Origin of the sequence: Streptomyces sp. NPDC058773 (genome assembly GCF_042746015.1) — a bacterium.
Classification (GTDB): Bacteria; Actinomycetota; Actinomycetes; order Streptomycetales; family Streptomycetaceae; genus Streptomyces.
The window spans coordinates 142977-199198 of record NZ_JBHYPE010000011.1 but is presented as its reverse complement, the minus strand read 5'-3'; the positions used below and the strand labels follow the sequence as shown (position 1 = coordinate 199198).

Below are 56222 nucleotides of genomic sequence, written 5' to 3'. Positions count from 1 at the left end.
TCGCGGGCCCACTCCTCGGCGCCCCACAGACAGGCGGCCCACAGCGGCCGGACCGGCAGCCGGGAGGTGACGGCGAGCCCCGCGCCGAGCAGTGCCAGGAAGAACGCCTCGATGAGGGAAAGGCCCACCACCGCGTCCCAGCCGATGACATGGAGCCACTTCAGCAGGATCAGGAAGAACGACAGCCCGAAGACGAAGCCCGTCCAGGCACCCTGGCGGGCGGTCCGGCCGAGGGTCAGCAGCGACAGCGCGGCGACGGACACCAAAGACAGCGGCCACAGGTCGTACGGCGGGAAGGCGAGGCCGAGCGCCAGGCCGGCGGCGGCCGCGAGACCGCTGCGCGGCGCCTCCTTGCGGGCCAGCGCGGCCAGTCGCCGGGCGCGTCCGGGGCGTGCGGGCGCGGCGGTGGAGCCCGTCCCTGCTGGGGGCACCGGGCCGTCGGGCGTGGTGCCGCTGACGGCTTCTTCGGTGGTGTCGGAGCCCGATGGCACGGTCGCGAGCCTTCCTGCAGGTCGTGGGATGGTGAGCTGACCGTACATCGGGAAGGCGGGGTTGCGGATGCGGGGTGCACAAAAGGTGAAATGCAGCGCGGGGAGGGGATGGCGCGGCACCGCGTGGTGCGGATAGGGGCCCGGCGCCCTTCGGGCCGACCTGGGACCCGCTGGCTGCGGATCGACCGAAAGCCGTTGTCTACTGAGCGTCCGGGCCCCACCCGGGTCGCACCCGCCGACCGGCCGAAACCTTCCGTCGCCCCGTGCCGCGGGTCCTGGACCTGGCTCCCAGTGGCGGTGCGCTCCAGTGGCGCACCGCCCCATGGCCCAGCTGCGTTCGACGACTGCACGGAGATCTGCCGGTCGGGCGTCCTGTGGTGGACTCGGCCGAACCTACCGGCCGCCGACCGCCTGCTGTCAACAGGTGCTCCGCCTGCGTCGTTTCGCGTCGCCCCAGGTCAGCCGCGAGCGCACGCAGGTGTGCCAAGGAGCAGCAAGCACGGTCCGTGGTGGCACGTGCCTGCGTGATGTCACTCGTTCGGCGGCCCGAAGACCGTCCGCCCGCCGACGACCGTGCGCAGGCACACCGGGAGGTCGGTGCCGGGGGTGAGATCGGGCAGGCCGGGGGTGCCGGAGCGGGGGTCGGTGGACCAGCGCTCCACCCGCTCGTCGGGCGCCTGGACGAGCAGTTCGCCGGTGCGCCAGACCGCGTAGTCGGCGGGGGCGCCGGGCACCAGGACGCCCGCGTCGTCCCGGCCGACGGCGCGCCAGCCGCCGCGAGTGTGGGCGGTGAACGCGGCGCGTGCGGAGATGCCGTGGGCGCGGGTGCGGTGGAAGACGGCGGCCCGTACGGTGCCCCAGGGGTCGAGGGGGGTGACCGGGCTGTCGGATCCGAGCGCGAGCGGGACACCGGCCTTGAGCAGCGCGGCGTACGGGTTGAGGGTGCGGGCCCGGTCGACGCCGAGCCGGGCGGCGTACATGCCCTCCGCGCCGCCCCACGCCGCGTCGAAGGCGGGCTGGACGGAGGCGGTCAGGGCCAGGTCGGCGAAGCCCGCGATGGTCCGCTCGGTGAGCATTTCGGCGTGCTCGACGCGGTGCCGGGCGGCCCGGACCCGGTCCAGGCCGACGCGCTCGGCGGCGGCCCGTACGCCGTCGACGACACCGGTCAGGGCCGCGTCACCGATGGCGTGGAAGCCCGCCTGGAGTCCGGCCTCGGTGCAGGCGGCGACATGGGCGGCGACGGCTTCGGCGTCGAGATGCGCGGTGCCGGTGTGGCCGGGGGAGTCGGCGTACGGGGCATGCAGATGGGCGGTGTGCGAGCCGAGCGAGCCGTCGGCGAAGAGATCGCCCGCGGCGCCGACGGCCCCGAGTTCACGGATCCGTTCCGCGTCCTTTGCGGACGCGACGAACTCGGCCCAGTAGCCGACGACCCGCGGGCCGTTCCCCTCCCGGGCCAGGGCGAGCAGCGCGGTGAAGTCGTCCGCACCGGAGATCTCCGGTCCCGCGCACTCGTGGATGCTGCCGATGCCGAGCGAGGCGGCGCGGGCGAGCGCGGCGGCCTGGGCCTCGGTGCGCTGGGCGGGGGTGAGCGTGGCGTAGGCGGCCTGGCGCACCGCGTGGTGGGCGTCCCCGGTCAGCGGGGCGTCGGCCCGGAATCCGGCCAGCTCGCGCACCCCGGGGACCAGGTCGAGCAGCGCCGTCGTCACGACCGCGGAGTGCACATCGACCCGGGTGAGGTAGAGCGGCCGGCCGCCGGTGGCCTCGTCCAGTTCCGCGCGGGATGGCGGGCGGCCCTCCGGCCAGCCGCTGGCGTCCCAGCCGTGGCCGAGCAGAATCCGGTCCGCCCGCCGCGCCGCCGCGTATCCGCGGACGCGGGCCAGCGCATCGGACAGGGTGCCGGCGCCGGACAGATCGAGCCCGGTGAGCGCGAGCCCGGTCGCGGTGGTGTGCACATGTGCGTCCGTGAACGCCGGGGTGACGAGCGCACCGTCGAGCTGGACGACCTCGTCCACGCCCTCGGCGAAGGAGTCCGCCGCGCCCTCCTCCCCCACCCAGGCGATGCGGTCGCCCTCGACGACCATGGCGGTCGCGAAGGGGTCCGCGGGGCTGTGCACCTCACCGCCGCGCAGCAGGACCGTACGGGGGCGGGCCGGGCCGGTGGGGTGCTCTCGGGCCGGATCGGGGATGCGCTCGCTCATACCGGACAGTTTGGCCCCTGCGTGCGGACGGTCCGCGCGCGGGGGGACGATCACCGGTCAGATACGGGGCGGACGGGCCTCGTACGGCGTGGAGAGCACGACTGTCGTGCGGGTCGAGACACCGGCGAGGGTGCGTATGCGGGTGAGCAGGTGCTCCAGCTCCAAGGGGGTGGCGACCCGCACCTTGAGGATGTAGTTCTCGTCGCCCGCGACGCTGTGGCAGGCCTCCAGCTCGGGGACCTCGGCCAAGCGGTCGGCGATGTCGTCCGGCGCACTGGGGTCGAAGGGTTTGACCGAGATGAAGGCGGTGAGCGGCAGGCCCACCGCTTCGGGGTCCACGATCGCCGCGTAGCCCCGGATGACACCGCGCTGCTCCAGGCGGCGCACGCGCTGGTGCACCGCCGAGGTGGACAGGCCGGTGGCCTTGCCCAGGTCGGTGTAGCTCATCCGCCCGTCCTTGACGAGCAGATCCACGATTTGTCGGTCCAACTCCTCCACGTACTCAACCTACTGCGCGCGGGCGCGTGTGCGCACCGCGCGCCCGCTCGTGGACCCCCTTGCGCCGGGTCGTGTGACCAATACCACACGGGTGATCCGGTGTCGGTGAGGTGCCGGAGATTATGCGTGCGGCATGAAGGGAATTGCTGCTGGTGGCCGGGACCGCCCGTCACAGGAAGTCAGCGGTAAGACCGGCCCACCCGAGGGGGATACACATCATGCGACGCCTTGAGCAGGACTCCGCTGCCGTGAACACCGGCGCCCAGGAGGGCGACAGTTCCGGCGACGACGGCGAGTACGACTCTTTCGACACCTACGAGATCTACCGGGTGACCTGCCCGGACTGCCTGCAGCCGATCGCACTGCTGGCGGACGAGGACACGCTCCCGGAGCACGCCCTGTGCGCCTCGCCGTGGAACCCGTTCGGGCTGACGGTGTGCCAGGGCTCCGGCCGGCCGGCGTCCGAGGCGCCGGAGGCCGAGGACACCCTGGACGCCCAGGAGCAGGACGCGGCGGTGCTGCTGACGCTCCCGGAGAGCCTGGACTGGCGCCGCCAGCCGTTCTCCCACATCGGCGGACCCGGCACCCTTCCGGTCCGGGTGCCGCGGATGCGTCCGCGCGCCTGAACACCCCGCACACCGTCCCGAGGGGCCGCACTCACCAGTAGCGGCCCTCGATCATCGCCTCCAGTGTCTCCCGGTGGAGGATCAGCGCATCGGCGTCGGCCGGCACCGGCAGCTCTCCGAAGTGGACCTGGCGGTAGGCCACTCGCAGCATGACGATGGCGTGCCGCAGGGCCGCGTAGAGGGTGTGGAAGTCCATGTCGCGGGGCCGGTGCCCGGTGAGCGCGGCATAGCGGCTCTCGACCCGGTCGCGGCGCAGCAGGCCGGGCAGTCCCCGTTTGCCGCTCGCCTCGGTGAGGTCCTGAAAGAAGCGGTGCAGATAGACCATCCAGCCCAGGTCGAGTTCGCGGGGGCCGAGGGCGGCCATCTCCCAGTCGAGGACGGCAGCCGGTTCGAACCCGTCGTAGACGATATTGCCGATACGGGCGTCTCCCCAGGTCAGAACGGGCTCGCCGGGGTCCGGCGGCCAGTGGTCGGCCAGCCGGGCGAAGCCGCGCTCGATGAGCGGGGAGCGCGGACGGCCGTCAACGACCCAGGAGTAGTAGGCGCGTTGGGCCTCGACGTGACGGTGCAGCGCGCTTCCGGTGCCCGGAGTGGCGAGAAAGCCGGCTGCGGCGGGCGGGACTTGGTCGTGCAGCCGCGCCAGGACCGAGACGCTGGCGGCCTCCAGATGGTCGCGCTGGGCCTCGGTGGCGTCGTGGAGCCAATTCCCCTCGTACGTATAGGGCATGACGTCCGGCGGGACGCGGCCGTCGGCGCGGGCCATGACGAAGAACGGCGCGCCGAGGTGCGTCGGATCCTCCTCCAGCCAGTAGGTGCGGGGCACCGGGAGGTCGGTGCGGTCGGCGACCAGGCGCATGGTGCGGTACTGCCGGGCCATGTCGTAGCGGGGGAAGACGGTGTACGCGGCGGGGTCGGCGGCGAGCCGTAGTGCACAGGAGGTGGGGGCGCTCTTCTGGTCGGGCGGAGTCGGGTGCCCGGGGGACGTCGGCTCGGGGCGGTCGATGTCGAAGAGCAGCGTTTCGCTGGACATGCCGTTGGAGTCGGGGACGGTCGCGCCGACGGCGCGCGCGCCGGGCAGCCGGGTGCCGAGCCAGGCGGTGAGCCGGCGGGTGAGTTCCTCGGGGTCGCGGGTGGTGGTACGGGGACGCCGGGAGCGGCCCTGCCGGGCATCGGGCGACGGGGCGGCCGTCATCGTCCGGCCCCCGGCGCGACGGAGTCGTACCCGGTGAAGCCGCTGGGATCGTGCCGGCCGAAGCTGCCGTGCTCGAAGATGCCGTAGCCGGTCCGGCCGTCGAGGGTGAAACGGGCGGCGTGGTCGGTGACGCCGTAGGCCGCGTGCGGGTGTGCCGCCGGGTCGGAGAGGTCGTAACTGCGGCGGTCGGTCCAGCCCCGGCCCCGCCAGGTGCCGTGCTGCCAGTCGTCGGCGGGGAGATAGCCGGCGCCGAGGGCGAGGGGCGAGGAGGTGAGGGTCTGGACGGTGAGTTCCCGGGGGGTGCGGCCGGGGCCGGTGAGGTGGATGACGGCGCTTTCGGGGTGGCGGGTGCCGGGGCGGTAGCCGATGTCGGTGTGCGGCCAGCCGAGTTGGACCTCGCGGCCGTCGGCGTGGACCACGAGGGCCTCGTTCAGGGTGCGATGGCCGTCGGCGTCCTCCTGGACGATGACCATCACGAAGCGGTCGTCGAAGCGGACCGGGCACCAGAGCCAGTGGAAGCCCTCGGGCCGCAGCTCCTCCGCGGCCCGGCCGCCGTCCTCACCGGGGATCGGGCGGACGCCCCAACTGCGGTCGCGGGTACCGGTCCACTCCCCCGCTGTGACGGCGAGCCGCCGGCCGGCGACGCGGATGCTGCCGGTGCAGGTGCCCGCCTGGACGAACCGCCGGCCCTCCAGCATCAGCCGGTCACCGCGGTACTGGGTGTGGTGCGGCTCCCACGTCGCGGGGAACGCCGCGTTCCAGGTCACGTCGTAGGACAGCCCGTCCGGGTCGTCCGGGTCCGGGTCGCAGGTCAGCCGCAGACGGGCGAGCGGTTCCTCGACCGTGATGGTGAGCGGGCCGACGGTGAGCGCGAGGCGGTCGTCGGTGAGCGCGTCGGAGGCCCGTACGGCATACAGCCGGTCGCCGAGGCGGAGGGTGGCATAGGCGTCGATGACACCGGTGTTGGGGTAGACACCGAGGCCGGCGATCAGCAGGGCGCGGCCGGAATGGTCCAGGACGTGGAAGATGCACCGGTCGTAGGCGTTGCGGTCGCCGGTGGCGACATGCCGCAGGGAGAGCGGGACCTGGTGGATCGGGTACTCGTCGAGCGCGATCGGGCGGTCGGGCACGGTCTCCTCCTGGGCGCGCGGTCGGCAGGGCGACACCACGGGAACGGCGCCCGTGGGCGGAAGTTGACGGTACGTCAGCTCCGCGCGGACAGCCAGACCGGGAAGGGAAAGGAGGCGGTTCCGTGCCCTGATGGACGGCCGGGGCGGCGGCGAGCGGGTGGGCAGCCGCCCGCCCCGGCCGGACAGAAGGCAGCACGGGGCGGGCCGGGACTCCCGCCCGCCCCGGCCGGCTCAGCGCTTTTCGGGCCCCGCGAGATGGCGGGCGATGACCATCCGCTGGATCTGGTTGGTGCCCTCGACGATCTGGAGGACCTTGGCCTCGCGCATATAACGCTCGGCCGGGAAGTCGAGGGTGTAGCCGTAGCCGCCGAGGAGCTGGACGGCGTCGGTGGTCACCCGCATCGCGGTGTCGGTGCAGAACAGCTTGGCCATCGCCGCTTCCTTGGAGAACGGCAGGCCGGCGTCGCGCAGCCGGGCGGCGGTGAGGTAGAGGGCGCGGCCCGCCTCGATCTGGGTGGCCATGTCGGCGAGCATGAAGCGCAGGCCCTGGAAGTCGGCGATCGGGCGGCCGAATTGCTGTCGTTCAGCGGTGTAGCCGAGCGCCTCGTCGAGCGCCGCCTGGGCGACGCCGATGGCGCAGGCCGCGATGCCCAGGCGCCCGGAGTCCAGGGCGGACAGAGCGATGGCGAAGCCCTGTCCCTCCTCCCCGATGCGGCGGGAGTCGGGAACGTGCACGGCGTCGAAGTGCAGCTGGGCGGTCGGGGAGCCCTTCATGCCCATCTTGCGTTCGGGCACCGCGGCGCTCAGCCCCTCGGCGTCGCCCGGCACCAGGAAGGCGGTGATGCCGTGGGCGCCGCTGCCGCCGGTGCGGGCCAGCACGGTATAGAAATCGGCCACCCCGCCGTGGGTGGTCCAGGCCTTGGTGCCCTCCAGCGTCCAGGCTCCCCCACGCTCGGCTTCGCTCGCGCGGGAGGTGCCCCCATCCTCGCGGGTGGCCCGGGTGGTCAGGGAGGCGGCGTCGGAGCCCGAGGAGGGCTCGGAGAGGCAGTACGCACCGAGGAGTCCGCCGCCGAGCATGTTGGGAAGGTGTTCGGCGCGCTGCTCCTTGCTGCCGAATCCGGCCAGTGCATGACAGGCGAGGGTGTGCACGCTGACGCCGAGGCCGACGGTGAGCCGGGCGGCGGCGAGTTCCTCCAGCACCTGGAGGTACACCTCGTACGGCTGGCCGCCCCCGCCGAATTCCTCGTCGTAGGGCAGCGACAGCAGTCCGGCTTCCGAGAGCAGGGTGAAGGTCGCGCGCGGGAAGTGGCCGGCGTCCTCCTCCTCGGCGGCCGTTGGCCGGATCTCGCGGTCGGCGAGCTCGCGTACGAGCGTCATCAGGTCACGGGCTTCGTCGGTGGGCAGCCTGCGGTCCACCGGCTGGGGGCCGTACTCGGTCATGGCGGCGCTCTCCTCCCTGTCGGGCGCTGCGGCGACACGCGCGGGGTGGGCGGCGGCGCCGGTTTCCGTGGTGCCAGGCCGATGATCGCGTTCCGGGTCTCGGAAGGCGATGACCTGCGACTGTGGCGCTAGGAGTATGCCCGATCGGCGGCTCCGCGTCACGGGTTGATCATCACGAACTGGGGGGATCCGGCCCTGCCGAGGACCGCCGGGGAAATTGGTCCGAACCATTGACTCACTGGTCTAGTCCTTCTACCTTCTCCTCCAACGTTCCACGCGTTCATGCCAATTCGGACGCAGGTCAGGCTCCCCCCAGGGGGTGCCCGCCGAGCCCCGTCATCCGCCCGGCGGGCGGGCCGTGCGGGAGGGCGCGGGCACCCCCACCCCCTCCGAGGAGACGACATGCTCAGACCGCACCGCATGCGATCACCGCGCAGGCTGATCGCCGCCGTCACGGCGCTGTGTACGGCGGCACTGGCCGGCACCCTGCTCGCCGGACCGGCCTCCGCCAGCCCCGCGAACGCCCCCACCACACCGCGCGAAGCGGCCCCGGCGGCGCCCGCCGCGGGCGGCGGCAAGGTCGTCGGATACTTCACCAACTGGGGTGTCTACGACCGCAATTACCACGTGAAGAACATCGAGACATCCGGCTCGGCGGCCAAGCTGACGCACATCAACTACGCCTTCGGCAACGTCCAGGGAGGCAAGTGCGCCCTCGGTGACTCCTACGCCGACTACGACAAGGCCTACACCGCCGGTCAGAGCGTCGACGGCAAGGCCGACACCTGGGACAACGGCGCACTGCGCGGGAACTTCAACCAGCTCAGAAAGCTCAAGAAGCTGCACCCGAACCTCAAGGTGATCTGGTCGTTCGGCGGCTGGACCTGGTCGGGCGGCTTCGGCGAGGCCGCGAAGAACCCGGCCGCCTTCGCGCAGTCCTGCTACGACCTGGTCGAGGACAAGCGCTGGGCGGATGTCTTCGACGGTATCGACATCGACTGGGAGTACCCCAACGCCTGCGGTCTGACCTGCGACACCAGCGGCCGGGACGCCTTCACCAAGGTGCTCAAGGCGCTGCGGTCGAAGTTCGGCGGGAGCGGTCTGGTGACCGCGGCGATCACCGCGGACGCCTCGGCCGGCGGCAAGATCGACGCCGCCGACTACGCGGGCGCGGCCCAGTACGTCGACTGGTACAACCCGATGACCTACGACTACTTCGGCGCCTGGGACGCCAAGGGCCCGACGGCGCCGCACTCCCCGCTGACGTCGTACAACGGCATCCCGAAGGCCGGTTTCAACAGCACCGACACCCTCGCCAAGCTCAAGGGCCTGGGCGTGCCGGCGAACAAGCTGCTGCTCGGCATCGGCTTCTACGGACGCGGCTGGTCGGGCGTCACCCAGAACGCACCGGGCGGTACGGCGACCGGCGCGGCACCGGGCAAGTACGAGGCAGGAATCGACGACTACAAGGTGCTCAAGAGCCGCTGCCCGGCCACCGGCAAGGTGGCCGGCACCGCCTACGCGAAGTGCGGCGACCAGTGGTGGAGCTATGACACCCCGGAGACCATCGGCACGAAGATGGCCTTCAAGGACGCCCAGGGCCTGGGCGGCACGTTCTTCTGGGAGCTGAGCGGCGACACCCCCAACGGTGAGCTGATCAAGGCGATCACGTAGCGGCGGCCGGTCCGGAGCCGGGCGGGCGGGGGCAGCGGCCGTCCGCCCGTTCGCCGTCCCGGCCGTCCGCCCGTTCGCCGTCCCGGTCGCCTGTGGGTCCCGCCCGGTTCCGTCGCGCGCGACTTACCGGGACGGCGCCCGACCGCTCGCCGCGCGCCCTATGATCCCGCCCGGCACGCCGCGCGGGGTTTACGGCTCCGCCCCGTACGAGCACCATCGGCCGTACGGGGGCAGGAGCCGCACTGAAGAGGTGACACGTGGTCAACCCTTGGCTGGCGATGGAGACCGGAGCCGATCCGGTGGAGCGCACCCGCACGGTGCGCAGGGCCCATGCCGCCTTCCTGGCCGACGGGACCGTCGGGCCGCCGGTCCGGCGGGTGGTCGCCGACTCCTGGCGCCGCTCCGCCGAGGCGCACGCGGCGGCGGACGGCGCCGCGCCCATCGAACTGGACGAGGCCGCGCTGAGCGCCTACCGGGACGGCCATCCGCTGGCCCGCGCCATGCCGGTCTTCCGTGAGCTGCTGGGCAGCTTCGCGCAGGACGGCGCGCATCTGCTGGCCGTCTGCGATCCGCAGGGCAGACTGCTGTGGGTGGAGGGGCACCCGGGGGTGCGGCGCAGTGCCGAGCGGATGAACTTCGTCATCGGCGCCCGCTGGGACGAGCGGCACGCCGGCACCAACGCCCCGGGCACCGCCCTCGCCGCCGAGCACGCCGTACAGATCTTCGCCGCCGAGCACTACAACCGGCAGGTGCAGCGCTGGAGCTGTGCCGCCGCCCCGCTGCACGATCCGCGGACCGGCCGGCTGCTGGGCGCGGTGGACATCACCGGCGGGGACCATGTGGCAAGTCCGCACAGCCTGGCGCTGGTGCAGGCCACCGCGCGCGCCGCCGAGGCCCATCTCGCCGCGGACATACCGGAGTTGGGCGTCTGCCTGTCGGCGCTCGGCCGGGACGAGGCGCTGCTGGTCATGGACGGGGAGCGGCTGCGGCTCGGCCGGCGGCACAGCGAGATCATGGTGCTGCTGGCCCGGCACCCCGAGGGGCTGACGGGTGATCAGCTCTCGGTGCTGCTGTACGGCGAGCGGGAGATGCGCCCGGTGACCCTGCGGGCCGAACTGTCCCGGCTGCGGCAGTTGGTCGGCACCCTGCTGCATTCCCGTCCGTACCGGCTGAGCAGGCCCGTCGAGACCGATCTCGGCGCGGTCGAGGAGGCCTTGACGGCCGGCGAGGTGCGCTCCGCGCTGCAGGCCTACCGCGGTCCGCTGCTGCCGCTGTCCGAAGCACCCGGTGTCCAGCGGCTGCGCGGTGCGCTGGCCGACCGGATGCGCTCCGCGCTGCTCGGCGCCCGGGACCCCGCCCTGCTGCGCGAGTGGTCGCGCACCTCCTGGGGCGAGGACGACCTGGAGATCTGGGAAGCGCTGGTGGACGCCCTGCCGGAGCGCTCCCCCGCCCGCAGCGCACCGCTGGCCACCGCGCACCGGCTGCGCGCGGCATACGGCCTGACCAGCGGTCCCCGCCAGGCGATGGACGCGCCGGCCGCCGTGCGCGTCGCAACGTTCCGGCAACCTCCCCGGCTCTAGCCTGCGCACAACGCCCGTCACACGGGAGTGGCGGGCTCCGCGCCGAGAGCGATTGGGAGGCCGCACCATGGCCCGTTACGCCAGCCCGGGTTCCGCCGACGCCGTGATGAGCTATCTGCCCCGCTACGACCACTGGATCGGCGGCGAGTACGTGGCGCCCGCGCTGGGCCGCTACTTCGAGAACCCGACCCCGGTCAACGGGACAACGTTCACCGAGGTCGCCCGCGGCACCGCCGAAGACGTCGAACGCGCCCTGGACGCGGCGCACGCGGCCGCCCCCGGCTGGGGCCGCACGGCCGCCGCGGAACGCGCCGCCGTCCTCAACAAGATCGCCGACCGGATGGAACAGAATCTGGAGTCCCTGGCGGTCGCGGAGAGCTGGGAGAACGGCAAGCCCGTACGCGAGTGCCTGGCCGCCGACATCCCGCTCGCCATCGACCACTTCCGCTACTTCGCGGGCGCCATCCGCGCCCAGGAGGGCTCGCTGTCGGAGATCGACGAGGACACCGTCGCGTACCACTTCCACGAGCCGCTCGGCGTGGTCGCCCAGATCATCCCCTGGAACTTTCCCGTCCTGATGGCGACGTGGAAGCTCGCCCCGGCCCTGGCCGCCGGCAACGCGGTGGTCCTGAAGCCGGCCGAGCAGACCCCCGTCTCGGTGCACTTCTGGATGAGCCTGATCGCGGACCTGCTGCCGCCCGGTGTCGTCAACATCGTCAACGGCTTCGGCGCCGAGGCCGGCAAACCGCTGGCCTCCAGCCCTCGGGTCGCCAAGGTCGCCTTCACCGGTGAGACCACCACGGGTCGCCTGATCATGCAGTACGCCTCCGAGCACCTGCGCCCGGTGACGCTGGAACTGGGCGGCAAGAGCCCCAACATCTTCTTCGACGACGTCTCCTCCGCCGCGGACGACTTCCACGACAAGGCGCTGGAAGGCTTCACCATGTTCGCCCTCAACCAGGGCGAGGTGTGCACCTGTCCCTCCCGCGCGCTCATCCAGCGCGGGCACTACCAGGACTTCCTGGAAGCCGGCGTGGCCCGCACGGAGAAGATCGTCCAGGGCCACCCTCTGGACACCGACACCATGATCGGCGCCCAGGCCTCCAACGACCAGCTGGAGAAGATCCTCTCCTACCTGGACATCGGCCAGAAGGAGGGCGCCCGCATCCTCACCGGCGGCTCCCGCGCCGAACTGGGCGGCGAGTTGGAGGGCGGCTACTACGTCCGCCCGACGATCTTCGAGGGCAACAACGACATGCGGGTCTTCCAGGAAGAGATCTTCGGCCCCGTAGTGGCGGTCGCCCCCTTCAGCGACTTCGACGACGCCATCGGCATCGCCAACGACACCCTCTACGGCCTCGGCGCCGGCGTCTGGACCCGCGACGGCTCCACCGCCTACCGCGCCGGCCGCGCCATCCAGGCCGGCCGCGTATGGACCAACTGCTACCACGCCTACCCGGCCCACGCGGCCTTCGGCGGCTACAAGCAGTCCGGAATCGGCAGGGAGACGCACAAGATGATGCTGGATCACTATCAGCAGACGAAGAACATTCTTTGTTCCTACAGCCCGAAGAAACTTGGGTTCTTCTAGAGCCAGAAGTGGGTTGCCTGGAGACATGGTTGCGCTCCAGGCAGCCGGACAACGGCAGTTTCCCTACGCAACTAAGGGTTGTCCCGCAACTGATCTTTGGCACCACGAGAGTTGCTGACCGGGATCGCATCCCAGATCCCCCTTTTTTGGGAGGCATCGGCCTCGGTTGGCCCCTGCGACCGCACGACACAGCAGCGGACAGCAGGGGCCCTCCTCCCGACAATGTGCGGATCTACCCACCCGGGGAGCAGGACCGCTGTTATCGTGCGCCGATGTCAACGATCAAACAGTTCCAAGTGACCTTCGACTGCGCGGAACCTGCGCGCCTCGCCGCTTTCTGGTGCGAGGTGCTGGGGTACGTCGTACCGACTGTCCCGGAGGGCTTTGCCACGTGGGAGGAGTACCACCGCTCGCTGCCGCCGGAGGATGAGATCTACTTCGCGTGCACTGATCCCTCCAGGGTGGGTCCACGCCTGCTTTTCCAGCGAGTTCCCGAAAGCAAGGTCGTCAAGAACCGGGTGCATCTCTGTGTGCGGGCCGGCGCCGGGCTCGTGGGTGACGAGCGCCTGGCCACACTCGAGGCCGAATGCGCACGGCTGATGGCTCTCGGCGCGAAACACGTGCTGACGCAGCGCGCCGATGGTGTCAACGAGTCGTGCATCACGATGCAGGACATCGAGGGCAACGAGTTCTGCCTCGACTGAATCTGCTCCAAGACTGCAAGGTGGGGAGCCGTCTCCCATGGACCTCTCAGGTCCCGCAGGCGGCAGGAGCTATCCCGTGAGAGCAAGGTTGTGCAGGCGGGCGATGCCGAGCATGGCGTGGTGGACGCCGTAGCCGCGCAGACGGCAGTCGCGGAGCATCTTCCACGTCTTCATGCGGGCGAAGCAGTGCTCGATGCGGGCGCGGACTTGCTTGTGCGATTTGTTGTGGGCCTGCTTCCAGTCGGCCGGCTCCTCGCCAGGGCGGCGGCGGTGCGGCATCACCAGGCCGGTGCCCAGGTAGCCGCCGTCGGCGATCGTGGTGGTGTTGCCGACGGCGGCCTTGGCGCCGGACTCGGCCCAGGCCCGGCTGTCGTGCCGGTTGCCCGGCAGCGGTCGGCCAACCGCGACGACCAGGCGGCTGTCGGCGTCGATGACGACCCGCTGGGCCATGCACTACGCCTTCTCCGTGTCGGCCGACGTCTCACGCAACGCTGACTTTGGAACTCAAGTCGAACAAGACCAGCGAAGAGCCCCAGCCGCAGGCGACGGGGAGCGGCCGCGAGCAGGGGCCCAGGCGGTGGCCGACGACTGGGTGAGGCGCGGCGCCGGTCCGCGAAGGACGCCCAAGCCCGCCATGTCCCGGCTACCGCGGCAAACTCTCGCCGCCGTGACCGAGGCGCGCGACCGATTCGCCGCCGACTTACACCACACCTGGGACCGGCCCGACGTCCGGAAGCCGAGAGACCATCGCGTCACCATCGGAATGCAGAATCGACGCCGTCCGCACCCACTCCTGCACCATGCCGGGCTCGATGCCCTCTGCAAGGTAGGTATCCACCCGGGCAGGCCAGGGCCGGCTACGGTCGTACGGCACCCGGCCACCCCACGGCTGCGCGATCCGGTCCACCGAGGTCTCCATCATCTGCCTCCCGCCGATCGCCTACAGATACCCCCGGCCCCCGTCGGCTTATGCCACCGCCCATACGGCCACCCATGCGCAGGATGCCTGCCCCAGCGTCGGTGCGCGCAGCCAGTCTGTGCCCGGTGGACATCGCCGATCTTGCAGATAACGCCCGATCGGGCGAGGAGACCGGTGAAGGCGCAGCGGCAAGAAAGTCCGCTCGGCCGGCAGTCAGCGGCCGTGACACTTGACGTCGCTGGGCTCCAGGCGGTGGCCGGAGCACCAGGGCGATAGTTCGCGCGTCCAGGCTTCCAGGCGCCCGATTCACCGACTCCACAGCTCCGGGGCGATCGCGACCTGCGGTTACCGTGTGGCGCGCCAGAGAAGGGACGCAGGCGGCCCGCGGCGTCGCAGGCCAGATGAATCTTGCTAGTCAGGCCCCTCGGGAGCGTCCGAGTCCAGGGGTTTGGAGCCCCTGTTTCGTGCCCCGGCGGCAGGCTGGTGGGCGCGGACAACAGTGGAGTCGACCGACATGAGCCAGTCGATGTCGCCGGCCTGATCCGCCTTTGCCTGGGCGGCCTGGAGCATCCGCTCAAAGGTGCCGTCCAGCGCCCAGCGCCGGAAGCGGGTGTGCTGCGTGGCCCACGGGCCGTGCCGCTCGGGGACAACCCGCCAAGCGGTCCCGGTACGGAACTTCCACACGATCCCGTTGAGTACGGTGCGGACATCCAGCCGCTTGCGACCCCGCAACGACGCAGGCAGCAGCGGCCGGACGAACTCCCACTCAGCATCCGACAGTTCATGACGACGTATCACCCGGCCCTGATCCACCCTCCGAGATCATTTGAAGAAGACACCCCTAGGACAATTTCCTGGCCCAGTCGACGAGTTGGCGGTCGTCCAAGCCGGTGCTCAGCCAGTCGTGGTCAAGGTCGACTCCTGGAAGGGACGGTACGACCGCGACGTAAAGTCTGGCGGCGCGGGCCGCGGAGATGCCGGTGGCCGAGTCCTCGAAGGCGACAGAGCGCTGTGGCACCGCGCCGAGTGCCTCGCATGCCATGAGGTAGAGGTCCGGTGCGGGCTTGGGGGACTCCACCTCGTCGGCGGCGAACGAGTGGGTGAAGTGAGCGGCGAGGCCCGCCGATTCCAGTGCCACATCGAGGAGTTCGCGGGGACTGTTGCTGGCGACAGCTATGGGCACGGCCGCCCGGCAGGCGCGTACCAGCTCCGCTGCTCCGGGGAGGGCGGCGGCGCCCCCGGCCAGCTCCTTGCGGACTCTTTCGAGGAGCTCGGCGGCAAGTTCGGCACCGGCTCCGGGCCGCCCGAAATAGTCCGCCATGGCCTCTGCCGCAGCCTCCACGGTACGGCCGATGACCAGCGCCTTCTGTTCGGGACCGAAGGGGTGGCCGTGCGCGGCGAATAGGGCCTTTTCCGCGACGGTCCAACAGACCTCGGTGTTGACCAGCAGGCCGTCGCAGTCGAAGACCACGGCCTCCGCGCTGGTGGGGAGCGAACGCATACGGGTTTCCTTTCCCTTCGGGTGAGCTGGTTGCCTGATCACGGCCTGCGATTCGCCCCGGCCGGTGTCTCACTCCCCGAGCGCGAGCCGGACCCCGAAGGCGGCGATGACCGTACCGGTGAGACGGTCGAGAACGCGGCGCGCGGCGGGCCGTTGCAGACGGTCCCGGAGCACGTGCCCGAGGGTGGTCAGTACGCCGGCCCATAGGACGGCCAGCAGGATGTGGATGCCCGTCAGGAGCACGCCCGCAGCGAGGTGCGAGGTGTCGGCAGGGAGGAACTGCGGGAGCACCGCGACATAGAAGGCGCCCATCTTCGGGTTGAGAAGGTTGGTCGTGATCCCCTGCCGCCAGCCGCCGAGCAGGGAGTCGCCGGAGCCTGATCCCGACGTGGCCTCGGCCCCGCTCCCGTGCGTCTCCGGGACCTCGTCCACCGAGCGGCGCCAGGTGGCCCACAGCATCCTGCCGCCCATCCACACCAGGTACGCGGCCCCGGCCCAGCGGAGGATCTCGTACGCGAGGTGGGACGCGGTGAGCAGCGCGGCCACGCCGAGGGAGGTGAGCGTGCCCCAGATCAGGGTGCCGCTCTGGATGCCGAGAACCACGCCCCAGGCACGCCGACGGTGACCGAGCGCGGCAGTGCGCAGGACGAGGGCGGTGTCCAGCCCGGGAGTGAGGGTCAAGAGGCCCACCATCAAAGAGAAAGTCCACAAGGCGTCGATGGCGATCATGAGCGCTCAAGATACGCCCGGAGGCATGAAACAGCTAGTTTTCTGCCCGGTATCGGGCAGGGGTTGCGTCGTTTGACTGCCTGGTGTGCGGAAGGCGGCTCCTCGGGGACGGCCTCGTCGCGCGGAGGGGGGCGCGCCCGCTAGGTGTGACCGCTCCGGCAGGCCCCAGCACCAGACTCATCGCACGTCCGTAGTGCAGGAGGACGAGGTCGTCCGTCTGCGACGCGAGCACCGGACCGGACCGCTGCGGCTGGCCGTCCGTGCCGGTGTCGCCGCTTCCACCGCCCACCGCATCCTCCAGCGCCATGGCCTGCCGCCGCCGGCCGCCACCGACCGGGCCACCGGTGAGCCCGTCCGCCGCTACGAACGTGCTCGGCCGGGCGAATTGGTCCACATCGACGTCAAGAAGCTCGGCCGTATTCCCGACGGCGGCGGCCACAAAGTCCTCGGCCGGGCCGCCAGCAGGCAATCAGACGCACCGCGTACAGGCACCGGTCGGTACCGTTCCTCCGCCGCCTTGTCGGGCCGGCTGACCGGCACGGGGCAGCGGCCCGGCCGTCTCTCACCTGAACGGCGACGAGTCCAGTTGGCTCAGCAGGTCGCCCGGCCCCTCGTAGACCTCTTGCGCACCAGCATTCAGCAACTCATGGCGGCAGTAGCCACCGCTGAGCACCCCCACGCACGGCACACCGGCCCGGGCTCCGGCCTTCATGTCCCAGACCGTGTCTCCGACGAACACCGCCCGGCCGGGGTCTGTGCCGGACTCCTCCAGCGCCTGTTTCACGAGGTCCGGGGCAGGTTTGCTGGACTCCACGTCGTCCGCGCCAGTGACTGCCGTGAGCGCGTCCTCGGCATCCAGCGCGGTACGCATGGCGCTCAGTTCCGCGCCGCCCGCCGAGCTGGCGAGCACCACCTCCCAACCGCGCCGGGCGCAGGCCCGCAACAGGTCGGCAGCGCCATCCAGCGGCACCAGCCTGGTCCAGTACTCGGCGAAGAGCGTCTTGTGCGCCGCGCTGAGCGCAGCATCGCGGTCGCGATCCCGGCTGGGCCCCAGGAGGTGGCCGATGAGGTGGTCGGCTCCCATCCCGACAGTCCGGTGGATGGCGGCCATCGGTACGTGGTGGCCGGCCTGGCGGAACGCCTCCCACCAGGTGACGGTATGCAGGTAGGTGCTGTCGACGAGCGTACCGTCCATGTCGAACAGCGCAGCTCTCCGGTCCGCAGGCATGAGTTCCGCCTCCTTCGGGGCGCCGGCGCGGGCCACCGGTCAGCCGGGGCCGGGAGTTCGCGGGCCACGTCCTCGGGCCGCTTGTCGTCACGCAGGCCGAGGAACCGCGGATGGCGCAGCATGCCGTCACGGGTCCACTCCGTGAAGCCGATCTGCGCGACGAGTTCGGGACGCACCCAGTGGGCGCCCCGCTCATGAACCGGCCCGGCGAACGGGGAGCGGGTTCGGCGGCGGGCGTCGGGGGTGCCGATGCGTCCCACCCACTCGTCGTTCACCGAAGTGCCGTACACCAAGAACACGATCCGCAGCCCGCACGTCGCTTCTGGTCACGGGTCCTTCCACCACCCTTCTCCGGAAGTCACACCTCCACTGTTGCGCGGGGCAGAGGGAGGCGCATGCTCGCCCGCCGCGCCCTTCCCGCCTGCCCAATTCAGCGGCCACACCGGTAGCAAGGCCCCTCGCCGGTGGATCGGCCAGTTGATCCTCTGCATGCCGTCAGGGGCCGCCGGAGGCAGGGGGAGGCTGCTGCCCCAGAATGCGGTCGGCGGCAGCCAGAGCGTCGTTGATCTCTGTGGTGCCCGTCGCCACGCACAAGCTGTACGACACGTCGTCGAGCTGCGTGGCGGTCTTGCGGGTTTCCTTCTCCGCGTGGGCCAACCGCGCAGCCGCATACCGGCTGAGAAGTATCCGCACGTCCTTGGGGTCGGGCATCAACATGGTCCACGCTCCTCATCAGCTCTCCTCGGGGGTTTCCCCGGCGGCGGCAGGCAGCCACCGTCGGGGCCTCCTTTCCCGGCTTCACGGAGGTCCGGTGTCAGCCTTTCAACGCGTCGCCGCTCGGCCCCCCTTGCCGATCAAGCCGGTGTCTTCGTAGCCGTCATGGCGTTCGAGACCCGGCAGCACACCCCGGAACCAGCGTGTGACTTGGCGACCACTACCGACGGTGTTCCCAGCTGACGCTGCACCCTCGCGGCGGCGTCCGTCAACGCAGCCTCGTCGGTGATATCGGCGCACCAGTGATGTGCCCGCCCGGGGAACGATGCCGCGACCCGCTCCGGTTCGGCTCCCTCCAGCCCGATCAGCGCCACAGTGGCCCCCGGCGCACCAGGGCCCGAGCCATGCAGGCCCCCAGCCCCCGGGCGGCCCCGGTCACCACCGCGAGGCGGCCCGCCAGCCGCTGACCGCTCGGGGGGCTCATGTCTGCATACGACACGGGTTCCCGGCCGGAGGCCGCATTAACACCGCTGTGCAGGCAATTGCCCCGCCTGCCCAGGGGCGGGACGGAGCACCGACACCTCCGGCCCAGCAGCCGGTCGAAGCCGCGCTGATCCAGCCGCACCTCGCCCCGGTTCGTCGCTGGAGGGACGGGTACTCGCAGGACATGGCCCCAGGGTGCCGCACGGTGCGTCGCAGCTCGGGTGGTCGGGTCTTCGGATAGCCAGCAGGCTGGTAAGGACGCGCGGGCCATCCAGATCGTCGATTTCGGCTCTCGGGGCGGAGGTGCCGTATGAGCACGTGGCCGGCCCCCCTCCCTGCCCTGCGGCCGCTGGTGGCGCTTCCCGGCGTCTATCTGCCGCAGCACGACACGCGGCTCCTGTTGCGCGCCTTGTACCGCGAACGTGTGGGGGCCGGCACCGAGCTCCTGGACCTGGGGTCGGGCAGTGGGGCCCTCGCGCTGGGAGCGGCGCGACGCGGCGCTCTGGTCACCGCCGTCGACATCTCCTGGCGGGCAGTGCTGTCCACAAGGATCAACGCCTGGATCTCCCGGCAGCCCGTCACTGTGCGTCGCAGTGATCTGACGGCAGCTGTCGGTGACCGCTCCTTCGACATACTCGTCAGCAACCCGCCCTACGTCCCCGCCCCTGGCAATCGGGCCCCCCGGGGGCCGGCACGGGCTTGGGACGCGGGAAACGATGGCCGGCTGCTCGTCGACCGCATCTGCGAGGCCGCGCCGCGTGCTCTCCGCCCACGCGGCGTGCTGCTCATGGTCCATTCCGGACTGTGTGGCATCGAGGACACGCTGGAGCGGTTGACATCCGCGGGGCTGCGAGCGGCGGTCAGTGACCGCGCGGTCATACCGTTCGGCCCGGTCCTGCGCTCACGTTTGGCCTGGCTACGGCGCCAAGGCCTGGTGGGCGAGGTCCAGCAGACAGAGGAATTGGTGATCATCCGTGCCGAGAACTCCTGAGCGGCCACGCCGCATCACCCTCGTCCGGAACGGCCCGCTCCTGGTGGAGGGCCCGGTGGAAGTGGTGGGTGAGGACGGTTCGGTAGCCGTCTCCCGACGCTTCACCGTCGCGATCTGTATGTGCCGACGCAGCCGCAGCTACCCCTGGTGCGACACCAGCCATCGCCAGCGCTCGAAGCTCACCTCCGACCCCGCCGAAAGCACCGGATGCCCTGCTGCGGACCGGGCCACCGAAGGAGACCAGCGATGAAGGCCGACCTCGGAGCCGCCCGGTCCCGGCCGCGGCTCCCGCGACCGCGCGGCTACCTGTCCGACGCAGTGATCTCGTGGCTCCGCACCGGGGAGGGCACCTTGCCGCCCCGGGAGGACATCCAGCGCGCAGACCCGTACGGGGCGGATCTCCAGCTCGCCCTCTACGTGCTGTACGAACTGCACTATCAGGGCTTCGACCACGTGGACGACGACCACGAATGGGCCCCCGGACTGCTGGTGGTGCGGCGCCACCTGGAGGAGGCATTCCTCCGGGCCCTGCGTGCCGATGTCCCGGTGACCGGCGCGCGGGAGGCGATGGCCGGGCTACTGACCGAGCCCGCCGACGACGGCAACAGCATCAGTCACTACCTGAAGCGCGCCGGCCGGCTGTGGCAGCTGCGCGAGTACGCGGCCCTCCGCTCGCTGTACCACCTCAAGGAAGCGGACCCGCACGCCTGGGTCCTGCCCCGTCTGCGGGGCCGTGCCAAGGCCGGGATGGCCGCGATCGAATTCGACGAGTTCGGTGCAGGACGCGCCGAGGACATCCACGCCCAGCTCTTCGCCGACCTCATGGCAGACCTCGCCTTGGAAACCGCGTATGGGCACTACGTCGACCTGGCGCCCGCCGAAGCCCTCACCCTCGTCAATCTCATGTCCCTGCTGGGGCTGCACCGGTCCCTGCGCGGGGCACTCATCGGCCACTTCGCCACGGTCGAGGTGACCTCGTCGCCAGGATCACGACGGCTGGCGGAGGCCATGCGCCGCACGGGGGCCGGCCCTGCTGCGGAGAGGTTCTACGACGAGCACGTCGAAGCCGACGCCGTCCATGAACAGGTTGTCCGCACAGAAGTGGTCGAGGGCCTGCTGACGGACGAACCGCATCTGGAGCCCGACGTCGCCTTCGGAATCGGGGCCACCGGGCTCCTCGAAGACCGGCTTGCCGCATATCTGCTTGCCGCCTGGCGGGAGGACCGTAGCGCGCTTCCAGCCCCGTTGCCGCACGTCAGCGCATCCACGCCCGTACGGGGCAAGATCTGAACCGCGTCCTCCTCAGTCGGACACGGGAGGACGACAGGAGGTTCTGACAATGGACCAGAGCGCCAAGAGGCTCACGACCCGAACGGAGACCACGGCCTTCCAGGAGCGCCCGCCGGCCATAGCGGCGGCGCGCGAGTCCTTGGCCTCGACCGGTGCCCACCTCATGCCCGCAGCCGCCGTGAAGGCACACTTCGGCACCGGAGAGGAGGAGTGGGCGCGCTTCGCCACCCACTGGGAAGGCCTGTCCCCGGACCGGTACGCCGCCGAACGTGGCACCTGCCGACTGCGTCGCTACGGACAGTTCGCGCTCACCCCCGCCACCGGTGAGCTGACCCAGTTGCCGGACACCCCGTTCGTGCAACCGGACCGGAGCAACCCCCTCTACGTGGACATCGACCGTCACTTCGATCCGCTGACCGACGCCTTCGCGGCGGACCCGCTCCTGCACTCGATCGTGGCGCTGCTCGGGCACATCGCGGGCGCCCTGGACTCCGCCACCCGCTGGATCGCCAAGGTGCATCCGTTCCGCGTCGTCGCCAGGGCCGGCGGTGAGGGGCAGCCGACTCCGGAGGGCCGGCACCGCGACGGCGTGACGCTGGTCTCTTCGTTGCTGGTCGGCCGCAACAACGCGACCGGGGGCCGGAGTTCGGTCTTCGCTCCGGACGGGCCCGAACTGCTCTCGACCACTCTGGCCGAGCGCGCGAGTCTGCTGCTGTCGGACGATCGCCGCACCTTGCACGACGTGTCACCCATCCGGCCGCTGGATCCCTCTCGGCCCGCGCACCGCGACGTGCTGGTCACCACACTCATACCGGCCGCGCTGTGACGCCACCTCCCGGTCCCCAGGTCCGCACCTTCACGCTCGCCCCATCGGACCGGGGAACGTTCACAGGCGGCTGACGGGTCCGGCCTTCGTGCCGGGCCCGCTGGCCGGCTCACCGCCCGGCCGGAAAGAGCCCTCGCCCGTCTGGCCTTCGACGAGAGCGTGTGAGGCGGCGCTTGGGCAGGCTGGAGACATGCCCAAGCCTCTCCCCCTCATCGTGGTGCACCCGCCGAGCGCCTCCGGCGGCCGATGGGTGCATGTCGATGACGAGGTCCTCGGTATCGCCTACGGCGTCGTAGATCTGCTGGAGTTCCTGCGCCGCGCCGGTCTGGATCCCGAGGAGGTACGGCTGAATGACCCCGCGATCAAATGGCACGGGGGTGGGCCCCACGTCTGGGGCGCCGAAGTCGTCTGACGCGCCGAATCCAGGCCCGTATTGCTCTTCTGCTTGCCGGAGCGCGCCCCGGCGGAGCTGTGTTATCCGGCGGGGTGCGCGGGGTCCTTCAGTGCCCATGCTCTGCCGGAGCAGTCTTCCGGCAGAGGCGGGAAGGTGTGGTCCTTGACGTTGGTGCTGGTGCTCCAGCGGTGGGATTTCCCGCAGTCACACTCGTAGATTCCACTCTCCGGAACCCTCTCACCCGGATGGAACGTCGGCGTCTGTTCACTCATATCTCCTGTCTACGGCCAGTTCCTCAGCCCCGCGACCGCAGACACGAGCCAGCTGAGATGAACGGGCCCGCCGCGCGGCGAGCGCGCAGGAATGCGGAGTATTCGGCGCGCGACGGTCGTTACGTATGCGCCGCTCGCCAGAGGAGAAACACGTGAATGCAGGCGTGTGACGGAAGGAGGGAAAATCGGTTCGCTGCCTGCGGCAGACGCGGCTCGCCGCTGGGCGGCTGTCCTGAAGGCCCATCAGTTGCACAACGGTGACGGAGGCAACGATGACCACCCCACGGCGGCCCCTACCAGGCCTGGTGGGACACCGGCTTCCTCGTCCTGGGCGGCCTGCTGCGGACCGGCGGATACGTGCTTCAGCGCAGCGGCCCGCCCTTCGGCCCCGACGCCCCCGTCACCGGCGCCGGCCGTGCACCCCGGGACGCCTGATGGACCACGAGATGCCCGCGCACGACGCCCACACCTCCGTCAGCAGCCGGCCGGACCCGGTGGTCCCCGCGCCCGGGCTGCTGCTCGCCGCCGGTTCTACGTCGTGCTGGCCCATCGAGCCGGCCACCGCAACGCCGCCCAGAAGTGGCGGCGGTGGCGGACGGCGAGTTTCGTGTCCCGGGTGGCGCTGCTCGCTCTCGCGCTGCTGCCTCCGGTGGCGTCCCATGCGCATTCCGACTTCCGCACCCACATGGTCCAGCACATGCTCATCGGCATGTACGCGCCCCTCGGCCTGGTCCTCGGCGCCCCCGTGACCCTGCTGCGCACGTTGCCGGCCGCCCGGGGCCGGCAGCGGCTTCTGGGTCGACGTCCCCGCCCCCATCGAACAGGTCCGGGGCGCCGCGGAGATCATGTACTACGGCGGCGACATCGCCGAACTCCTCCTGGCCGGTGCCCTGGTCGCCACCTGGCGCCCCGCCCACCGGACCGTCGGCGCCCGGCTGAAGCTGCCGTAGGCAGCGCGCCCGTCGCGCCCCGGAGCGGCAAGCCGCTCCGGCAAGCCGTGCGCCGGCTCACGGGCGTCGGCCGACTGCCGTGACCAGTTCCCTGGCCCTTCCGCCGGGCAGTCGTGGAGCCAGGGGGGCCGTGTCGTCTCCGGCGATCTCTTGAAGCCCCTGTAGGAACTCGGTGACGGCCTCGGTCGCGGTGCGCTGCGGGGTCCAGTCGAGTTCGGTGCGGGCCCGGGTGGTGTCCAGCAGTGGCAGCCTCAGCACCGCGTCGAAGAGCTGCGGTGAGGCCGGGACGAGGTGCAAGTGCCATGCGGCGGCGAGCGCGTTGCGCAGCGGAGGCAACGGGAGGCGCACCGCGCGGGCGTGCAGGATTTCGGCGAGTTCCGCGGCATCGATGACCGGGTCAGCGGCGAGGTTGAACGCCCCGCGGACCGGACGGAGGAGTGCGCGGCGACAGGCATCGGCCACGTCGTCGGTATGCAGCGCCTGGAACCGCAGACCAGGGATGTCAGGGAGCGCGGGTATGAGCGAGGAGCGGGCCAGCCTCTGGGGCAGCAGGGGTCCGGCGAACAGGCGGCGCTGCTCGGAGGCCGATTCACGCTTGAAGAGGAAACCGGGGCGCATCCGCACCACTCGCACGGAGGGGTGCCGCTGCTCGAAGGCGTCGAGCACCCGCTCCAGGTAGGCCTTCTCCCGACAGTAGGCCGCCTCCGGCCAGCCGTGGGTGGGCCAGGACTCGTCGACGAACTGGTTCTTGGGTCCGGGCGAGTACGCGCCCACCGAAGACGCGTGAAGGAGGACCGGGACCCCGGCCGCCGCCACCGCGTCGAAGACCCGCATGCCCCCCAAGACGTTCGTGCGCCAGGTGGTGACCGGCTCGTGCGTGGGCTGGAAGAGCCACGCCAGGTGGACCACGGCGTCCGCACCCCGGAAGTGACTTCCGAGGTCGGCCTCGGGGTCGCCGATATCCACGCACCCCCAGCGGGTCTTGGCGACCGGCAGTTCGCAGGGCCGCCGCGCGAGGCCGAGGACGGAGCCGATCGCGGGATCCTCGCTCAGGGCCCGAACGACACTGGTGCCGACGTTCCCCGTGGCCCCGACGACGACCACCTTCAGGCCGGATGCCTTGGCCTCGCTGCGGTCGTGGTACTCCACCATGACGGACTCCTTCCGCGGACGGCCTCCGCCGGGGAACGCCCCTCGGTGCACCGGCGACCTCGGCGGCTGTTATCAGACCTTTTGCCTCGTTTCTCCCCCTTGAAACGACAGGCCGTTGCCGGCTCGCGTCACCGTCGGCCGCGCCTCGGCCCAGGCGTACGTCGTGCGCGGCACGGCATGTCTCGCGCAGCCGAGCGCCCCCGCCCGAAGCGCAGCCGGATGGCGCAGCCGCCCGTATCCGCGCGGACATCGCGCTCGACACGGCCCGCGCGTCGTTCTCCGCCGGTATGCGCGATGCCCTCGCAAGGTGCTGGACGGGGCCCGGCGCCTTGGACTGCCCAGTTCGCCCAAGAAGCTGGCGTCCGTCGTAGACGACGCCGACCTGCCCCAATGTGCCGCGGCCCTGGTCCGCGTCGCTCTCGACAAGCGGAAAGCCGCCCAGGTGCGCTCGGCGGCAACAGCCTGAGGAAGGCTCTCCCGGTCGTCCCGGTCGTCCCGGTCGGCAATGCTTTTCCGGCCGCGCCCGCCGAGTGACGCTGCCGGGTGGCGACCCGCCGCAGGACGAGCCCGGCGCCTGTTGCGTGCCTTGTGGCGCGAGCGTGTGGCCCGGCACTCAGATCCGCGACCCGGGCTCGGCCAGTGGAGTCCTCGCGGTGGGAGACGCTGCACGGTCGCGATCTGCGTGTGTCGAGGCAGCCGCGGCTTCCCCTGGTGCGCACCGGCCACCGCAACCGTGCCGGCGCACGACTGCCTAGCGGACATCGCCCTCTTGCCAGCCCCGCACTCCACCGGCCCGCATTTCGAAGATCACAACTCCGTTGCCCGGTCAACCACGTGCGCCGGTTCTAAGCTGAGAGAGGACCCTTGTAAAGGAGGTCTGCCGATGTCAACAGGCACCCTTCTGGCGATCATCATCCCCGTCGTGGTGGTGGTTGCTCTGCTAGCCGTCGGAACCACGCTTCTCGTGAGTCGGCGCCGCCGTCTACGTGAACGCTTCGGGCCCGAATACGAACGCACAGTTGAGGCCGCAGACAGCCGGCGGGCCGGCGAGCAAGAGCTCAGAGCACGCGAAAAGCGCCATGATTCGCTGGACATCAAGCCCCTGCCCAGCAGCAGCCGAGAGCGATACAGCCGCGACTGGGCCGGTGTGCAGGAAGAGTTCGTCGACCGCCCCGAAGAGGCTGTGCATGACGCGGACCAGCTGGTGACGTCCCTGATGCATGAGCGGGGCTATCCAACCGAAGACTTCGAGCAGCAGCTCAGGGACCTCTCCGTCGAGCACAACCGCACGCTGGAGCACTACAGAGCCGCCCATGAGGTCGAAACGCTCGGTATCCAGCACAAGGCCACCACCGAGCAACTGCGGGGCGCCATGGTGCACTACCGCGCCCTCTTCGACGAACTGCTCTCCGACGGCGGTCAGGCGCGACACGCCCCTGCCTGAGCGCACCCGCCATTCACCGCATCCCATATGCACCGCATCGAAGGCTGCAGATATGCGACGCGACCGAACGCGCGATTCCGGCCCCGAGCAGAGGGGCCTGACCACCGAAGATCTGGCCCGGCCCGCCGAGCCCCCTCCCGACGAAGAACTCGCCGCGCAAGCCCCCGCCTTCCCCGGCGAATCCGCTCCGCAACGAGCGAAAAGCGCAACAGCTGCCCCGGCTGGAGCGGACACCGTCGAGGAAGAGGCTCCGCCGCTTCTCTCGGCAGAGAATGCCGATGGGTTCCGTAGCCGCTGGCAGGAAATCCAAGGCGGATTCGTGGACGACCCGCGCGAAGCCGTGCAGAGCGCCGACGCGCTGGTCGCCGAGGTGATGCAAAGCCTGGCCGCGACGTTCTCCGACCACAAACAGGCGCTGGAAGAACAGTGGAACCGTGGCGAGCAGGTGGACACCGAGGGACTGCGCATGGCCCTGCGCCATTACCGGTCCTTCTTCAAACGCCTGCTCGCCGAGTAGTCCGGGATTCTCAGCAAGCCCCCGGTCGTCGCGTTCGTCCCGCCGCGAGGCCCAAGGTGACTCCACCGACTCATGGCGTCCAGCAGATGTCTCCCGAGGGCCCAGCGGGTTCATGTGTTCTCCGCATCCTCAGCACGTAGGTCTGCCGCAGCTGCGACTCTGATCGATCGTCGATGCATCGCCGCACTCGCTCATGGCAACGGAGTTCCCCCCGTGGCGTTGACGATCTCGGCGGTGATGTAGCTGGCCCGCGGGGAGGCGAGAAAGACGTAGGCGGGGGCCATCTCGGCCGGCTGAGCCGGTCGCCCCAGCGGGGCTTGTTTGCCGAAGGTGGTGGTATCCGGCAAGGTCGCCGGGATCAGCGGCGTCCATACCGGCCCGGGTGCCACGGCGTTCACGCGGATACCGTCGGAGGCCAGCATCTGCGCCAGCCCCTGGGTAAAGGTGACGATGGCCCCCTTCGTCTTCCTCGGGAAGATGAGTGAACATCACGTCCGCGCCTTCCCGTGCGAACGCCAGCGCAACGGCCCGGCCTATGCCGGAATCGCCGCCCGTCAGCAGCGCTTTGCCCCCGTCGAGGAGACCACTCCCCCGGTAGGAATCCTCGCCGTGGTCGGGCGGCGGGTCCATCGGCCCCGTCCACCCCGGGGGCTCTGGTCCTGTTGTGGGAATTCAGGTTGCGGATGCTTGGTGACGGGATTGCGAGGGGCCGGATCTTCCTCTGCCGTGTCGGGCCTCCTGTGAGTGGGCCGTCCCACGGTGCGCCTGTCCCGCTCCGAGTGCCCCGCGGAAGCGCACATGATCAGCGAGCGCATCAGGGGGCCTCCGCGCCGCCGCTGCTGGTCCCGCCCCGACCCAGGTGGCGCGGCCGCGACGCGACGCGCCGGGCTCCGCCCCCCCGTCCGCCTCATGCGCTCCTTGCCGCTGACGACGGTCCCGCCCTGCGCCCTCTACGGCGCTCCTCGGACGAAAGGCGCGGAGCGCATACCACCAGGCTGCGGGTCATCGTGACCCTTCGCACCTCAGTCCGGCCCACCCTTGCCGTGGAGAGCCGTCTGCACAGGTCAAGGGCGTGTACGAAGCTGCTGCTCAGGTCTTCGGCGCATTGGACGGCCGTGCGGCGAAGGAAGAGTTCAGCCCTCCGTCTGTGCCCGCCCCGGACAGCCGGACCACACTCAGCTGACGGGCACCGCACACCGGAACTGCGCGCCCTTTTCGTCAGGCGCATGGTGGAAGTGGGTACCCGAGCAGAAAGCGTCGTGAGGAGTGGCCATGAGGGCTCTGACCTGGCACGGAAAGCGTGACGTGCGTGTGGAGACCGTCCCGGATCCGACGATCCAGGAACCCACCGACATCATCGTGCGCATCACCTCCACCGGCATCTGCGGTTCGGATCTGCACCTCTACGAAGTCTTCGGCCCCTACCTCGACCCGGGCGACATCCTCGGCCATGAGCCCATGGGAATCGTTGAGGAGGTCGGCAGCGACGTCACCAATGTGGCGGTGGGAGACCGGGTGGTCGTCCCCTTCAATGTCTCCTGCGGCACATGCTGGATGTGCCAACGCGGGCTGCACTCCCAGTGCGAGACCACTCAGGTCACCGACCGCGGCATGGGAGCCTCCCTCTTCGGGTTCACCAAGCTCTACGGCCAAGTCCCCGGCGGCCAGGCCGAGTTCCTTCGCGTGCCGTTCGGTGACACCCTGCCCATCAAGGTCCCCGACGGCCCACCGGACCAGCGGTTCGTCTATCTCTCCGACGTCCTGCCCACGGCGTGGCAGGCCGTCGTCTACGCCGCCGTCCCGCCGGGTGGCAGCGTCACCGTGCTCGGACTCGGCCCCATCGGGGACATGGCCGCCCGCATCGCCCTCCACCAGGGCGCGAGCAAGGTCATCGGTGTCGACCTGGTCCCCGAACGCCTCGCACGAGCCCGGGAACGCGGCGTCCACACCCTCGACCTCAACGAACACGGCAAAGGCGTGGCGGACGAAATCCGCCGGCTCACCGACGGACGGGGCACGGACTCCGTCATCGAGGCGGTCGGCATGGAAGCACACGGCGCACCGCTCATCCGGGCCGCCCAGAACATGGCAGGGTTCCTGCCCGACGCCCTCGGCGAAAAGCTGATGGCACACGCGGGCGTGGACAGCATGACGGCCTTCAACACGGCCGTGGACGCCGTTCGCCGAGGCGGCACCATCTCCCTGATCGGGGTATACGGCGGTGCGGTCGACCCTGTCCCCATGCTCACCCTGTTCGACAAGCAGATTCAGCTGAGGATGGGGCAGGCCAATGTCAAACGCTGGGTCGACGACATCCTTCCCCTGCTGAACGACGAGGATGTCCTGGGCGTCGACCACTTCGCCACCCACACCCTCCCCCTGGAAGACGGCCCCCAGGCCTACAAGACCTTCCAGGCCAAGGACGACGGAATGATCAAAACAGTCCTCACGCCCTGATCGGGTCGGCCTCCGGGAGCATTCGTCCTGCACTCCCACTGCAGGGGGTCTCCTGCCTCCGGCGCGGAGGGCCGGGCCCCGGCGGCCCCTCCAGCCTGCGACGCCACGCCTGGCGTGGCGGCTCGAACTACCGGCAGGTGCCCATCGGGGTGGTGGTCTCCCGCAGTGTTGAGGCCGGGGTGGCCACGGTCGCGGTGTGTGCGGAGTTCGGGGCGCCGGTGCTCTCCCGGGGCGGCGGGACCAGCCTGGGGGGGGGCCAGTGCACCAATACCGCCGTCGTCATCGACTGGACGAAGTACTGCAACCGCTTGATCTCGGTGGACGCGGAGCGGCGTACGTGTGTGGTCGAGCCGGGCATCGTCCTCGACGAACTCAATCGTCAACTGGCTGACAAAGGGCTGAAGTTCGGGCCCAAGCCGTCGACGCACAGCCACTGTTCGCTGGGCGGGATGATCGGCAACAAGGCGTGTGGGGCATCGGCGCAGGCATACGGCAAGACCGTCGACAATGTGCGGCGCCTGGAGATTCTCACCTACAACGGCGTACGGATGTGGGTCGGACCCACCTCGGACGAGGAGTACGACCGGGCCGTGGCCGCCGGGGGCCGGCGTGCGGAGCTGTATGCCGGGGCGAGGCGGCTCATCGACCGCTACCGCGGGGACGTCCGCCGGGGCTTTCCCGAAGATTCCGCGGCGGGTGTCCGGCTACAACCTCGATTCGCTGCTGCCGGAGAACGGCTTCGACCTCGCCCGCGCCCTGGTGGGCAGCGAGGGCACGCTCGTCACCGTGCTGCGGGCCGAGCTGGGTCTCGTCCCGGTGCCGGCGTGCGAGTCGATGGTGGTGCTCGGCTACTCCGACATCTGTGCCGCGGCGGACGAGGTGCCGCGCCTTGGTACGCCAGGCATCTGCGGATGCGCGGCACGATGCGCGGTTCGCTGTCCGGAACGCTCGCCACCATGGGGCCGGGGGTGCCGTATGTCATCGGGGCGAAGTTCGCCCACCCGGAGCGGCCGGCGCTGGCCCTCGTCGGGGACGGCGCGATGCAGATGAACGGCATGGCGGAACTCATCACCGCGGCCAAGTACTGGCACGAGTGGCGTGACCCGCGGCTGATCGTGGCCGTGTTGAACAACCAGGATCTCAACCAGGTGACGTGGGAGCTGCGTGCGATGTCCGCCTGCACCGGGGACGAGAACATCTGCCAGTCCCCCGTGCTCAAGCAGTCGGACCTGCGGGTCGTACGGCCTGACGACCCCCGTTGCGTCGGCTGCACCGCACCGGGCGGCTCGGACTTCTGGAAAAGGTGTCGGGGATTCCCGCCGGCGGCGACTCCGGGGGCCCGGTGATGAGCATCGCCCCGCACGGCACCGAAACGCTCCTCGGAGTCTTTGACGGCTCCGACCGGGAGACCATCGCCGAGGCCGGGGAGATCTCCCAGCAACTCGCCTGGCTCCGCGCAGTCATCCGGCGGTAGGGCAGAAGCGGGGAGGAGCGGATGCCGCCGGGGCCTGGTCGTCGTGGGTGAGCGTCCCCTTCGCCTCGTCCGCTCGTTGACGCAGCTCGTCGGAGCCACGCGATGAGGGGCCGGCGGGCGGCGGCAGGGATCAAAACCGCCGAGCCCGAACCACCGCAACTCCCGCCGGAGCCGGGCCAGGACCGAGCCGTGCTGTGCCGTGCCGTGACCGACCGGGGACTGAGCCGTAATTCGTTTGACCAGGTCACAGGTCAAACGCTGCACTGTGGCGGAACACCACAACTCGTGGTGCGCGTACCCCGGGGAGGCAGCGGCAACAATGGAGATCCGTTCCACGACCGACAAGGATCTCGACGTCTTCGTCGGCACACTCCATGCCGCGTTCGGGCGCTTCCCGGAGACCCCGGCCGAGGATGGCGGCGGGGTCTGGTGGGCGGCGCTCGAAATGGACCGCGGCCTGCTCGCCCTGACGGCGGACGGGCGGCCCGTCGGCACCGCCGGTGCCCACCCCTTCGAGCTCACCCTGCCCGGTGAGATCCTCGTCCCGGCGGCAGGGGTGACCGCCGTCGGTGTCCTGCCCTCGCACCGACGGCAGGGCGTGCTCAGCGCGATGATGCGGCATCAGCTCACCGAGCTGCGGGATCGAGGGGAGTTCCTCTCCGTGCTGCTGGCCTCCGAGGCCCCGATCTACGGCAGGTTCGGCTACGGACCGGCGACGTACACGCAGCGGCTGACGGTGACGCGCAACCAAGCCGCCTTCGCCCTCCCCCGGGCGCGCGGCACGGCCGGGGTCCCGGCGACCGGATCGGACACCGGCTCGGTCGAGCTGCTGCGGCGTGCCGAGTGCGGCGAGATCCTGGAAGAGGTCTACGACCGGTACCGCCGCGCCCAGCCCGGCGCGCTGTCCCGGCCGCACCGCTGGTGGGCCTTGGGCGCGGGGCAGCCCCCGGTCTCTCCGGCGCCGCGCTACGTCGCCGTCCACCGCGATGCCGACGGCGTCCCGGACGGATACGCCAGCTACTCGGTCGAGTCCGGCACCCTGACGGTCGACGAGACCATCGCCACCGATGACGTCGTCTTCACCGTCCTGGCCCGGTTCGTGCTCGGACACGACCTGGTCACTCAGGTCGTGTTCAAGCACTTCCCGCCCGAGCACCCGCTGCGCTGGCAGTTCGCGGACTTCCGCGCCGGCGAGGTCAACGACGACACCGACTGGCTCTGGGTGCGGCTGCTGGACGTCCCGCGTGCGCTGACCGCGCGCGGCTGGTGCACCGACGGCGAGCTCGTCCTCGACGTCGACGACCCGTTCCTCGGCGAACAGGGCCGCTACCTCCTCACCGTCCGGGACAGCAAGGCCGGCTGCGTCCCGACGGACCGGGAGCCCGACCTGTCCCTGGACGTGAGCGACCTCGGTTCGGTCTATCTCGGCGGCACCGCCCCGAGCACGCTCATACGTGCCGGACACATCCGGGCCCACCACCCGGGCGCCGCCCCCCTCGCCGACGCCCTCTTCCGCGCGGACCGCTCCCCGCACTGCCTGCACTGGTTCTGACCGCGCGCACCGACCCCTGCGCAAGTGGCGTATCGCCGCCGCTACGACATGATCGTCAGCGGCTTGCCCCCGGTGTCCTCGGTCTGCCAGGCGTCCGCGATCTCCGCGAGGGAGACGGCCTGGTGTTGATACCGGTCTCCCCCGCGGCGGCGCCGGGCCATCAGCCGGTTGAAGATGTCGGGGAACGCCTGCGGTGGCGGGAGGCTACCGCCGGCGATGGTGAGTCCGGCGAACGCCTCGGCGATCTCGCCGTCGGGAACTCCCTCCCGCGAAGTCCGAAGCTCCACGCAACCGCTCCACAACCGGGCGCCGCCCCTCGTTCGCCGTACGGGGACTGCGTCTGCCGGCGAACCGGAGGCATGTACTGCGGCGTAGCTTCTCCGGTTCCTTGCGCTGTGGCCGATGAAGCGGTGGTGAGTGGCCACAGTCAAGGGTGGCCGGCGGGTGCCCTGTCTCAAAGCAGTCTCAGGAGGGTGTCTCCGGTGCCCCTGCACTCTGGCGCGCTGACCTGGCGTGGAGGGCCGGACGGTAGGTATTTCCGGTCGATTCCGGACGGGTTGGAGTGGGGCCGAAATCGGCTGGAAGGTGTCAGGGGCGGATATGGGACAGGGGGCGCATGCTTTCGGTCAATTCTGTGAAGCACAGGACTTGATGCAGGTCAGGGCGGACTTTCTGACAAGTCAAGCTTTGCGCATATCTGTTGACAGGGGCGGAGTGCCGCTGCGACCTTGTCATCGCCTCGCCACTTGAACGGTCGGTAGCCGCACTGCGGCCCCCCGTTTCGGCGTTGGCTCGGTTCATGTGGTCCCGGTGCCGTCGGCGGACGTGCTCCCGGACCTGAAGAAAACGGGGGGCAAGACGTGTATCGCAGCATGCAAACCAGAAGGACCTTGTCGTGACCCTGGTGGTCATCGGCGCCAATCCGACGGTCGCGCAAGCAGCCGAGGCTCTCCCCGGTGACCTCCTTCATGTACAGCTGCCCGGGGCCCCGGCCCTGGACCGGAACGGCCTCGCGCCGGGCACACGGCAAGTGCACACCGTCGACTTCCATGACGGCACAGCCTTCCGGACGTTCGTCGACGAGGTGCTCAAGCCGTTGTCGCCGACCGCCGTCGTCTCGCTGACCGAGCTGGGTCTGGAGCCGGCGGCCGTGGCGGCGGAGCGGCTCGGCGTGCGGGGTGTCACCCCCGCAGTCGTCCGGCGCACCCGCGACAAGCTGGAGATGCGGCGGGCCCTCGAACTGAAGGCGCCGCATCTGAACCCGGCCTTCGCCTCCGGGGACGACCCGGACGCGGTGGCGCGGCTGTTCGCCGGGCACACCCCCGTGGTGGCCAAGCCCGTCAGCGGCGTCGGCAGCAATGCCGTGGCGCTCTTCGACCGAGCGGCGGACCTGCCGACGGACCGCCGGACCGCCGGTACGCTGCTCGAAGCCTTCGTCGGCGGGCTGGAGTTCAGCGTGGAGACGCTGTCCGCCGGCGGTCGGCACACCGTCGTGGGCATCGCCCAGAAGGGGACGACGGGCGGCTTCGTCGAGGTCAGCCATATGATGCCGCCTCCGGCGCTGGACGCCCGCGGACGGGCCCGGGTCGAGGAGGCAGTCGGGCAGTTGCTCGACGTTCTCGGGCTGACGGAGGGCCCGAGCCACACCGAGGTCAAGGTGGACGGCGACCACATCGTCGTGATCGAGACGCACAACCGGCTCGGTGGCGACGGCATCGCGGATCTGGTGCGGCTGACCACGGGTATCGACTGGCGGGTCGCCGCCCTCGGCTGGGCGGTCGGCGCGGGGTTGCCGCGCGGGCAGGCCACCGCTCCCACGGCCGCGACCGTCTTCTTCACCGCACCGCCCGGTACGGTCACCGCTGTCGCCCCACCACCGTCCCTGGCCCACGGGACGATCGTGGAGTGGGAGGTCGGCGTGGAGCCCGGCGACCAGGTGCGCCCGCTCAGGTCCTCCACCGACCGCCTGGGCATGGCCGTCGTCACCGCCGCGGACTCGGCGGCGTGCGTGGCGGCGGTGGCCGAGCTGACGGCGCTGCCGATCGTGACTACTCAACCCGGCGTGACCGTGCCGTCGGCGCGCCGCGCCACGAACGCCCGCGCCGCAGACGACCGCTCCACCGCAGCGCCGGGCACCGCACAGCTCAGTGCCGCACACCAGCCCGGCACCGCACAGCCTGACACCGCTCGGCCCGGCAGCACGGCCCCGCCGAGCACCGCCGCACAGCCCGCGCCCGTCGCGTAGCACCCAGCAGCACCACCCACGCACTCCGGGTCCGGGGCCGCCCAGCCTCAGGGCGGCCCGGCGCCGATCACAGCTGTACCCGTACGTCTCTCACAGCTCGTCTCTCATCGTTCATCGCTCATCACCGGACTCGATCACGCCTGGGGGGGAACCATGCCCGTCGACAACACGCCGATTTCCTACGATTTCCACGGAGATGCGCCGTTCACCACGCCGTTCCGGGAGATCAAGCCCGAGGAGATCCACATCTACCTCGACCTGGACACCAAGGTCGGAAAGAACACCTGCGGACAGAAATGTACGCACTGTTGGTTCGTCAACTACGAGAAGGTCTACGACAAGTCGTTCGCCATGGAGGAAGGCCCGCGGATCCTCGCCGGGCTCCAGTCGCACGGGTACCACGTCTACCCGCGGTACGTGGACAGCTTCGCGTACGACGGCGAGTTCATGCGCATCTACGGACCCGCCAACAACCGTGAGTTCAGACAGGAAGCCGACCACAAGCCCACCGAGACGATGGAGAAGGGCGACGCCTGGACCAGCGGCCGCCCGCTGCTCGCCGACAACTACCTGGAGCTTCTCGACCTCGCCCGGGTCAACGGCTACGGCACCATCTCCATCACCTACCACGGTGTCATCGACGAGAACCTGGCCGTCATCGACGACGGCAGCTACCCGATCAAGGGCGTCTTCAGCGGGGCGAACACCGAGGAGGTGCTGCGCCGGATCGGCCACTACAACGACCACTACCGCAGCACGCTCCCCGCGGACGCCGACCGGTCGGATGCCTTCCGGGTCAACATCGGTGTCACCATCGGCCGCCACAACCACGGCCGCCAGTCCCTTGAGCGCTACGCCCACTACTTCAACAAGCTGGGCGTCGACACCGTCCGCTTCAACAACTTCTCCGACCACGGCGGCAGGCACCCCGAACTCCAGCTCAGTTACGAGGAGATCGAGCAGGCCTACCGCGACTTCAAGTGGCTGCACGAGAACGTCGAGCTGACATTCCAGCTCGGTGTGAGTGAGGACTTCGGGACCTTCGGGATCAAGGCGATGGGGTTCCCCGGCCATGTCGGCTGGTGCCGGGCCGGCCGGCAGCTGTTCGCCGCCATCCCCACCCAGGAGAGCGTGCTGTCGGAGTCCGCGGACGGTCGCCGCGAGAAGATCGGTGACATCGTCGGCTGCGTCAACACCTTCGAGCCGCATCTGGGCATCCTCGTCCGTACGGTCGCCGACGGGGGCGAGGACGTCCGCTACGACCTGGAGTTCGACCACGCCGCCATCGAAGCGTTCACCGACAAGCGGCTCTCCGGTGTCTACAAGGACGGCTGCTTCGCCCGCGAACTCGCCCAGGAGCAGCAGTTGGTCTCCCGGGTCCCCGCACGCCGCCGGCTCCCTCTCGTCGAGACGACGGGCTGAAGGAGAACACGCACATGCCGCACGTCCTCGTCTTCGCCAAGACGCCCTACGCCAAGACCCCGTACGACCGCTGGCTGGCCGGCTCCGGTTTCGTGCCGGTCATCCTCACCACCACCGAATTCGCCGCAGGATACGGCCACTTGGCCCATGTGCACGCCTTCGACGACTACGACACCAATCAGCTCGTCGAGAAGACGGCACTGCGCCTGGCCCGCGAGCACGCCGTCACGGCCGTCTTCGCCCGCGCCGAGGCGGACGTGGTACGCGCGGCACAGCTGCGTGACCTGCTGGACCTGCCGGGACAGCGGACCGCGAGCGCCCTGGCCTTCCGCGACAAGGTGGTCATGAAGGACCACCTCGTCGGCGGGCCGGTGGAGATCCCCGCCTACCGGCCCCTGGATTCGGCCTACACCGCCCTGGAGTTCGTCGCCGAGCACGGCTATCCCGTGGTCATCAAACCGCTCTCGGAGTCCGGCTCCCTGGGCGCGGCCATCATCCGGGACGAGGCGGAGCTGGACGCCTGTCTCGCCCGTCCGTGGCGCGGCGCGAGTGAGATCGAGGTGTTCGTACCGGGGCAGATGTACCACGTGGACGGGCTGGTGGTGAACGGAGAGGTGGTGTTCGCGCACCCCTTCCGCTACCTCAACGACTGCCTGTCCTTCCGGGCGAACGACTGGGTGGCCAACCTCCCGCTGACGCCCCAGGACCCGGTGTACGACCGGCTGCTCAAGGCGGCGAGGGCGGTACTGGCGGAGCTGCCCACCCCACCGCACACCGCCTTCCACGCGGAGCTGTGGATCACCCCTGACGACCGGACGGTGTTCTGCGAGGTTGCCAGCCGGACCGGCGGCGGGATGATCAGCGCCATGGTCCGGCACGCCTTCGGCATCGATCTCGACAAGGAGTGGCTGTACGCCGAATGCGGCCTCCCCAGCACCCTGGGCACCCCGGCCTACCGGCCGGCCGGCGCACTGTGCATCCCGCCGTCGAACGGCGTACTGACCCATCTGCCCTCCGGTGACGAGCCGGACTGCGTCAAGGAGGTCGCGCACACCGGCACGGTCGGCCAGGAGTTCCACGGCGGGGTCAAGTCCGGTCTCTTCCTGTCCGGTTACGTCGTCGGCGGTGACACCGAGGAGGACGTGGCAGCCAATCTGGAGAACGTGGCGGCGTGGTTCGCGGACCGTGCCGAGTGGTCCCCCGTCCCCTCGGGAGGCACTCGATGAACGAGCCCTCGCCCGGCGCCCTGCCCGGCCCGCTGGTCGCTGCCGACTGGCTGGCGCCGCGCCTGGGCGCCCCCGGGCTGGTGGTGCTCGACGCCTCGATCGGCGGGCACCGCGACACCGGCGAACGGATCCCCGGGGCGCGGCCCTTCGACATCGACGGCACGCTCTCGGATCACTCCGGCCCGCTGCCGCACACGATGCCGGGTGCCGAGCACTTCACCCGGGAGCTGCGGGCACTCGGTGTGGACGACGGTGACACCGTCGTCGTGTACGACGGGGCGGGCCTCTACTCCAGTGCCCGCGCCTGGTGGATGCTGCGGACCATGGGCCACGACCGGGTCGCCGTGCTCGACGGCGGCCTGCCCGCCTGGCGCGCCGCCGGGCTGCCCCGGGAAACCGGCGCGCCCACGCCCGCCGCGCGCCCCGGCGACTTCACCGCACGGCCGCGTCCCGGCCTGCTCGTCGGCAGCGACGAGGTCGCCGCGGCCCTCACCGATCCGGCGTCGGCGGTCATCGACGCCCGCACCCGCGACCGCTTCGCCGGTACGGTGGACGAGCCCCGCCCGGGGCTGCGTTCCGGCCATATGCCCGGAGCGCTCAACCTGCCGTTCGGCGAACTCCAGCGGGACGGCCGGATGCATCCCGCCGCGCAGTTGCGCGAGGCCTTCGCCCCGCTCGCCGGGGAGCGTCGGCGCCTGTTCTTCAGCTGCGGTTCCGGCGTCACCGCCTGCATCCTGGCGCTCGGGGCCGAGCTGGCCGGATTCGACGATCTGGCCGTGTACGACGGGTCCTGGAGCGAATGGGGCCTGCCGGACGCGGACCGGCCGGTCGTCACCGGTCCGCAGAGCGGAGGGCCGTCGGCGTGATGTCCTCGCTCTCGGCCAAGTGGCGGACGTTCAGGGGGCTTTCGTCGAGCCTCCGGTCGCTGATCGTGCTGTCCTTCGTGGTCGCACTCGGCAGTTACATGGTCACCCCGTTCATCGGTGTCCTGATGGTCCAGGCGGTGGGCCTGGACGTCCGCCTGGCCGGTGTACTGGTGGCCGTCGCCACGTTCATCCAGTTCGGCGGCAGCATCCTGGGCGGCCTGGTCGTGGACCGGCTCGGCCTCAAGCGGACGATGGTCGGCGCTCTCGCCCTGCGGACCACGGGCCTGGTCCTGCTGGGGCTGGCCGTGCAGCTCCCCTGGGCCGCCTACCCGGCGGTGGTCCTCGTCGCCGCCGGGCCCGCGCTCTACCTCCCGGCGAACAAGGCGTACATCGTCACCTGTGTCTCCGACGAGCTGCGGCCGCTGTTCCTCGGGGTCAGCAGCGCGGCCCTGAACGCCGGTATGGGGCTCGGACCGCTGCTGGCCGCCGTCCTGATCGACGCCGACCCGGTGGTGCTGCTGCTCGGCGCCGCGGCGCTGTTCGGCCTGATCACCCTGGCCCACCAGCTCACCATGCGGCCCCTCACCCGCCGCCAGGACTCCCCGCCGGACGCAGGCACCGCCGACGGGCCCGCCCCCGCCGGGAAGCTCCAGCCCCTGCGCGGCGCCCTGCGGCCGGTGCTCTTCACGGCGCTCGCCTTCTACCTCTACTTCTTCTTCCAGAGCTTCCTGGGCCTGTACGCCGCGGGCGTGCACAACATCCAGGTGCTCGGCTGGGCGATGCTCCTCAACTGCGCGATGATGGTGGCGCTCCAGCCGCCGCTGTCGGGCTGGATCGCACGGGCCGACTACCGCCGTCTGGTGGCCGGCTCCTTCGCCCTGATGGCCGCCGGGACGGCCGTGATGTCATTGGGGCACACCGTTGCCCTGCTGGGCGGCACCGTGCTCTTCAGCCTCGGCGAGGTCTTCCTCTTCCTGCGCTGTGACCTGGAGATGGTCGACCGAATACCCGGCAATCCGGCCTTCGCCTTCGGCGTCCAGCGGCTGACGGCGGGGATCGGCGGCCTGCTCGCCGGTGTCGTGGGCGGCTTCCTCTTCGCCCACTACGAAAGCGCTCACGACCTGGGCACGTTCTGGACCGCGGTCGCCGTGCAGTGCGCCGTCGCGGCAGTCATCGCCCTGGTTCTCGGCGGCCGCCGCCGGACCGCGGCCTCCGCCCCGCACGGCGAGAAAGCGGATCTGGAAGTGGTGTCATGACCGGCGAACCCTCGATGGAGACCCGGTTCGTGCACGCCGGCTCCGACCCGCGGCAACAGCACGGCTACGTCAACCCGCCGGTCCACCGCGCCTCGACGGTCCTCTACGAGGACGTGGCCGCGATGGACGCCTCGCAGGCCGACCCCCTCAAACGCCGGATGCCGGTCTACGGCCGCTTCGGCACCCCCACCGGCCGCGCCTTCGAGACGGCACTGACCGACCTGGAGGGCGGGCACGCCGCCGTCGCCACCTGCTCGGGCCTCGCGGCGATCACCACGGCGATCCTGTCGTTCGTCCGGGCCGGCGACCACATCCTCGTCAGCGACTCCGTGTATCTGCCCACCCGCAAGTTCTGCAACTCGCTGGCCGATCTCGGCGTGGAGGCGGAGTACTACGATCCCGGTGTCGACAAGTCCATCGAGGACCTGATCCGCCCCACCACGCGCCTCGTCTGCCTGGAGTCACCCGGCTCCACGACCTTCGAGGTCCAGGACGTCCCCGCGGTCACGAGCGTGTGCCGCACCCACGACGTGGTCACCGTCATCGACAACACCTGGGCCACCCCCGCCTTCCACCGCCCCCTGGAGCTGGGCGCCGATGTCGTCGTGCACTCGGCGACGAAGTACCTCACCGGTCACGCCGACAGCATCCTCGGAGCCATTGTGTGCACCGAGGACACCTACCCCACGGTGCGTGCCACGGCGATCCGGCTCGGCCAGTGCGCCGGCGCGGATGATGTCTATCTGGGCCTGCGCGGCCTCCGCACGCTGGGCGTCCGGATGCGCGAGCACCAGCAGCAAGCCGTCCGCCTCGCCTCCTGGTTGCGTGAACAGGACGGGGTGCGTGCCGTGCTGTACCCCGCGCTGCCGGGCGACCCCGGACACGAACTGTGGTCCCGCGACTTCACCGGCGCCGCTGGCCTGTTCGGCCTCGAGCTCGCCCCCGGACACGACAAGCCCGCCGTGGACGCGCTGCTCGGAGAACTCCGGCTGTTCGGCCTCGGCCACAGCTACGGCGGCTACGAAAGCCTGATCGTGCCCGCCGATCCGGTCACCCACCGCCTCCCGGGCACCTGGACGGGCCGCGGCCCCCTGCTCCGCGTACACGCCGGCTTCGAATCCCTCGACGACCTCAAGGAGGACCTGGCCCGGGGCCTGGCGACCTTGTCGGCCCATGCCCGATCCTGACGTTCCTGACGGGGCTCCCGCCGCCCGGCTCGCATGCGGCGGGAGCCCGGTCAGGGGCGCCGCAGCTCAGCGTCGGCGGACGACCACCGTGCGCATGACCTTGTCCGCGAAGGTCTGGCTCTTCTCGTCCCACAACGGCCACAGGTAGCCGATGCTGCACGCCGCGCTGTCCAGCCCGTGGCAGATCCGGCGCAGCAGGACCAGACCGAAGCCGAGCGGCCGGCCGGTCTCCTCGCGGATGAGCTGGATCTTCATGGCCTTCTTGCCCGGCGACGCGCCCTTGCCCTCCTTGACGAGGATGACGATGTTGGCGGCGACGGACCACAGGAAGGCGAGCGCCCACATGACGAAAATGAAGGGGACTATCTCCCTCTTCGCGGCGTTCTTGCACTCGATGTCGAGGTATGCGCAGTCCGAGTCCCATGTGTGCCTGAGAAGCATCGAGACGGCGACGATGATGATCGGCACCAGCACGACGAACAGGAAGTCGATCAGGGTGGCACCGACGCGGGCACCCCAGCTCGCATACGCACCGTGCCAGCCGGCCGCCATCCCCTGCTGCGGCGGGTAGCCGGGGCCCTGCGCGACCTGCTGGGGAGGAAGGTACGGGGCGGGCTGCGGCGGGGCGCCGTACGCCTGCTGGGGCTGCGACGGCTGCGGGTAGCCGTATGGGGCCGGTTGCTGCGGAGCTCCGTACGGGGCCTGCGGCGGCTGCTGGCCGTAGGGATTGTTCGGGTCGCCGAAGCTCATCTGTGGTTTTTCTCCGATGTGTCAGTGGGACGATGCGGCGCACCTCGGAGGGAAACACGCTTCACTGGTTCCCCCCGGACCACGCCTGTGGAACCGCCGGACAATCTTTCTAGTTGGGCCGTGACTCTGTCCAGCCGAGCCCCGGCGGCATCGCCGCTGGTGCGTCCCTCCCCGTGGGGTTCCCGTGCCCCTGCGTCAGTCCTGCTGAGCCCGGTCGTACACCTTCTTGGCCGTGGTCCCCAGCACTTCTCCCTGCATCCCGGTCGGCGTCAGGGAATCCAGTGCACTGTTGACGGAGACCAGGACGCCCTTTCCGGTGGCGGCGTCGAAGCCGGCCTGGCCTTGATGCGAGCGGGCGTCCAGCAAGCGAGGGCCTGCTGGCGCTCCTTGGTGTTGTACGCCATGACGGAGACCGGGTCGGCCGACGCGGCACGAGCCCGGTGAGGCGCTGCCCGGCGGGCCGTTGTCGGGCCGGCAGAAGCGCCGCAGGAACAATTGATGACCCAGCTGATCCCCTCCCCATCGAGGAAAACACGGCATGACCACAGTGAGAGATATTGACCCCCGCGGTACGCAGCACTGCGAAACCTCGACGCTGGGGGTGCTGTTGCGGCACCAGGGAATCGACCTTTCCGAGCCCATGCTCTTCGGCCTCGGCTCCGGCCTGTCCTTCATTTACTGGGACAGCAAGAACATGGACTTCCCCTTCCTCGGCGGACGGGTCAAGCCTTTTGAACTCACCAGAAACCTGGCCGCCGCACTCGGGCTGGAACTCCTGGTCCAGGAGACCGCCTCCCCCCGCAGGGCCTGGGAGAACGTGGTAGCCCCGATCCACTCCGGCCACCCCGTCGGACTACAACTCGACAGCTACTACCTGGACTACTTCGGGACCAAGGTGCACTTCGGCGGTCATGTCGTCGCCATGTACGGCTACGACGACCACGACGCCTACCTGGTGGACACCGATCAGCAAGGCGGAAGGGTGTCCACCAGCCTCGCCGGCCTCGCCCAGGCCAGGGCCGCACGTGGCCCGATGGCCGCCAGACACCGGTCCTTCACCCTCACCGCTCCGCGGAACCTGCCCTCCCCACAGGACCAGATCATTCCCGCCATCACCGCATGCGCCGACGCCTTCCTGAACCCGCCCATCGCCAATCTCGGCCACCGAGGCGTCGAAAAGGCCGGCAAGCTGGTACGCACATGGCTCCAGCGGACCGACGACCCGCAGCGGGACCTGTCGCAGGCGGCCCTCCTGATGGAGAAGGCCGGCACCGGCGGCGCCCTGTTCCGTAACCTCTACCGCGACTTCCTCGCCGAATGCACTCAGCAGATCGACAGCAGCCACCTGCGTACGGGCCACCGGCTGTATGCCGAGTCAGCCATCCTCTGGACGGAAGTCGCAGCACTGATCACCGAAGCCGGTGAATCAGGCCGTGCGCAGTGCCTCGTACAGGCAGGCACCCTCCTCCGCGACGTTGCACGCATGGAGCGCGAGGCCATGCGGGCGCTGAGCTGCCTGGGGCGGGCGGCGGGTCCGGGCGCGATCCGGCAGCCCTGACGGGCTGGACGGGCTTCAGGAAGCCTTCGCACCTGGGCCGGCATCACCGGCATCCAACCGACACAGAAGGTTCACGACTTGCCGTTGCCGCAGGTGCCGTGACGCCGCGACACCATCCGAGGTTCCGTCACCGCGGTGGCCGCCCTCACCCGCGTATGACGTGCGGCGGGCGGGCGAAGCGCGTCGTTTTTCCGTCCTTTCCGAGAACTCGGCGTGTCCGTTTCAACTGTCCCGCCGAGCTTCGGACAATGTGGGCGTATCGCCTCCGCGCCCCGCATGACGACGAGTGAGCGGGTGTGCTCCGGCGCCCAACAGATATCTTTTTCGGCCCAATTCACGCCCCGCATTCCCCCGCACAGTCGATTCAAGCGTCAGATAAGCGCCAATTCTCCGTGCGGATTTGAATACTTGGATATCAGCTCATTACCTGGATATTGATCTGATCGGGTGTGGGCCGATGTAGCAATGTTCTCAAGGAACGCGATCAGGTGGATAGTGAAAACCCTCCACCGGGTTTCGGATCCCTTGGTGCGAGCAAGAAATGGAGGCGGCAGGTGACCATTGAAGAATGGCTCAAAACAAATGTAACCACCGACACGAGAGCCCTCGAGTGGTACAGCGGTCCGGAGTGCGAGGACCGCATCGTCCGCGCCTATCGCGAGCTGCTGAGTGGCTATGAGATCGACACCTCGAAGATCCTCAAGACCACGTGTCATGTGAACGGTGAGCACACCGGTGTGGTGCGTGTCCACGAGAACAACTTCTTCTCGATCTGCGCCCATCACTTCCTCCCGTTCTTCGGGAAGGTCAACATCTCGTACGTGCCCGGTGACCGAATCCTCGGACTCGGCAAATTCCCCCGTCTGGTGCAGGCGTTCAGCCGGCGCTTCCAGATCCAGGAGTACCTCGTCAAGGACATCGCCGAAGAGATCATGTCCTCCGGCGGCGCACAAGCCGTACGAGTCACCTCCCGCGGCCGGCACCTCTGTATGTGCAGCCGTGGTCCTTCCGACCAGACCGTGACCACCGACACCTCTTATGTGGCGGGCGATCTGGATTTGTTGGCCAAGTTCGGCCTGGCCGACTGACCGCACTCGCGTGGCGGGAGGTGTTCTGTGATCGCCCCTCCCGCCACGCGGCTACCGGTCATCCCGTCCCACCACGGCCGGTCGCGCGGGACAACGCGCCGGACGGCACAAGGAGTACCGTGCGCGACAGGAAGAGCGTCGGTCACCGCTGCGCTGCGGCATCGCCCTGGAAGTACGCCCTGGCGACATGGTTCGCGGGTGTGCTGGCGGCGGTCGGGCTGGGTGCCGTCTCACCGGCGGGGTCCGCCCTTCGTGCGTCACTGGGCCTGTCGGACGGTGAACTCGCCTGGGCCACCTCGAGCATCACGGCGGTGAGCGCCGCCCTCGGCATCCCGGCGGGATGGTGGGTCCGCCGCTTCGGCGCCCAGCGGGCCCTGCCCTGGGGCCTCTATGTGATGGCGCTGGCGGCCGCCGGTGGCGCGACCGCCGGCTCCTGGGGACTGCTGCTGGCGTCCCGTATCGCGGAAGGAATCGGCTACCTGCTGGTGTTCGTGGCGGGACCGGTCGTCCTCACCCGGCTGACACAGGGCGGCGTCCGCTCGGCGGCGCTCGCGTTGTGGGGCACCTGCGTGCCGACGGGGCTGGCCATCGCCGCGGTCACGGGTGGCGCCCTGGCCTCCTGGCGGACGTGGAACCAATGGCTGGCCCTCACCGCACTGGGCCCGCTGATCATGGCCGGTGTGCTCACGGCCGTCCTTCCTCCGCTGCCGCGCATGGCGGCCCGGCGGACACACCGCGAAGCCGGCGCCTGGAACGGGGCGGTGCGGCTCGGTGGGGCGTACGGAACTCTGTCGCTGGTCGGTGTCGGTGTGGTGATGGCGCTTCCGCCGTTTCTCACCGAACACCAGCAGGCGACGCCGGCGCTGGCCGGCACCTTGGTGGCCGTGGTCTGTCTGGGGAGCGCGGCCGGGGGGCTCGTGGCCAGTTGGCTGCTGCGGCGCGGCTTCGCACTCTCCTCGCTGGTCCCGCTGGGCGTAGTGATGCCGCTGGCCTGCCTCCCCGCCTTCTCGGTCGCGTTGCCCATGGCGGTCAACACTGTTGCGGCCACGCTCGTTCTTGCCGTCAACGGGCTGCTCATCTCCGCCGTCTTCGCCGCCGTGCCCGCCTCGGTGAGCCGTCCTGAGCATGTCGATGTCGCCAATGGCATCCTCAACCAGCTCGGCAGTATGGGGATTCTGCTCGGACCGCCGGTCTTCGGAACGGTCGTCGCGGCTGCCGGATGGAGCGCCGCCGCTGCCGCCACGCTGGCCTTCGGCGGAGTGGGCACGGTGCTGCTGCTGGTGACCGCGCGTACGTCCGCGAGCGGTTCGGCGGCCGGTGCGTCCCCGTTGCCCGGCGCACCGGGTGTGGCGGGCATGGAGGAAGGCTCGGAATCCCGGGGGAACGCGGCGGATGCCGGTACGCCCGACCGCAGGAGACCCTGACCGAGCCACGGAAGTGTGGCGTTCCCGACCGCCGTAGCAGCTGACGGCAGTCCTTCACCTCGGAGAGGGCAGGATGAAACTCGACTTTCTTCCGTCGCGGGACAACACCTATGGCGAGTACTGCCTGTACTGCCATGCCGAAGCGGTCACCTGGATCGTCGTGGACGGAAGAAAACGCTGCACCTGCGGTGCGTGCGGCCGCGAGGCGGAGAGAGCCGTCGTCATCGACCCCCGCATCAACTGGTGGACCGACGCGGACGGTGAGTACTGGCACGAAAGTGCCGGTGTCTTCGTACGCGACCGGCACGGGAGGTTTCTCTTCTTCCAGCGGACCGCCTTCCCGTATTCCATGACCGTGCCCGCCGGCCATGTCGAACGTGGCGAGGAACCCAAGTGCGCGGCCGCGCGGGAGCTGTGGGAGGAAGTGGGCATCCGCGATGTGATCGGGGACCTCCGACTCGTCGCGGACGAGCATGTGAGGGGAGATGTGTGCCGGAGGGGTTCCGATGCGCATCGTTGGCACGCCTACCTGCTGGAGGTCGACGGGCAGCGGGAAGCGGGGGGCCATGCGGAGGTGACCGTGAATGAGGAGGGTGAGGAACCCGTGTGGCTCACCCTCGGCCAGGCGCGCTCCTGCCAGATGCCTTTCGCGGTGGAGCACATGATCGCTCAGCACTCGGAGAGGCTGCTCGCTTCCGTTCGGTGAATGGCCCGCACCTGCCTTACAACCGCGGCCTGTTGATCAGGCGGGAGAGCACGATCACGCTCTCGGTGCGGTCGATGACGGAGGCGCCGCGGACGCGTTGGACTGCCTGTTCCAGGTGGGGGATGTCCTTGGCGAGCATGTGGAGCATGGCGTCCGCCGCGCCGGAGACGGTGCAGGCCTCGACGACCTCGGGGATGCCCTCCAGGTCGTGCTGGAGTTCTTCGGGGGTGGGGTTGCCCTTGCAGTACACCTCCACGAATGCCTCGGTCCGCCAGCCCAGGGCCTGGGTGTCGATGAGCGCGGTGAAGCCGCGGATCGCTCCGGTGGCGACGAGGCGGTCCAGGCGCCTCTTGGCGGCCGGGGCGGACAGGCCCGCCGCGTCGCCGATCTCGGCATAGGTGCTCCGGGCGTTGTGCATCACACAACGGATGATCTCTTCGTCGATGGCATCCACGCCGCTGTCTCCGGGAGAGGGACGACCCGCGCGGCGCGCAAGAAAACTCCGCGGGGGTTCGTATAGGGCAAGAAATCAATGGTCAGAGGCAAGATATGGCAATTGATTGCGTCAGCGGCCCGACCATAGCATCCGGACTCACCCCACCGAGCCGCAGCGACGGGAGCCACCACACATGACCTCAGCAGTGAGTGCCGAGGAGGCCGCCGCGCTGGCGGCGATCGACGAGGAAGCCGTTTCCCGCATGTTGCTGGAGTTGCTCGCCATCCCCAGCGTCACCGGGAGCGCCGCCGAGTCCGAGATGCAGCACCACCTCGCCGGGCACCTCGACCGGCTCGGCCTCGATGTCGATCTGTGGTCCATGGATCTGCCCGCGCTCCGCGCGGACCCCGGCTTCCCCGGGACCGAGGCTCCGCGCGACGAGGCGTGGGGGCTGGTGGCGACGACCGCGGACGGCGGCGACGGGCCGGCCATGATCCTGCAAGGCCATGTCGATGTCGTACCGCCCGGCGACCTCCGGCAGTGGGACGGCGATCCCTTCACCCCCAGGACGGTCGGGAACGTCGTCCATGGCCGGGGCGCCTGCGACATGAAGGCCGGGCTGGTCGCCAACCTCGCCGCGCTGGCGGCGATCCGCGCCGGCGGGGTCAGGCTGCGCGGCCGGGTGGCCGCGCACTGTGTGGTCGGCGAGGAGGACGGCGGGCTGGGCGCCTTCGGCACCCTCAGGCGCGGACACACCGGCGACGCCTGCGTCATCACCGAGCCGACCGGCGGCACGCTGGTGACGGCCAATGCCGGGGCGCTGACCTTCCGCATCGAGGTACCGGGCCGCGCCACCCACGCCAGCACGCGTGACGCCGGAGTCAGTGCCATCGATGCGTACGCGCCCGTCCACCGGTCACTGGCGCGACTCGAAGCCCGCCGCAATGCGTCGGCCGATCCGCTGATGGCCGAGTACCCGCTGCCGTACGCGCTGTGTGTCGGCACGCTGCGCGCGGGCTCGTGGGCGAGCAGCGTGCCGGATTGTCTCGTCGCCGAGGGCCGGCTGGGCGTCCGGCTGGGCGAGGACCCGGCCGAGGCGATCGCCGACTTGGAGAACTGTGTGGCCGAAGCCTGTGCGGACGACCCCTGGCTGCGCGTTCACCCGGCGGTGGTGACCTGGCCCGGCGGCCGGTTCGCCAGTGGCCGGCTTCCTGCGGGCCATCCGCTTGCGGAGCTGGTCCGGGGCGCACACGCCGACGCCGTGGGCGGACCGTCGATCCGCGAGCGCGGCGCCCCCTACGGGAGCGACCTGCGGCTGTACGCCGCGGCGGACATCCCGACGCTGCAATTCGGGCCCGGCGACGTGCGGTTGGCGCACAGCCCCCGCGAGCAGGTGTCCGTCCCCGAGGTCGTCGCGGTGGCCCGCACCCTCGTCCTCGCGGTGCTGCGCAGCGTCGGCACCCGATAGGCCGGGCAGGTCAGGCAGGGCGCCACGGTCGCGTCCTGCCGGCGCCGCGCGCCGATGGCCCACTCAGCAGGCCGCGCAGCCCTTTCGAGGCGGAGCGCCACAGGCCTGCGCCGTCCCCGCGGCGAGGTCCGCACCGATTGCGGACCTCGCCGCGGGGACCGGCCGCACACTCCCCCCACACCCCGAACGACCATGCAACGAAGGGGACCCATGACCTCGACAAGGGTTGAAGAACACCCACGCGACACCGGCACGGCCGCACCCGAAGAGGGCTACCGGCGTGGGCTCGGCAGCCGCCAGATCCAGATGATGGCGATCGGAGGCGCGATCGGCACCGGGCTCTTCTACGGCTCCGGTGAGGGCATCGCCGCGGTCGGGCCGAGCCTGGTGGCCTGTTACGCCGCGGCGGGCGTCGTCATCTTCCTCATCATGCGGGCGCTCGGCGAGTTGCTCACCCAGCGCCCCACCTCCGGCAGTTTCGCGGACCACGCGCGCGAGTTCTGCGGCCCGTTCGCGGGCTTCGTCACCGGCTGGTCGTACTGGGCCGCCTGGGTCGCCTCCTGCATGGCGGAGGTCACCGCGGCCGGTCACTACATCGCCTACTGGTGGCCCGCCGTCCCGGTCTGGGCCACCGCCGCGACGGCCCTGGTCGTGCTGCTCGCCGCGAATCTGGTCTCGGTCGCACTCTTCGGGGAACTGGAATTCTGGTTCGCCACCGTCAAGGTGGTGGCGATCATCGCGATGATCGTGATCGGGGCCGGTGTGCTGACCTTCGGTTTCTCCTCCCTCGGAGACTCCGCCTCGGTCCGGCATCTGTGGGCCGACGGCGGGTTCGCACCGCACGGTGCCTGGGCGTCGATGGCCGCCCTGCCGGGTGTGGTCTTCGCCTACCTGGGCGTCGAACTGGTCGGCCTCACCGCCGGCGAGGCGGAGAATCCACGGAAGACCCTCCGGCAGGCGATCAACACGCTTCCGGTGCGCATCGCCGTCTTCTACATCGGCGCGCTGATCGTCCTGCTCTCCGTCCTCAGCTGGACCGCGTACGCCCCCGGGGTCAGCCCGTTCGTCCAGGTCTTCGCCAAGGTCGGCATCCCCGGGGCCGCCGGCATCATGAACTTCGTCGTCCTCACCGCCGCGCTCTCGTCCTGCAACTCCGGTATCTACTCCGCCAGCCGCATGATTCGCGGACTCGCCCTCAACGGCGAGGCACCGAAAGCCCTGGCCGGACTCAGCGGACGCCATCTGCCACTGCCCGCGGTGGTGCTCTCCACCCTGGTCATGGGCGCCGGCATCGTCGTCAACGTCGTCTCGCCGGACAAGGCGTTCGTCTACATCACGTCGGTCAGCGCCTGTGCCGGGCTGTGGACCTGGTCCATGATCCTCGTCTCCCATCTGCGCTACCGGTCCCGGGTGCGCGCCGGGCTGCTGCCGGCGGTCGGCTTCCGGATGCCCGGTGCCCCGGTCACCAACTGGCTGGCGCTCGCCTCGCTCGTCTTCGTGGTCGTGCTGATGACCACTTCCGCCGACACCCGGCCCGGACTGTATGTGTGGGCGGTGTGGTTCACGGCTCTCACGGTCGTCTATGGGGTCGCCAAGAGGCGTAATAGGAAGGGTAGTTGAGCGCTCGGGGTGGTTGCTCGGACGCATTCCGCGGCCCCGCCGCCCGGCCGGTCACCGTCTACAACGACGGCATCCACATCGCCCCGGCGCCCGCCACCCACAAGGACGTCGCTGCCCGGTGAGGCGTCTCGCGGCGCCTCACCCGGCCGCCACCGCCTCCGCGGCCCCGCGGCCCAGAAGGTCGTGGAGGAGCCGGGTGGCGGGGAGCTCCGGATGGAGGTAGACGTGTTCGCCGCTCTTCCGGACGGCTGCGAGGAGGGCGCGGAAGGTGGTCTTCGCGTCCTCCGTCCGTCCGGCCCGGTGCTGGGCCTGACCGAGGAGGCCCAGGTGGAGGGGGCGGCGCAGATGGGTTCGGGAATCGCGGAGTTCGGCGAGGGAGACGTTCATCAGGGTGAGGCCGTCCTCCTGTCCGCAGTGGGTGAGGCCCCAGCCCTCCAGTACGCCGAGCATCGCCTTCCAGTAGCGCAGACCGTGTTCGTCCGCCACCCGGACTCCCTCGGCGCCGGAGGAACGAGCGGTGCGGGCGTCACCTTCCCAGGCCGCCACCACCGCGTCCACGTAGAGCGCAAAGGAGCGGTCGGAGGGGCGGCTGTCGTACTCGGTGAGGCGGAGCAGTTCGCGGCGGCGGGCCGAGGCGGTCTCGCGGTCGCCCATGAGCCAGTGGGTGAAGGTGTCGTAGGAGCGGCAGGAGACGCGCGGGTCGTGCTGGAAGGTGCGGGCCAGCGATTCGCCCTCGCTGGCGTAGCGGTCCGCCATCGCGACGCCGTGCTCCAGCTCGGCGAGCGCCTGCCGCAGCTGGCCGCGGACGTGCAGGACGATGCCCTCGCCGTAGGCCGCGCCGAGCACCGCCACGGGCTCACCGGTCCGTTCGGCGAGTTCGCGGAGCAGACCCGAGAACTCGCGTGAGGTGTCGTAGCGGCCGGTGACGATGTACGCCGCGCACAGGGCCCAGAGCACCGACGGGTCCTCGGGGGAACGGGTGGCCTCACTGAGGGCCCGGCCGCGGGCGAGTGCGGTGACGGCTTCGGCGTGGCCGTAGCCGCGGGTGGTGGCCAGGACCTGGCCGAGCTGAATGTGCAGCCGCTGGTTCAGGGACACCGTCGAGGGGTCGCCGGGCGGGAGCATCCCGGCCAGGTGCACCGCGCGGCGCAGCCAGATCTCCACCTGTTCGTAGGCGAGTTGCTGCTCGGCCTGCTCGGCGGCGCGCAGCAGCAGGGGCAGGGTTTCGGCGGCGGGCAGGGCGATCTTGGCGTGCCAGGCGTGGTGGGCGACCCGCTCGATCTCCTCGCCCTCCTCCTGTCCGAGCCGGCGGGCGGAGATCCCCCGGGCGACCCGCGCGTGCAATAACTGCCGCTCCTCGCGGGTGAGTTCGTCGATGAGGGTTTCCTGGACCAGGGCATGGGTGAAGTGCAGCCGCTCCGGGTGGTGCGGGTCCTCGCCGAGCAGTCCGGCCCGGATCGCCGATTCCAGTGCCGTGGCGACCGGTTCGTTCTCGACGGCGGTGCGCTGCAGCAGATCGGTGTCGACCTCGGTGCCGATGACGGCGCACAGCCGCAGCACCCGCAGCACTATGTCGGGCAGTGTGGCGAACCGCTGGTGCAGCGCCTCGCGGACGCCCGTCGGGACCCGGGTCAGCAGCATCTCCACCGCGTCGGGCCGGCGCAGGCTGCGCGCGTCCCCGAGGAGGGAGAGGAGCTGCATGACGAAGTACGGGTTTCCTTCGCTGCGCCGGTGCAGTACCTCGACGACCTCCGCGTCGACGCCGGGCCCGGCCTGGGCGACGACGAGGGCGGCGATGGCGTGCCGGGACAGGCCGCCGAGCCGCAGGGTCTCGGTCCGGGGGCCGCGCAGGATCTCGGAGAGCATCCGGCGCAGTGTCGCGTCCGACTCGGCCTCGTACTCGCGGGCGGTCAGGACGATGCCGAGCGGATAGCCCTGGCTGCGGGTGCTCAGCAGCCGGAGGAGGTCGAGGGAGGCGGTGTCGGCCCAGTGCAGGTCCTCCATGAGCAGGACGAGCGGGCGCTGGGCGGCGAGCGCGAGTAATACCTCGCAGACCGCGTCGTGGGTGAGGAACCGGGCCTGGCCCCAGTCGGATTCGGGGGCCGCACCGCCGGGCCGGGCCGCGCGCTCGGGCATCAGCGGGGCGAGCAGCGCGCCGAACGGTCTGGCCGCCTCGCGGAAGGCGTCCGGGCGGGTCGTGGCCAGCCGTCTGAGGATCTGGGTCCACAGCCAGTAGGGCGGTACGCCTTCGCCCAGGAAGCAGTGGCTCCAGATCACCTCCAGGCCGGCGTCGTCCTGACCGGCGCGGGCGGCGCCCAGCCAGGGGACGAGTTCGAGGAGCAGTCGGGTCTTGCCGACGCCGGCGGGGCCGAGGACGCCCGCGACGTGGCCGTGACCGGCGAGCGCGCCGGCCGCCGCGGCCGTCAGGCGCTGCAGCTCCTCGCTGCGGCCGGTGAACGGCGACTGGGTGCCCGGCCCGCTGCCCATCGGCCGTACGTCCTCGATACCGGTGCCGTACTCCTGGGCCCTCGCGCCCTGCGCGCAACGCAGGTGTTGCTCTGAATGCGCGGTGGTGGAAGGCAATTTCAGGGCCGGTGTCAGCTGTCGGCCCGGGTGGTGCCCCGGCGTGGCGGTGGGGCCCTCGGCCCCGGTGCCGGTGCCGTCCGCGGTGGCGTTTGCGGTGCTGCCCCACCCCTCGGACGGGGTGCCGGTCCAGGGAGCATCGTCGCCGGCTGATGCCGCAGTCGCGAAGGGGGCGTCCGGCGCCGGGAAGGGCTCGTCCGGTGCGGAGGCGGAGCGCTCTTCGGGAGCCGCGGCTCTGCCCGTCTCCTCGAACTCCCCTCCTGTGGCAGGCCGTTGCGGTAACTGCGTTGCGGTTGGCTCCGTCCCTCGTGCGCCGTCACCGATGAGTGCCGTGCCGTAGCCGAACACCGTGGAACCGGAGGGTTCGGGGTAGCGGGGGTGCGGTTCCGCGGTGGGGCCGCCCGCTCCGGGTTCCTGGCGCAGGATCGCGGTTCTGACCCTGCGGAGTTCGGCGGCCGTGCCCACACCGAACTCCTCGTCCAGGTGAGCGCGGGTCCGTTCGTACGCTTCGAGCGCCTCGGCCTGCCGTCCGAGCCGGGACAGGGCCGTCATCAGATGGCCGACCAGGCGTTCTCGCGCCGGATGGAGGCGCGCCTCGCGGTCGAGGACCGCGGCGACTTCCTGGGCCTCCCCGAGGGCGAGATGGGCCTCGGCGCAGGACTCCACGGCGGTGAGCCGGACGTCTTCGAGTCGCGAACTCTCGTCGCTGAGCGGGGGATGGCCGTCGAACTCCGTGTAGGGCGAGCCCCGCCACAGCGCCAGGGCCGCGGTGAAGCGGTCCCGTGCGGCGCGCGCCTCGCGTCGTTCCAGCAGTCGTCGCCCCTCGGCGACCAGGCGCTCGAAGCAGCAGCCGTCGATCTGTTCCGGGGCGAGTTCGAGTACGTAGCCGGGGGCGCGGTGGCGCAGGACGGTGGGGCGGCCGGGGCCGGACGCCGGCTGGAGTGCGCGGCGCAGGTGGGACAGGTGGCTCTGGAGTGTGGCGACGGCCTGCCGCGGGGGCTCCTCGCCCCACAGCTCCTCGATGAGCACTTCCGTGGGGACCACGCGCCCCAGGCGTATGAGGAGCAGGGCGAGCAGGGCCCTGCGGCGTGGCGGGCCGAGGGGGAGTTCGCGGCCGTCGTGGCGCGCCGACATGGGACCCAGAACGCTCAGGAGGAGGGGCGTTTCGTGGGGTCCGGCGTCAGGGGTGGGGGTGCTCGGGAGCGGGTTCGGCGTCAGGGATGAAGGCATGTCGGTCCCAATCGTTCTCGCACGCGCGATCTTGCTGACGGGCAGGTGGCGCCGTGCGACCGGTGCCCCTCCGAACCGGAGCCTTGCATAGAGAGGGGGGTGTTCCAAGATCATCGTCGCCACCGGCAAGCGAACGGCAAGGACTGCGCAGGCAATTCGGCAAGGATGGCCAAAAACTGCTGCCGCGGACGGCAGGAATTCGGCAGCTTCCCGACCAGGCCACCGCAAGGGGGATGTCGCAGGATGCCCGTTATCGGAAACCACCGCTGAAGGGGGGAGGCCATGGTCGAAGCCCGCGGTGGCGCCCTCGCAGCCATCCGCCGGCCGGGCCTTCCCCAAGTCAGCCTCGCAAAGGGGAAGGAGAGCGGTCCGATGCACAGCGGAGCAGTCGCGTCCCAGGCGGTTGCGGGAGGGGGCCAGGAGGTCGCCGGAGGGGCGGCACTCCACGGCGGCAACGGATCCACATACGACGGGGGCGCGTCGATGGCGCCGAACTACCTTATGGGCATGGCGAGTTGGCTTGATGACGCCGAAGAGGCAGACCGGTACGCCGTGCCGACCGGGCCGGCCGCGCCGCTCATCGAGGCGGACGTGGCGACCGCCGCGGTCCGCCGTCACCCGGCCCCCGCGGCATTCGTCACCGCGAGATCGGCCCTCCTACGCCGGCACAACATCAACGAGTAGCTCTTCGGTGCCGATTTCCCCTGATCGCCAGGCATGTTCTCTGAAGGGTCTAGTTCCGTGCACTACGCAATTCTCGGGCCACTCCGCCTGGTTGTTAACGGCGAACCTCGAACCATTCGTTCCCGGAACCTCTCGATTATTCTGACCACGCTCCTGGTGAAGGCGGGCAGTATCGTCACCGTCGACGATCTCATCGGTGAGGTATGGGCACAGCCGCCCGCCCGGGCGCGCGACGCGATTTACGTGCACATCTCGAAGCTGCGCCAACAGCTCGGCGACAAGTCCCAGGGCGAGGTCATCTGGAGCCAGTTCCCGGGATATCTCATGAATCTCCACGGCGAACAACTGGACCTCCAGTTATTCCACCGTCACCGGATCGACGGTCACCGGGACATGGTGAACGGCGACTACCGGTCGGCGGCACGCGACTGGAAGTCCGGGCTCTCCCTCTGCCGGGGCACGCTGCTCGGCGGTGCCTACTCCGGGCCGATCCTCGGCGGCTTCGACTCGTGGCTGCAGCAGTCGCGCGCCGACTGCATCGAGCTGACCGCCTGGTCACAGCTCAGCGCCGGTCTGTGCCACGAGGCCATCGACTTCCTCTCCCTTCATCTGATGCAGCATCCGCTGAACGAGATCCTCTATCAGCAGCTGATGCTGGCGTTCTTCCTGTCGCGGCACCGCGCCCAGTCCCTGCGGGTCTTTCACCGCGCCTGCCGGACCCTCGCCGATGAACTCGGCATCAATCCCGGCGGAGATCTGCGGATGACGCAGGACATCGTCCTGGCCGACGACATCGCACGGGCCAAGCGGGCCATTACGACCGCCGTGGCCTCCCGGGTCAGCGACCTGCAGCCGCCCGCGGAACTCCCGCGCCATCCCCATTTCGTCGGCTAGCCCGGCGCGGTCGACGCGGTCAATCAGTCCAGACATTCAACAACTCATCATGTTCAGGCGGCCGGCGCGGCTGTACCGGTCCCGCGAACAGGAAAGAGGCACCGTGGTCGTTTTCCCCCTGCGACATGTTCCGGTGGCGTCGTGACGGCCCCGGACGCGAGCTCGCTGCTGCTCGCCCTCGCCGTCCTCGTGCTCGTCTGCCAGGGAATGGCGGCCCTCGCCCGCCGCCTGGGTCAGCCATCGGTGGTCGGGGAGATCATCGGCGGTGTGCTCCTCGGGCCCACGCTGTTCGACGGCAGACTCACCGACGCGCTCTTCCCTACCGAAGCCCGACCGCTGCTCGGCGCCTTCGCGAACGTCGGCGTGGCGCTGTTCATGTTCCTGGTGGGGCTGGAGTTCGACCGGCGCCTGGTACGCCAGCAGGTGGGCACGATGGGCTGGCTCAGCGCCGGGTCGCTGGTGGTGCCGTTCGGGCTCGGGACGGTGTTCGCGCTCTGGCTGCTCGGCAATCACCCGAGCCGGCAGCCGATGGTGTTCGTGGTGTTCCTCGGCACCGCCATGGCCGTCACCGCGTTCCCCGTCCTCGCCCGGATCATCGTCGACCGCGGCCTGCTCACCAGTCGGGTCGGCGGGCTCTCGCTGGCCCTGGCGGCCGTGGGCGATGTGATCGCCTGGACGGTGCTCGCCGTCGTGGTCGCCGTCGTCGGGGCGGAGGGGCACTCCTGGCGTCTGCTCCTGCTGCTGCCCTATGCCGCGGCCATGGTGTTCGTGGTCCCGTGGCTGCTGCGGCGGCGGGTGGTGGCCCGGCTTCCGCAGCGGGTGCATTTGCTGCTCGTGACGGCGGGTGTGCTCGCCTCCGGTGCCGCGACGGAGTGGATGGGGCTGCATCTGATCTTCGGGGCGTTCCTGTTCGGCATCGTCGTGCCCCGCACCGGGCTGCCCGGTGGTTTCCGCGAGGGCCTGGGCACCTCGGTCGAACCACTGGCGTCGTTCCTGATGCCGATCTACTTCGTGGTCGCCGGATTCCGCGTGGACCTCTCGCAACTCGATGCCACCGCGATCGGCGAACTGTTGCTGATCCTGCTGGTGGCGAGCGGTGGGAAGCTGCTCGGCGTCTACGGCGGGGCGCGGGCCGCCCGCCTCGACCACCGGTCGTCCCTGGCGCTCGCCACGCTGATGAATGTGCGGGGGCTGACCGAGCTGGTACTGCTGACCGTTGGCCTCTCCCTGGGGCTGCTCGATCCCGAGCTCTACTCGCTGATGGTCGTGATGGCCGTCGTGACCACGGTCGCGTCGGGACCGCTGTTGCGCATGAGCATCGGCGCGCCGCCGAAGGACGGGGAAGCGCCCGGGCCACGGGTCCCGGCGGCGGCGCCGGGTGAGGGCGACCGGGAGCAACGGGCAACGAAGCAGCCGTAGTTCGTGACGTGCTGAGCCGGCTCCGGCACGGCGTTCCGGGGCCGGGGTTGATACCGGCGCGGGGGGGGGGGGGGGCACGCCCGCCCCCCCCACCCCCCCCGGTACACCCACCAGAAAGGGCGGGGGTGCACCACCCCGTCGGC

At 70.5% G+C, this 56222-nt stretch carries 49 protein-coding genes and 7 pseudogenes (1 of these 56 only partly in view); 35 read left to right on the top strand and 21 right to left on the bottom strand.

The annotated features are described in order from the left end of the window. The 3 genes from lnt to ACFW5B_RS13155 all read right to left on the bottom strand — a co-directional run. Positions 1–491, bottom strand: partial view of an apolipoprotein N-acyltransferase gene (lnt, locus tag ACFW5B_RS13165; protein WP_386437759.1) — the start only. The gene continues 1183 nt to the left of window position 1, outside the view; only the first 491 of its 1674 coding nucleotides appear in the window; the start codon lies at positions 489–491; its stop codon lies beyond the left edge, outside the window. A 530-nt stretch (positions 492–1021) separates the two neighbouring features. Further along, entirely contained in the window at positions 1022–2689 is a 1668-nt protein-coding gene (locus ACFW5B_RS13160; protein ID WP_386437757.1) for an amidohydrolase, read from the bottom strand. Between the two features lie 57 nt (positions 2690–2746). Then, complete coding sequence (locus ACFW5B_RS13155; protein WP_026170119.1) at positions 2747–3187, bottom strand: Lrp/AsnC family transcriptional regulator; 441 nt, start codon at positions 3185–3187, stop codon at positions 2747–2749. A gap of 209 nt (positions 3188–3396) precedes the next feature. Here ACFW5B_RS13155 and ACFW5B_RS13150 point away from each other — a divergent pair, with 209 nt between their 5' ends. After that, positions 3397–3813, top strand: a complete 417-nt coding sequence (locus tag ACFW5B_RS13150) for a hypothetical protein (RefSeq protein WP_386437818.1) — start codon at positions 3397–3399, stop codon at positions 3811–3813. Positions 3814–3844: 31 nt separating this feature from the next. Here the strand turns inward: ACFW5B_RS13150 and ACFW5B_RS13145 are convergent, their stop codons facing one another. From ACFW5B_RS13145 to ACFW5B_RS13135, 3 genes are all read right to left on the bottom strand, one after another. Further along, entirely contained in the window at positions 3845–5005 is a 1161-nt protein-coding gene (locus tag ACFW5B_RS13145) for a phosphotransferase family protein (RefSeq protein WP_386437752.1), read from the bottom strand. Then, positions 5002–6135 carry a hypothetical protein gene (locus ACFW5B_RS13140; protein WP_386437749.1) on the bottom strand — a complete coding sequence of 378 codons (1134 nt, stop codon included), beginning with the start codon at positions 6133–6135 and terminating at the stop codon, positions 5002–5004. The genes ACFW5B_RS13145 and ACFW5B_RS13140 overlap by 4 nt, the downstream gene beginning before the upstream one ends. A 231-nt stretch (positions 6136–6366) precedes the next feature. Next, positions 6367–7575, bottom strand: a complete 1209-nt coding sequence (locus ACFW5B_RS13135; protein ID WP_386437747.1) for an acyl-CoA dehydrogenase family protein — start codon at positions 7573–7575, stop codon at positions 6367–6369. A gap of 402 nt (positions 7576–7977) precedes the next feature. Between ACFW5B_RS13135 and ACFW5B_RS13130 the strand changes: the two genes are divergently transcribed. From ACFW5B_RS13130 to ACFW5B_RS13115, 4 genes are all read left to right on the top strand, one after another. After that, positions 7978–9249 (top strand): glycoside hydrolase family 18 protein, encoded by a 1272-nt coding sequence (locus tag ACFW5B_RS13130; RefSeq protein ID WP_386437744.1) that lies wholly within the window; start codon positions 7978–7980, stop codon positions 9247–9249. Between the two features lie 257 nt (positions 9250–9506). Beyond that, positions 9507–10829 carry a GAF domain-containing protein gene (locus tag ACFW5B_RS13125; RefSeq protein WP_386437742.1) on the top strand — a complete coding sequence of 441 codons (1323 nt, stop codon included), beginning with the start codon at positions 9507–9509 and terminating at the stop codon, positions 10827–10829. Between the two features lie 67 nt (positions 10830–10896). Beyond that, entirely contained in the window at positions 10897–12420 is a 1524-nt protein-coding gene (gene adh / locus ACFW5B_RS13120; RefSeq protein ID WP_386437739.1) for an aldehyde dehydrogenase, read from the top strand. A 272-nt stretch (positions 12421–12692) separates the two neighbouring features. Continuing rightward, complete coding sequence (locus tag ACFW5B_RS13115; RefSeq protein ID WP_386437736.1) at positions 12693–13124, top strand: VOC family protein; 432 nt, start codon at positions 12693–12695, stop codon at positions 13122–13124. 69 nt (positions 13125–13193) lie between these two features. On the opposite strand, the pseudogene ACFW5B_RS13110 reads toward ACFW5B_RS13115, so the two are convergent. From ACFW5B_RS13110 to ACFW5B_RS13090, 5 genes and pseudogenes are all read right to left on the bottom strand, one after another. Then, a pseudogene (locus tag ACFW5B_RS13110) lies at positions 13194–13565 on the bottom strand (transposase family protein); the annotation flags it as partial. Positions 13566–13824: 259 nt separating this feature from the next. After that, positions 13825–14046, bottom strand: a complete 222-nt coding sequence (locus ACFW5B_RS13105; RefSeq protein WP_386437733.1) for a hypothetical protein — start codon at positions 14044–14046, stop codon at positions 13825–13827. 408 nt (positions 14047–14454) lie between these two features. After that, entirely contained in the window at positions 14455–14841 is a 387-nt protein-coding gene (locus ACFW5B_RS13100; protein WP_386437730.1) for an IS5 family transposase, read from the bottom strand. A 43-nt stretch (positions 14842–14884) separates the two neighbouring features. Continuing rightward, a complete protein-coding gene (locus ACFW5B_RS13095) occupies positions 14885–15544 on the bottom strand; it encodes an HAD family hydrolase (protein WP_386437727.1) in 660 nt (219 codons plus the stop codon). Between the two features lie 69 nt (positions 15545–15613). Further along, positions 15614–16273 carry a LysE family translocator gene (locus tag ACFW5B_RS13090; protein ID WP_386437724.1) on the bottom strand — a complete coding sequence of 220 codons (660 nt, stop codon included), beginning with the start codon at positions 16271–16273 and terminating at the stop codon, positions 15614–15616. A gap of 145 nt (positions 16274–16418) precedes the next feature. Here ACFW5B_RS13090 and ACFW5B_RS13085 point away from each other — a divergent pair. Next, positions 16419–16737: pseudogene (locus ACFW5B_RS13085) on the top strand (IS481 family transposase); the annotation flags it as partial. Positions 16738–16835: 98 nt separating this feature from the next. Here ACFW5B_RS13085 and ACFW5B_RS13080 read toward each other — a convergent pair. The 3 genes and pseudogenes from ACFW5B_RS13080 to ACFW5B_RS13070 all read right to left on the bottom strand — a co-directional run bounded on the left by ACFW5B_RS13080 (position 16836) and on the right by ACFW5B_RS13070 (position 18218). Then, a complete protein-coding gene (locus ACFW5B_RS13080; RefSeq protein ID WP_386437721.1) occupies positions 16836–17501 on the bottom strand; it encodes an HAD family hydrolase in 666 nt (221 codons plus the stop codon). 50 nt (positions 17502–17551) lie between these two features. Next, positions 17552–17725: pseudogene (locus ACFW5B_RS13075) on the bottom strand (ATP-dependent DNA ligase); the annotation flags it as partial. 271 nt (positions 17726–17996) lie between these two features. Next, positions 17997–18218 carry a DUF5133 domain-containing protein gene (locus ACFW5B_RS13070; protein ID WP_386437719.1) on the bottom strand — a complete coding sequence of 74 codons (222 nt, stop codon included), beginning with the start codon at positions 18216–18218 and terminating at the stop codon, positions 17997–17999. Positions 18219–19008: 790 nt separating this feature from the next. Here ACFW5B_RS13070 and ACFW5B_RS13065 point away from each other — a divergent pair. The 6 genes and pseudogenes from ACFW5B_RS13065 to ACFW5B_RS13040 all read left to right on the top strand — a co-directional run. Beyond that, on the top strand, positions 19009–19689 hold the full coding sequence (locus tag ACFW5B_RS13065) for a HemK2/MTQ2 family protein methyltransferase (RefSeq protein WP_386437716.1): 681 nt from the start codon (positions 19009–19011) through the stop codon (positions 19687–19689). Further along, a complete protein-coding gene (locus ACFW5B_RS13060) occupies positions 19673–19939 on the top strand; it encodes a CDGSH iron-sulfur domain-containing protein (protein WP_386437713.1) in 267 nt (88 codons plus the stop codon). Before ACFW5B_RS13065 ends, ACFW5B_RS13060 begins: the two co-directional genes overlap by 17 nt. Then, entirely contained in the window at positions 19936–20979 is a 1044-nt protein-coding gene (locus ACFW5B_RS13055; protein ID WP_386437711.1) for an iron-containing redox enzyme family protein, read from the top strand. Before ACFW5B_RS13060 ends, ACFW5B_RS13055 begins: the two co-directional genes overlap by 4 nt. 49 nt (positions 20980–21028) lie before the next feature. After that, positions 21029–21805, top strand: coding sequence for a 2OG-Fe dioxygenase family protein (locus tag ACFW5B_RS13050; RefSeq protein WP_386437708.1), 777 nt, complete (start codon positions 21029–21031; stop codon positions 21803–21805). A 190-nt stretch (positions 21806–21995) separates the two neighbouring features. Then, positions 21996–22217 carry a hypothetical protein gene (locus ACFW5B_RS13045; RefSeq protein ID WP_386437705.1) on the top strand — a complete coding sequence of 74 codons (222 nt, stop codon included), beginning with the start codon at positions 21996–21998 and terminating at the stop codon, positions 22215–22217. A 345-nt stretch (positions 22218–22562) separates the two neighbouring features. Then, a pseudogene (locus ACFW5B_RS13040) lies at positions 22563–23210 on the top strand (cytochrome c oxidase assembly protein); the annotation flags it as partial. A gap of 268 nt (positions 23211–23478) precedes the next feature. Here the strand turns inward: ACFW5B_RS13040 and ACFW5B_RS13035 are convergent. Then, complete coding sequence (locus ACFW5B_RS13035; protein WP_386437702.1) at positions 23479–24573, bottom strand: SDR family oxidoreductase; 1095 nt, start codon at positions 24571–24573, stop codon at positions 23479–23481. A gap of 883 nt (positions 24574–25456) precedes the next feature. Between ACFW5B_RS13035 and ACFW5B_RS13030 the strand changes: the two genes are divergently transcribed. Both ACFW5B_RS13030 and ACFW5B_RS13025 read left to right on the top strand, forming a co-directional pair. Next, complete coding sequence (locus tag ACFW5B_RS13030; RefSeq protein ID WP_386437699.1) at positions 25457–26017, top strand: hypothetical protein; 561 nt, start codon at positions 25457–25459, stop codon at positions 26015–26017. 52 nt (positions 26018–26069) lie between these two features. Further along, a complete protein-coding gene (locus tag ACFW5B_RS13025; protein ID WP_386437696.1) occupies positions 26070–26534 on the top strand; it encodes a hypothetical protein in 465 nt (154 codons plus the stop codon). Between the two features lie 191 nt (positions 26535–26725). On the opposite strand, the pseudogene ACFW5B_RS13020 reads toward ACFW5B_RS13025, so the two are convergent. Next, a pseudogene (locus ACFW5B_RS13020) lies at positions 26726–27292 on the bottom strand (SDR family oxidoreductase). Positions 27293–27806: 514 nt separating this feature from the next. Here ACFW5B_RS13020 and ACFW5B_RS13015 point away from each other — a divergent pair. The 5 genes and pseudogenes from ACFW5B_RS13015 to ACFW5B_RS12995 all read left to right on the top strand — a co-directional run bounded on the left by ACFW5B_RS13015 (position 27807) and on the right by ACFW5B_RS12995 (position 32017). Then, positions 27807–28991, top strand: a complete 1185-nt coding sequence (locus tag ACFW5B_RS13015; RefSeq protein WP_386437693.1) for a zinc-dependent alcohol dehydrogenase — start codon at positions 27807–27809, stop codon at positions 28989–28991. 95 nt (positions 28992–29086) lie between these two features. Next, positions 29087–29882: pseudogene (locus ACFW5B_RS13010) on the top strand (FAD-binding oxidoreductase); the annotation flags it as partial. Then, a pseudogene (locus ACFW5B_RS13005) lies at positions 29873–30166 on the top strand (thiamine pyrophosphate-dependent enzyme); the annotation flags it as partial. The pseudogenes ACFW5B_RS13010 and ACFW5B_RS13005, both read left to right, overlap by 10 nt. 170 nt (positions 30167–30336) lie before the next feature. Then, on the top strand, positions 30337–30465 hold the full coding sequence (locus ACFW5B_RS13000; RefSeq protein ID WP_386437690.1) for a hypothetical protein: 129 nt from the start codon (positions 30337–30339) through the stop codon (positions 30463–30465). Positions 30466–30784: 319 nt separating this feature from the next. After that, entirely contained in the window at positions 30785–32017 is a 1233-nt protein-coding gene (locus tag ACFW5B_RS12995; RefSeq protein WP_386437687.1) for a GNAT family N-acetyltransferase, read from the top strand. A 41-nt stretch (positions 32018–32058) separates the two neighbouring features. Here ACFW5B_RS12995 and ACFW5B_RS12990 read toward each other — a convergent pair whose 3' ends face one another. Further along, on the bottom strand, positions 32059–32304 hold the full coding sequence (locus ACFW5B_RS12990; protein ID WP_386437684.1) for a hypothetical protein: 246 nt from the start codon (positions 32302–32304) through the stop codon (positions 32059–32061). 608 nt (positions 32305–32912) lie between these two features. On the opposite strand from ACFW5B_RS12990, the gene ACFW5B_RS12985 reads away from it, so the two are divergent. The 6 genes from ACFW5B_RS12985 to metC all read left to right on the top strand — a co-directional run bounded on the left by ACFW5B_RS12985 (position 32913) and on the right by metC (position 40219). Then, positions 32913–34262: an ATP-grasp domain-containing protein gene (locus tag ACFW5B_RS12985; RefSeq protein WP_386437681.1), complete on the top strand. Its 1350-nt coding sequence runs from the start codon at positions 32913–32915 to the stop codon at positions 34260–34262. Between the two features lie 153 nt (positions 34263–34415). Continuing rightward, positions 34416–35684 (top strand): radical SAM protein, encoded by a 1269-nt coding sequence (locus tag ACFW5B_RS12980; protein WP_386437678.1) that lies wholly within the window; start codon positions 34416–34418, stop codon positions 35682–35684. A gap of 14 nt (positions 35685–35698) precedes the next feature. Next, the gene (locus ACFW5B_RS12975; RefSeq protein ID WP_386437675.1) at positions 35699–36910 is read left to right on the top strand and encodes an acetyl-CoA carboxylase biotin carboxylase subunit family protein; all 1212 of its coding nucleotides are present in this window, start codon (positions 35699–35701) and stop codon (positions 36908–36910) included. After that, the gene (locus ACFW5B_RS12970) at positions 36907–37776 is read left to right on the top strand and encodes a sulfurtransferase (protein WP_386437672.1); all 870 of its coding nucleotides are present in this window, start codon (positions 36907–36909) and stop codon (positions 37774–37776) included. The genes ACFW5B_RS12975 and ACFW5B_RS12970 overlap by 4 nt, the downstream gene beginning before the upstream one ends. Continuing rightward, positions 37776–39032 carry an MFS transporter gene (locus ACFW5B_RS12965; protein ID WP_386437669.1) on the top strand — a complete coding sequence of 419 codons (1257 nt, stop codon included), beginning with the start codon at positions 37776–37778 and terminating at the stop codon, positions 39030–39032. Before ACFW5B_RS12970 ends, ACFW5B_RS12965 begins: the two co-directional genes overlap by 1 nt. Next, positions 39029–40219: a cystathionine beta-lyase gene (gene metC, locus ACFW5B_RS12960; protein ID WP_386437666.1), complete on the top strand. Its 1191-nt coding sequence runs from the start codon at positions 39029–39031 to the stop codon at positions 40217–40219. Before ACFW5B_RS12965 ends, metC begins: the two co-directional genes overlap by 4 nt. 66 nt (positions 40220–40285) lie before the next feature. Here metC and ACFW5B_RS12955 read toward each other — a convergent pair whose 3' ends face one another. Both ACFW5B_RS12955 and ACFW5B_RS12950 read right to left on the bottom strand, forming a co-directional pair. Next, on the bottom strand, positions 40286–40969 hold the full coding sequence (locus ACFW5B_RS12955; protein WP_386437663.1) for an RDD family protein: 684 nt from the start codon (positions 40967–40969) through the stop codon (positions 40286–40288). Positions 40970–41164: 195 nt separating this feature from the next. Beyond that, positions 41165–41335, bottom strand: a complete 171-nt coding sequence (locus ACFW5B_RS12950; RefSeq protein WP_386437660.1) for a hypothetical protein — start codon at positions 41333–41335, stop codon at positions 41165–41167. 172 nt (positions 41336–41507) lie between these two features. On the opposite strand from ACFW5B_RS12950, the gene ACFW5B_RS12945 reads away from it, so the two are divergent. From ACFW5B_RS12945 to ACFW5B_RS12930, 4 genes are all read left to right on the top strand, one after another. Next, positions 41508–42527 carry a BtrH N-terminal domain-containing protein gene (locus tag ACFW5B_RS12945; protein WP_386437657.1) on the top strand — a complete coding sequence of 340 codons (1020 nt, stop codon included), beginning with the start codon at positions 41508–41510 and terminating at the stop codon, positions 42525–42527. A gap of 554 nt (positions 42528–43081) precedes the next feature. After that, a complete protein-coding gene (gene folE / locus ACFW5B_RS12940; RefSeq protein WP_386437654.1) occupies positions 43082–43615 on the top strand; it encodes a GTP cyclohydrolase I in 534 nt (177 codons plus the stop codon). Positions 43616–43734: 119 nt separating this feature from the next. Continuing rightward, positions 43735–45039 (top strand): CynX/NimT family MFS transporter, encoded by a 1305-nt coding sequence (locus ACFW5B_RS12935; RefSeq protein ID WP_386437651.1) that lies wholly within the window; start codon positions 43735–43737, stop codon positions 45037–45039. A 73-nt stretch (positions 45040–45112) separates the two neighbouring features. Beyond that, the gene (locus ACFW5B_RS12930) at positions 45113–45745 is read left to right on the top strand and encodes an NUDIX hydrolase (RefSeq protein ID WP_386437648.1); all 633 of its coding nucleotides are present in this window, start codon (positions 45113–45115) and stop codon (positions 45743–45745) included. A gap of 16 nt (positions 45746–45761) precedes the next feature. Here ACFW5B_RS12930 and ACFW5B_RS12925 read toward each other — a convergent pair whose 3' ends face one another. Continuing rightward, positions 45762–46199 (bottom strand): Lrp/AsnC family transcriptional regulator, encoded by a 438-nt coding sequence (locus ACFW5B_RS12925; RefSeq protein ID WP_386437645.1) that lies wholly within the window; start codon positions 46197–46199, stop codon positions 45762–45764. 175 nt (positions 46200–46374) lie between these two features. On the opposite strand from ACFW5B_RS12925, the gene ACFW5B_RS12920 reads away from it, so the two are divergent. The 3 genes from ACFW5B_RS12920 to ACFW5B_RS12910 all read left to right on the top strand — a co-directional run bounded on the left by ACFW5B_RS12920 (position 46375) and on the right by ACFW5B_RS12910 (position 49391). Next, on the top strand, positions 46375–47649 hold the full coding sequence (locus ACFW5B_RS12920; protein ID WP_386437642.1) for an ArgE/DapE family deacylase: 1275 nt from the start codon (positions 46375–46377) through the stop codon (positions 47647–47649). A gap of 210 nt (positions 47650–47859) precedes the next feature. Next, complete coding sequence (locus tag ACFW5B_RS12915; protein ID WP_386437639.1) at positions 47860–49269, top strand: amino acid permease; 1410 nt, start codon at positions 47860–47862, stop codon at positions 49267–49269. Then, positions 49266–49391, top strand: a complete 126-nt coding sequence (locus ACFW5B_RS12910; protein ID WP_386437636.1) for a hypothetical protein — start codon at positions 49266–49268, stop codon at positions 49389–49391. The genes ACFW5B_RS12915 and ACFW5B_RS12910 overlap by 4 nt, the downstream gene beginning before the upstream one ends. 16 nt (positions 49392–49407) lie before the next feature. Here the strand turns inward: ACFW5B_RS12910 and ACFW5B_RS12905 are convergent, their stop codons facing one another. Next, a complete protein-coding gene (locus ACFW5B_RS12905) occupies positions 49408–52986 on the bottom strand; it encodes a BTAD domain-containing putative transcriptional regulator (RefSeq protein WP_386437633.1) in 3579 nt (1192 codons plus the stop codon). A 603-nt stretch (positions 52987–53589) separates the two neighbouring features. Between ACFW5B_RS12905 and ACFW5B_RS12900 the strand changes: the two genes are divergently transcribed. The 3 genes from ACFW5B_RS12900 (at position 53590) to ACFW5B_RS12890 (ending at position 56079) form a co-directional block, all read left to right on the top strand. After that, positions 53590–53766: a hypothetical protein gene (locus ACFW5B_RS12900; protein WP_386437630.1), complete on the top strand. Its 177-nt coding sequence runs from the start codon at positions 53590–53592 to the stop codon at positions 53764–53766. 33 nt (positions 53767–53799) lie between these two features. Next, positions 53800–54660, top strand: coding sequence for a BTAD domain-containing putative transcriptional regulator (locus ACFW5B_RS12895; protein WP_386437628.1), 861 nt, complete (start codon positions 53800–53802; stop codon positions 54658–54660). A 141-nt stretch (positions 54661–54801) separates the two neighbouring features. After that, positions 54802–56079, top strand: a complete 1278-nt coding sequence (locus tag ACFW5B_RS12890) for a cation:proton antiporter (RefSeq protein WP_386437625.1) — start codon at positions 54802–54804, stop codon at positions 56077–56079. Positions 56080–56222 lie beyond the last annotated feature (143 nt).

Bases quoted from the DNA above. Each gene is read 5' to 3' on its own strand.
- ACFW5B_RS12975 (WP_386437675.1), top strand. From the start codon at position 35,699: ATGCCGCACGTCCTCGTCTTCGCCAAGACGCCCTACGCCAAGACCCCG.
- ACFW5B_RS12995 (WP_386437687.1), top strand. From the start codon at position 30,785: ATGGAGATCCGTTCCACGACCGACAAGGATCTCGACGTCTTCGTCGGC.
- ACFW5B_RS13115 (WP_386437736.1), top strand. From the start codon at position 12,693: ATGTCAACGATCAAACAGTTCCAAGTGACCTTCGACTGCGCGGAACCT.
- ACFW5B_RS13095 (WP_386437727.1), bottom strand. From the start codon at position 15,544: ATGCGTTCGCTCCCCACCAGCGCGGAGGCCGTGGTCTTCGACTGCGAC.
- adh (WP_386437739.1), top strand. From the start codon at position 10,897: ATGGCCCGTTACGCCAGCCCGGGTTCCGCCGACGCCGTGATGAGCTAT.
- ACFW5B_RS13130 (WP_386437744.1), top strand. From the start codon at position 7,978: ATGCTCAGACCGCACCGCATGCGATCACCGCGCAGGCTGATCGCCGCC.
- ACFW5B_RS12895 (WP_386437628.1), top strand. From the start codon at position 53,800: ATGTTCTCTGAAGGGTCTAGTTCCGTGCACTACGCAATTCTCGGGCCA.
- ACFW5B_RS13030 (WP_386437699.1), top strand. From the start codon at position 25,457: ATGTCAACAGGCACCCTTCTGGCGATCATCATCCCCGTCGTGGTGGTG.
- ACFW5B_RS13015 (WP_386437693.1), top strand. From the start codon at position 27,807: ATGAGGGCTCTGACCTGGCACGGAAAGCGTGACGTGCGTGTGGAGACC.
- ACFW5B_RS13145 (WP_386437752.1), bottom strand. From the start codon at position 5,005: ATGACGGCCGCCCCGTCGCCCGATGCCCGGCAGGGCCGCTCCCGGCGT.
- ACFW5B_RS13045 (WP_386437705.1), top strand. From the start codon at position 21,996: ATGCCCAAGCCTCTCCCCCTCATCGTGGTGCACCCGCCGAGCGCCTCC.
- ACFW5B_RS12920 (WP_386437642.1), top strand. From the start codon at position 46,375: ATGACCTCAGCAGTGAGTGCCGAGGAGGCCGCCGCGCTGGCGGCGATC.
- ACFW5B_RS12930 (WP_386437648.1), top strand. From the start codon at position 45,113: ATGAAACTCGACTTTCTTCCGTCGCGGGACAACACCTATGGCGAGTAC.
- ACFW5B_RS13050 (WP_386437708.1), top strand. From the start codon at position 21,029: ATGGACCAGAGCGCCAAGAGGCTCACGACCCGAACGGAGACCACGGCC.
- ACFW5B_RS13070 (WP_386437719.1), bottom strand. From the start codon at position 18,218: ATGTTGATGCCCGACCCCAAGGACGTGCGGATACTTCTCAGCCGGTAT.
- ACFW5B_RS13105 (WP_386437733.1), bottom strand. From the start codon at position 14,046: ATGATGGAGACCTCGGTGGACCGGATCGCGCAGCCGTGGGGTGGCCGG.
- ACFW5B_RS13090 (WP_386437724.1), bottom strand. From the start codon at position 16,273: ATGATCGCCATCGACGCCTTGTGGACTTTCTCTTTGATGGTGGGCCTC.
- ACFW5B_RS13065 (WP_386437716.1), top strand. From the start codon at position 19,009: ATGAGCACGTGGCCGGCCCCCCTCCCTGCCCTGCGGCCGCTGGTGGCG.
- ACFW5B_RS12970 (WP_386437672.1), top strand. From the start codon at position 36,907: ATGAACGAGCCCTCGCCCGGCGCCCTGCCCGGCCCGCTGGTCGCTGCC.
- ACFW5B_RS13080 (WP_386437721.1), bottom strand. From the start codon at position 17,501: ATGCCTGCGGACCGGAGAGCTGCGCTGTTCGACATGGACGGTACGCTC.
- ACFW5B_RS12915 (WP_386437639.1), top strand. From the start codon at position 47,860: ATGACCTCGACAAGGGTTGAAGAACACCCACGCGACACCGGCACGGCC.
- ACFW5B_RS13055 (WP_386437711.1), top strand. From the start codon at position 19,936: ATGAAGGCCGACCTCGGAGCCGCCCGGTCCCGGCCGCGGCTCCCGCGA.
- ACFW5B_RS12955 (WP_386437663.1), bottom strand. From the start codon at position 40,969: ATGAGCTTCGGCGACCCGAACAATCCCTACGGCCAGCAGCCGCCGCAG.
- metC (WP_386437666.1), top strand. From the start codon at position 39,029: ATGACCGGCGAACCCTCGATGGAGACCCGGTTCGTGCACGCCGGCTCC.
- ACFW5B_RS13160 (WP_386437757.1), bottom strand. From the start codon at position 2,689: ATGAGCGAGCGCATCCCCGATCCGGCCCGAGAGCACCCCACCGGCCCG.
- ACFW5B_RS13135 (WP_386437747.1), bottom strand. From the start codon at position 7,575: ATGACCGAGTACGGCCCCCAGCCGGTGGACCGCAGGCTGCCCACCGAC.
- ACFW5B_RS12905 (WP_386437633.1), bottom strand. From the start codon at position 52,986: ATGTCGGCGCGCCACGACGGCCGCGAACTCCCCCTCGGCCCGCCACGC.
- ACFW5B_RS12945 (WP_386437657.1), top strand. From the start codon at position 41,508: ATGACCACAGTGAGAGATATTGACCCCCGCGGTACGCAGCACTGCGAA.
- ACFW5B_RS12900 (WP_386437630.1), top strand. From the start codon at position 53,590: ATGGCGAGTTGGCTTGATGACGCCGAAGAGGCAGACCGGTACGCCGTG.
- ACFW5B_RS13000 (WP_386437690.1), top strand. From the start codon at position 30,337: ATGAGCATCGCCCCGCACGGCACCGAAACGCTCCTCGGAGTCTTTGAC.
- ACFW5B_RS12965 (WP_386437669.1), top strand. From the start codon at position 37,776: ATGTCCTCGCTCTCGGCCAAGTGGCGGACGTTCAGGGGGCTTTCGTCG.
- ACFW5B_RS13025 (WP_386437696.1), top strand. From the start codon at position 26,070: ATGCGACGCGACCGAACGCGCGATTCCGGCCCCGAGCAGAGGGGCCTG.
- ACFW5B_RS12980 (WP_386437678.1), top strand. From the start codon at position 34,416: ATGCCCGTCGACAACACGCCGATTTCCTACGATTTCCACGGAGATGCG.
- ACFW5B_RS13035 (WP_386437702.1), bottom strand. From the start codon at position 24,573: ATGGTGGAGTACCACGACCGCAGCGAGGCCAAGGCATCCGGCCTGAAG.